Raw genomic sequence first — 57,671 nt, forward strand, 5'->3', positions numbered from 1 at the left:
GAGAGACACGTCGGGGCCCCCACCGCTCGGTCGTGGTGGAAGACCTCGCGCATCGGTGTCCACCACTCCCCCGGCACCGCCCCCGACGTCTGCCGCTGGCAGGGATCGGTGAGCTTCCACCACGCCCGGGTGTCCGGATCGGCCGCCATCCGGGCCGAGTCGGCGGCGAAGTCCTCGCCGTCGTACTCGAAGTAGCTGAAGAGGGTGTCCCCCTCCAGGAAGATCGAGTAGTTGCGGATACGGCACGCGGTGAGCGCCCTCAGCACCGAAGGCCACGCCTCGGCGTGCAGCCGCAGATACTCCTCCCGGTGTTCGGGGCGGAGCTCGATCGTCTTGCCATAGCGCTGGATGTCCGTCATCCGGAGACCTCCTCGGGCGATGGCGAGCAGTATGCCCGCGCCGCCCCCGCCCCGGATTCGCCGCCTCACGCGGAGCGCCCCGGCGCCCGCGATGCGGGGTCCGGGGCGCTCGACTCGGCCGCGCCGACGGGTGAACCGGCGGCTCAGCCCACCGAGGAGTAGGCCACGACGCCGCGCAGCAGCCCGTCGACCGCCCGGCGGGCGGTGCGCCGCACCGGACTGCCCTCGGGGGCCGCGCCCGCGATCTGACCCAGCACGTCGATCAACTGCTTGCACCAGCGCACGAAGTCACCGGCCGGCATCTCGATCTCGCGCAGCACCGCGTCCAGGCCGTGCCCGGAGGCCCAGCGGTACGCCGGCCAGGCGAAGCCGAGGTCCGGCTCGCGCTGGCCCACGCCCTCCGTCTGACTGATCTTGTGCTGCTCCTCCAAGGCGTCGAGCTTGCCCCAGATGCGGACCATCTCGGCGAGCGCCTGCTGGGCGTTGCCGGTCGGCAGCTTGGGCGGCATCGCGTCGTCGGCCGAGCGGGACTCGTACACCAGGGCCGAGGCGCACGCGGCGAGCTCCGCCGGATTCAGCCCCTCCCAGACGCCGTCCCGCAGGCACTCGCTGGACAGCAGATCCAGCTCGCCGTAGAGCCTGGCCAGCCGGCGGCCGTCGTCGGTGACCTCGTCGCCCCGCAGATAGCCGAGCTCGGACAGCAGCGCGTACACCTGGTCGAAGATGCGCGCGATGGTGTTCGTACGCCCCTCGATGCGGCGCTCCAACTGCCGGGTGTCGCGCTGCAGCCGGTGGTAGCGCTCGGCCCAGCGGGCGTGGTCCTCGCGCTCCTCGCAGCCGTGGCAGGGGTGCGCGCGGATCGCCGAGCGCAACCGGGCGATCTCGGGGTCGTCGGCCGCCGCCGCGCGCTGCCTGCGCTGCCGCTTCGGGTCGTGGTGCCCGGCCTTGGTGCGGAGCGCGGCGGCCAGGTCGCGGCGCGACTGCGGGCTGCGCGCGTTGAAGGTCTTGGGCACCCGCATCCGCTCCAGCGCCTCGACCGGCACCGGGAAGTCGATCGACGCGAGCCGCTTGACCTGCCGCTCCGCGGTGAGCACCAGCGGACGCGGTCCGTCGTGGTCCTCGAAGCCGCGGTGGCTGTCGCTGCGCCCGGCCGGCAGGCCCGGGTCGAGGACGAGCGCCAGCCCGGCGTACTTGCCGGTCGGCACCTGGATGACGTCGCCCGGCTTGAGCTTCTCCAGGGCCGCGGCGGCCGCGGCGCGGCGCTGTGAGGCGCCGTCCTTGGCCAGCCCGGCCTCCCGCTCCCCCAACTGCCGCCGCATCCGGGCGTATTCGTCGAAGTCGCCGAGGTGGCAGGTCATGGAGCCGAGGTAGCCCTGCAGGCCCTCCTCGTTCTTCTGCACCTGCTTGGAGATCCCGACGACCGAGCGGTCGGCCTGGAACTGGGCGAAGGAGGTCTCCAGCAGCTCACGCGAGCGGTGCCGCCCGAACTGCGCGACGAGGTTCACCGCCATGTTGTACGACGGCTTGAAGGAGGAGCGCAGCGGATAGGTGCGCGTACCGGCGAGGCCCGCGAGGGCGGCCGGGTCCATGGCGCGCTGCCAGAGCACCACCGCATGGCCCTCGACGTCGATCCCGCGCCGGCCCGCGCGGCCGGTCAGCTGGGTGAACTCGCCGGGGGTGATGTCGGCGTGCGTCTCGCCGTTCCACTTGACGAGCTTCTCCAACACCACCGACCGGGCAGGCATGTTGATGCCCAGCGCCAGCGTCTCGGTGGCGAACACGGCCTTCACCAGCCCGCGGACGAACAGCTCCTCCACGACCTCCTTGAAGGTCGGCAGCATGCCCGCGTGGTGCGCCGCGACGCCGCGCTCCAGCGCCTCCAGCCACTCGAAGTAGCCCAGGACGTGCAGGTCCTCGTCCGGGATGGCGGCGGTGCGCTCCTCGACGAGGGCCCGCACCTCGGCGCGGCCCTGCTCGTCGTTGAGCCGCAGGCCCGCCTGCAGGCACTGCTGGACGGCGGCCTGGCAGCCGGCCCGGCTGAAGATGAAGGTGATGGCGGGCAGCAGGTTCGCGGAGTCGAGCCGGTCGATGACCTCGGCCCGGTTCGGGGTGTAGACGCGGCTGCGGTGCCGGCGCTCGCGCTCCCGGTCGGCCTCGCGGACCCGGCCGCCGCGGCGATCGCGCGGGTGGGGCGTACGGGAGTTCTCCATCCGGGCCAGCCGCAGCAGGTCGGGGTTGACCTCGCGGCGGGCGGCATCGGGGCCCTGGCCGTCGTCCCGCTCCTCGAACAGGTCGTACATCCGGCGGCCGGCCAGGACGTGCTGCCACAGCGGCACGGGGCGGTGCTCGGAGACGACGACCTCGGTGTCACCGCGGACGGTGTCCAGCCAGTCGCCGAACTCCTCGGCGTTGGAGACCGTGGCCGACAGCGAGACGAGGGTCACCGACTCCGGGAGGTGGATGATGACCTCCTCCCAGACGGCGCCGCGGAAGCGGTCGGAGAGGTAGTGCACCTCGTCCATGACCACATAGCCGAGGCCCTCCAGCGAGCGTGAGCCCGCGTAGAGCATGTTGCGCAGCACTTCGGTGGTCATGACGACCACCGGAGCGTCCGGGTTGACGCTGTTGTCACCCGTCAGCAGGCCGACCTTGTCGGAGCCGTAGCGCTTGGCCAGGTCGCTGAACTTCTGGTTGGACAGCGCCTTGATCGGCGTGGTGTAGAAGCATTTCCGGCCCTGGGTGAGGGCCAGGTGGACGGCGAACTCGCCCACGATCGTCTTGCCGGAACCGGTGGGGGCCGCGACCAGCACGCCCTTTCCGGCTTCCAGCGCCTCGCACGATTCGATCTGGAAGGGATCCAGCTCGAAGTCGTACATGGCGCGGAAGGGTGCGAGGGCGGTGGCCTCGTAGGCGGCGCGTTGCCGGGCGGCCGCGTATGCCTCGGCGGGAGATAGCTCGTGGGTCATCGTGTCCACGAGCCTACCGGCCAGGTCCGACAGAGCACGCGATCTTTAAATCAGCGACGGATTCGAGCGCCGGCAGACAGACGACCGGGAGCCGGGGAGCGTCTTCCGCGGGCGGCCGTTCGGCGCGAGTGGCCCGCTCCGGGCCGGGCATCGACTGAACTACGGCCCGAGCACCCGTACCGCTCCCGGCACGGTCTCCGCGGTGAGCGGCAGCGACCCGAGCGGCTCGCCGTCCGCGTAGCCGGTTACCCCGTCCGCGGCGAGCGAGATCTTCGCGGCCCGGTGCACGGTCACCGCGGGATGGCTCGGATGCGTCCCCCGGTAGACCTTCGGGAACACCCTCAGCAGCGTGGAGCGGCTGCACGGACCCACCACGGTGATGTCGAAGAGCCCGTCGTCCAGCGCCGCCGCCGGGCAGATCCGCATGCCGCCGCCGTACGACGGCCCGTTGCCGACCGCGACGAGGGTGGCCTCGATCCGCTGCTCGGGCCCGTCGTCCAGCCGGAGGCGGTACGGGATCGGGCGCAGCCCGGCCAGTTCGGCGACCATCGCCACGTCGTAGCGGAGCCGTCCGGTGGGCCACCGCATCCGGTTGCCCCGGTCGTTCACCCGGGAGTCGAACCCGGAGGCCAGAACGGTGCCGAACCAGGTCTTGCCCACTCTGCCGAGGTCGACGGCGCGGCTGCGGCCGGTGCTGAGCGCGTCGGCGATGACGTGGGCCGCGGCGGCCGGGTCCCTGACGGGCAGCCCGTTGGCGCGGGCGAAGTCGTTGCCGGTGCCGACCGCGACGATGCCCAGCGGGGTGTCGGTGCCGGCCACCGCCTGCAGGGCGAGCGAGGACATGCCGTCGCCGCCGACGGCCACCAGCGCTCCGGTGCCGCCCGCCACCGCCTCACGGGCCCGGCGCAGCGCGTCCTGGGCGTCGTAGCCCAGGACGGTGCGCACCGCGAAGCCGGCGTCGCGCAGTACCCGGGCGGCGGGCTGCGCGGCGTGCGCGCCGCGCCCCCGGCCCGCGGTGGGATTGACGAAGAGGGTGATCTCGCTGGTCACGCGCGGACCTTACCCGCTCAGGTCGCGTCGTCGAAACCGTTGCGCCCGGCCGGCCCGTCGGTGTCGCCGCTCGCCTGTTCGGGCAGCGCGCGGGCCGCTGGGACCTGCTCGATCGCGCCGACCGAGTCGGGGGTGAGATCGACGTCGGACGCCTCGTCGTCGTCGAGTTCCGCGTCCGGGTCCGCCGCGCGGCGGCGCTTGTCGTTGAGCAGCGAGATGCCGGCGGCGATGAAGTACAGCAGCACCATGGGGGCCGCCAGCAGACACATGCTCAGCGGGTCGCCGCCCGGGGTGGCCACCGCGGCGAAGATCGTGATGCCGAGCACCATGCCGCGCCACCAGCCGAGCATCCGCTTGCCGGTGAGCACCCTGGTGAGGTTCAGCAGCACCAGCAGCAGCGGCAGTTCGAAGGCCAGCCCGAAGACGATGATCATGCGCATGATGAGGTCGAGGAGATCGTCGACCGGCAGCAGGTTGCGCACGTTGTCCGGCGAGAAGTCGAGCAGGACCGTCGCGGTCTGCGGCAGCACGTTGTACGCGATGTAGCCGCCGAGCAGGAAGAGCGGGACGCCCGCCACCACGAAGCTGATCGCGTAGCGCTTCTCGGTGCGGTGCAGACCGGGCGCGAGGAAGGCCCAGAGCTGATAGAGCCAGATCGGCGTCGACAGCACGACGCCGGCCATCAGCGAGACCTTGAGCGCGATGGTGAACGGCGCCAGCAGACCGTTGGTGGTCATGTCCGCGCAGGGCTGGCCGTTCTTCATCGTGATCTTGCCCTCGACACAGCCCACGGCGTCGAGGATCGGCTTGTTCAGAAAGTTGATCAGGTCTTTGTAGAAGAAGGCCGCGACGATCGTGACGACCAGGATCGCCAGGACTGCCTTCATCAATCGGTTGCGCAGCTCCCGCAGGTGATCACCAAGGGGCATCCGCCCATCGGGATCCTTCTCCTGCTTCGGGGCAGACTTGAGCACCCACGTCCTCGCTTCGTGCGGCAGCCGTCGGCGGCTTGATCCGGCTCTCTCGAATTGCGTCGTACGTCGTCGCGCTCTACGTCGTGCCTCGCGCGCTCGGAGCCGCGATCAGCTCTGCGACGGGGTCTGCGTGCGGTTCGGCTCGGCGACCGGGCGGGCGCTGGTGACGTCACCGGGGGCGGCCTGGATCGTGCGCGGCACGACCGGGGTCGCGGCGGGGTCGGCGTCGGCGGGCGCGGCTGCGTCGGGCGCCGGCGTGTCGTCCTTCTTCATCGCCTTGGCCTCGCTCTTGAGGATGCGGGCGGACTTGCCGAGCGACCTCGCCATGTCCGGAAGCTTCTTGGCCCCGAACAGCAAGAGGATGACGACAAGGATCAGAACGATCTCAAGAGGCTTCATATTGCCGAGCATGATGCGACTACCTTCTCGCCGGTGGGCGTATATCCATGCCTGCTGGACGGTCGGACGGACGTGCTGCTCTGCCAGCGATCGTAACGCCCAGGGGTGAACGCGGGGCAATCCCCGTGCATCGTCCCGATTGCGGCTCCGGCCTCACCCGCTGGACGCTCACACCGTCCGGGAGCTCACCGGTTCCACTTCTTGCAGGGTACCGCCCGCCGCTCCGGATGAGCAGGGCGCGGTGGACCCCCGCCAGGCTTCGCCACGGGGCGAGGAGGCCACGCCCGTCATAGGCCCGTCCGTCGTAGGGCCCGTCACGGGCGACGGAGCTCGCTCGCCCGAGCGGCCAGCGGGGCCGCGGACCGCTCCAGGTCCTCGGCGGCGCGGGTGATCCGCTCCGAGCTCTGAGCGACCTGCCGGGCCAGCCGCCGCACTTCGACGAAGACCCGGACGGCGAGCACACCGAGCACAGCGATGCCGAGGAAGCCGAGGACAACAGCGATCATGGGCCAGAGCATGGGGCGAGCCTACCGGGGCGTACGGGTACGGGGGGTCAGCCGAGGTGCAGGCGCAGCGTGCGGACGCCTCCGCCGGTGAGCAGCTCCACGATCCGCTCCCCCGCCGGTTTGCGCACCGCCGAGCCGCAGTCGGGGCAGCCGAAGGAGTAGAAGGTGGTCCGGGAGCTGCCGCCGACGACCAGCCGCAGCGCGTCCGAGGCCAGCTCGAAGCAGGACCGGCAGTCCGGGCAGGCCGCCTTGAAGAGCACGGTGGCCGCGTTCGCACCGGCCGTCGCCGAGGCCGTGGCCGTCCTCTCCGAGGTCGGCGCCATGGCCAGGGCCGAAGTCGGTGTCATGGTCGAGGTCGATGTCATGGCCGCCGTCGCCGTTCCTTCACTCGCCGATCCTTCACTCGTCCACCCGTCACTCCCCGGCCCCTCACTCCCGGCCCCTCACTCCCCGTAGGGCGCCAGCGCCAGCCGGGCCGCCTCGCGGGCGCTGTCCGCGAGGTCCTGCGGGGAGATGATCCGGCCGTCCCGGCCGAGCCGCAGCGCGAGGCGGCGCAGCGAGGCGGGGTCGGGGGTGCGCAGGGTGATCCGCAGACCGCCGTCGGGCAGTTCCTCCGCGCTGTCGTGCGGGTAGTACTCGGCGACCCAGCGGCCACCGGGCCCGACCTCGGCCACCACCTCGGGATCGTCGGCGGCGGGCTGTACGAGGCCCTCGGAGAGGTCGCGCAGTTCGAGCGGCGGCGGGTCGGACGCCTCGTCGAGCAGCCGGATCTCGGCGACCCGGTCGAGCCGGAAGGTCCGCCGGGCCTCGGACAGCCGGCACCAGCCTTCGAGGTAGGTGCGGCCGACGGTGAAGAGCCGGATCGGGTCGACCTCGCGCTCGGTGAGTTCGTCGCGGGCCGGCGAGTAGTAGCGGAGCCACAGCAGGCGGCGCTCGTTGATGGCCCGGTCCACGTCGGCGAAGACGCCGCCCTCGGACTCGAAGGTGACCGAGAGCCGGGAGCTGGCGCCTGCCGCCTCGCCCGCGGCTGCCTCCAGCTTCGCGGTGGCCCGCACCAGCGCCTGCCGGTCGCCCTCGCGCAGTCCGGGGAGGGTCGCGACGGCGCGGGCGGCGACGAGCAGCGCGGTGGCCTCGTCGGCGGCCAGCCGCAGCGGCTGGGCCACGTCCTCCGCGTTGTGCCACCAGATGCGGTCGCCGTCGGTGTCGATGTCGAGCAGGTCGCCGCCGCGGAAGCTGGTGCCGCAGAGCGGCAGGATGTCGAGGTCGGAGATCAGCTCGTCCTCGGTGATGCCGAAGGCGCGGGCGACGTCGCTCACGTGCGCGCCGGGGCGCTCGCGCAGGTAGGTCACCAGCGAGAGCATCCGGCGGGTCTGGTCGATGGCGTTGGCCATGTCGGTCGTACCTCTCAGCCCTTGGCCACGGCGCGCAGCCGGTCCACTACGTCGGCCCGCAGTTCCGCGGGTTCCAGCACGACCACGTCGGGGCCGAACTCCACCAGCCAGGCGTCGAGCCCGTGTCCGTACGGGATCTCCAGCTCGTCCCAGCCGTCGCCCAGGTCACGGGTGCCGAGGGCCTTGGCGCGCAGCGGGTAGCCGTGCCCCGATCGCAGCTTGATGCGGGCGGTGCTGGTCGCGATCTCGCCCGCCCAGCTCTCCACGGTCTCGCGGACCGTGACGTGGTCGGGCACTTCGGCGGTGTAGGCGCCCGCCTTGGAGCGGACCTTGCCGGTGATCCGGGACAGCCGGAAGACCCGCTCGGCCTGCCGTTCGCGGTCCCAGCCCGCGAGGTACCAGTGGCCGCGCCAGCTCTCCAGGATCCACGGCTCGACCTGCCGGGTCTCGGGGCGGGCGGCGTTGGACTTGCGGTAGTCGAAGACCACCGGGCGGCGGTCGCGCGAGGCGAGCATCAGGGGTTCGAAGGCGGCCTCGTGGACGGGGATGCGCGGCTCCAGCGCGCTGCGCCCGTCGTACGGGGCCGGGTCGTCGGCGAGCGGCATCCCGGCGGCGCGCAGCTTCTGGAGTGCGCCGCTGGCCGCTCCGGCGAGCCGGGCCTGCTGCCAGACCTTGGCCGCGAGGCCGAGCGCCGCGGCCTCCTCGACGTCGAGAGAGACGGGCGGCAGCCGGTTGCTGTCGCGGCGGGCGAGGTAGCCGGTGTCGCCGTCGAGGCTCTCCACGGTCTCGATGACGAGGCCGAGCTCGCGCAGATCGTCCTTGTCGCGCTCGAACATCCGGTTGAAGGAGTCGTCGCTGCCTGCCTCGATATAGGCCTCGATGGAACCGCGCAGCTCACGCTTGCTGAGCGGGCGCCTGGTTCCGAGCAGGCACAGCGCCAGATTCATCAACCGCTCGGCCTTGGCAATCGCCATCGACGCTCTTTCTCCTCGTACATCCCCGCCCCGCTCCCCGACGGTTGACCGTACCGCTCGGGAAGCGGCTGGCAAAAGCCGAGGCGGTATCCGATCCGGATCGGCCGCGGATGGCCGCGGAGGGGACCGGAGATGACCGAGGGCCCCCGTCGGATGACAGGGGCCCTCGGGTGCCGCGCCGCGGTCCGGGGACCGGGCGCGGCGGGGTCTCAGACCGAGACCAGGTCGCAGACGAAGATCAGTGCCTCATTGGGCTTGATCTTGCCGCCACCGGCGCCCTGGGCGCCGTAGGCGAGGTGGGAGGGGATGATCAGCTCGCGCCGACCACCGACCTTCATTCCCTGGACGCCCTGGTCCCAGCCGGAGATGACCTGGCCGATGCCGAGCCGGAACTGCAGCGGGGTGCCGCGGTTCCAGCTCGCGTCGAACTCCTCGCCGGTGCTGAAGGCGACGCCGACATAGTGGACGGAGACGTTGTCCCCGGCCTTGGCGACGGCGCCGTCACCCTCCCAGAGGTCCTTGATCTGGAGTTCGGCCGGCGGCTCGCCGCCCGGGAAGTCGATCTCGGGCTTGTCGATGCTCACGAAATTGCTCCTACGAAAGATTTCGGACAACCGTGCCAGTCTCGCAGATCGCGGATCAGACCTTGCCCACGATGTCGACGACGAAGACAAGGGTGTTCTTCGCCAGCTTGTTCTTCGGGTCGGCGCCGTACGCCTGCTTCGGCGGGATCACGAGCTCGACGCGGTCGCCGATGTGCTTGCCGACCAGGCTCTTGTCCCAGCCCTGGATGACCGAGCCGGTGCCGATCTGGAACGCGGTGGCGCCGCCGTGGTCCCAGGAGGAGTCGAACTTCTTTCCGTCCTCCCACTTCACGCCGGTGTACTGCGCGATGAGCCCGTCGCCGGACTTGACCTCGGCGCCGTCGCCCTTGATCAGCACCTGCTGCTCAAGGCCCTTGGGAGCCTTCTCGCCCTTGGTGACCTTGATCTTCGCGGCCTTCTCGCCCTCGGCCGTGACCTCGGGCAAGCCGTCGTCCGGCTTCGCCTGGTCGCCCTTGGCCTGCGCCTTGGGGTCGACCTTCTCGGCGGCCACCACGTCGACGACCCAGACCAGGCCGTCGGTCGGCTTGATGCCGGACTGCGGGTTGAGCTGAGCGCCGATGAGCGCCTTGGCGGTGCCCTCGATCTCGACCCGGCTGCCGGACTTCTTGCCGACGATCGAGTCGATCACCTTGGTCGGCATCAGCTGGCTGGGCTTGCCCATCTGCGCCACGGCCTGCGCGCGGGCCGCGTCGGGGCTCGCCCCGGGCTTGGCGGCCCAGGTGCTGCCGAGGTCCTTGCTGTCCTTCATGGTCTGCCCCGCGAAGTCCAGGCGTACGAAGCTGTCCTTCGTCACCTTGGCGCCGTCGCCCTCGCTGACCGTCTTGACGACCGCCTCGCCGGGCGCCTTCGCGTCCTTGGGCACGGTGATCTTCGGCTTGGCGCCGAACTTCCCCGACACCTTGACCCCGGAAGCGGCCTTCGAGGAGTCGTCGCCGCCGTCATCGGAACCGCACGCGGCGGTGAAGAGCAGGGCGGGCACCGTCAGCGCCACGGCGATGCGTCGAGCAGTCTTTGTGTGGTTCATCAGTCCAACTCGGGCTAGGGGTCTCATGGCAGTGCCCGACACTCTACGACCTTGACCTGTCCGACCCCGGGGGGTGCGACACAGCTGCGCGCCGGAGGCCGTGGCCCCCGGCGCGCCGCCGTCCCGCCCATCGCCTCACATGCCGGCGATGAGCTTCTCCACCCGGTCGTCCACCGACCGGAACGGGTCCTTGCACAGCACGGTGCGCTGCGCCTGGTCATTGAGCTTCAGATGCACCCAGTCGACCGTGAAGTCGCGGCGCTGTTCCTGCGCGCGGCGGATGAAATCGCCGCGCAGCCGGGCCCGGGTCGTCTGCGGTGGGACGGATTTGCCTTCGAAGATCTTCAGGTCGTTGCAGATGCGGGCCGCTTGGCCGCGCTTCTCCAACAGGTAGTAGAGCCCTCGGCGGCGATGGATGTCGTGGTACGCGAGGTCGATCTGCGCGACCCGCGGGTTCGACATGGTCATGTTGTGCTTCGCGCGATAGCGCTCGATGAGCTGGTACTTCATGACCCAGTCGATCTCGGTGCCGATCCGGTCGAGGTCCTCGCTGCGGATCGACTCCAGAGCGCGGCCCCACAGTTCGAGTACCTTCTCGACATTGCCGGTACGGATTCCGCGGCGTTCGCAGAAATCCACGGCCTTCTCGTAGTACTCCTGCTGGATCTCCAGGGCGGACGCCTCGCGTCCGCTGGCGAGCCGGACCTTGCGTTGTCCGGTGATGTCGTGGCTGACCTCGCGGATCGCCCGGATCGGGTTCTCCAGGGTCAGGTCGCGCATCACCGTGCCCGCTTCGATCATGCGCAGCACCAGGTCGGTGGCGCCGACCTTGAGCAGCATGGTCGTCTCGGACATGTTGGAGTCGCCGACGATGACGTGCAGCCGTCGGTAACGCTCGGCGTCGGCGTGCGGTTCGTCACGGGTGTTGATGATCGGCCGGGAGCGGGTGGTCGCGGAGCTGACACCCTCCCAGATGTGCTCGGCACGCTGGCTGACGCAGAAAACCGCGCCCCGTGGTGTCTGCAGCACCTTGCCCGCGCCACAGATCATCTGCCTGGTGACGAGGAACGGGATGAGGATGTCCGCGAGCCGGGAGAACTCCCCGTGGCGGGCCACGAGGTAGTTCTCATGACAACCATAGGAGTTGCCGGCCGAGTCGGTGTTGTTCTTGAAGAGATAGACGTCGCCTGCGATGCCCTCCTCGTGCAGGCGGCGTTCAGCGTCGACGAGCAGGCCTTCGAGAATGCGCTCGCCGGCCTTGTCGTGGGTGACCAGTTCGGTCAGGTTGTCGCACTCGGGGGTTGCGTATTCCGGGTGTGATCCCACGTCGAGGTAGAGGCGGGCGCCGTTCCGCAGGAAGACGTTGCTGCTGCGGCCCCAGGAAACGACACGGCGGAAGAGGTACCGCGCCACTTCGTCAGGAGACAGTCGGCGCTGTCCCCTAAACGTGCACGTGACGCCGTACTCGTTCTCCAGCCCGAAAATGCGGCGGTCCATGACTGAACATTACGCCTGAAGGCCTGGTCTGAAACCGGGTTCGACAGCACGGTTTCGATCATCTTCCATACTTCCGGAGAATCGCCCCGCCAAACCTCCGGGGGCCATCCGGTTGTACCGGTTCCCGTACGGCTTCCGCGCCGAGATCGCACGCCCGCCTACGAGTTGCCGGCCTCCACCTTCGGCGCGCGGCCGTCCTCGGCCGTCGGCGCGTCGCCGTCCTCGGCCGCGAGCGGCGCTCCGGCCCCGGCCGGGGTCCGCTCCACCGGCGGCGCGTTCAGCGCGCGCCCGGCGAGCAGCGGTACGAGCAGCGCGGCCACCCCGCCGAAGCCGGCGACCGCGAAGCCCGCGGCGGGCCCGCCCTGTTCGACGGCCGGCCCCACCACGGCGGTGCCGATGGCCGCGCCGACGCCGAAGGTCGTCACCAGCCAGGAGAACGCCTCGGTGACGGTGCCGCGCGGCGCGTGCCGGTCGACCACGATGAAGGCGCAGGCGAGCGCCGGGGCGAGGAACACCCCGGCCAGGGTGGTGAGCGCGGTCATCGCCGCCACACCGGGCACCAGGGCGAGCGGCAGGTAGCCGACCGCGAGACAGCCCAGCAGCACCCGCAGCCGCCGCTCGGGCGCCCCGGCCCACTGCCGCGCGCCGTAGACCAGCCCGCCGAGCAGCGCGCCCACCCCGAGCCCGGACAGCAGGTAGCTGGAGATCATGCCGCCGCCGTGCTCGTCCGCGTAGGCCACCGAGGCGACCGCGATGGAGCCCAGCGCGAGACCGACGAAGAAGAACGCGCCCAGCAGCACGAGCAGTCCGCGCGAGCGCAGCGCGCCGAGCCAGTGCGCCTCGCGCGGCGCCGAACGCCACTGCCGGGACGGTGCCGAGACCACCACGGACAGCGCGCCCAGCACGCCGACGCCGTTGATGACGAGCAGCGCGACGGCCTCGGACCGGACGGCGACCAGCAGGGTCACCAGCAACGGCCCGATCGCGAACATCAATTCCTGCGCCACCGCGTCGAGGGCGTACGCGGCGTGCACCCGGTCCTCCCGCTTGAGCACGTTGGGCCACAGCGCCCGCAACCCGCCTTCGAGCGGCGGCGTGCTGAGTCCGGCGAGCAGCGTGGCCGCGTAGGCGACCGGCAGCGGTTCCAGCCCGACGAGGGCGAACAGCCCCATCCCCAGCGCCGACAGCACGGCGGCCGGCAGCATCACCCGCGGCTGCCCGTACAGGTCCACGGCCCGGCCGAGCAGCGGCTGCCCTATCGCGGTGCCCACGCCGTAGACCGCGGACAGCACACCGGCGAGCGTGTAACTGCCCCCCTCGGCCCGCGTGAACAGCACGATCGCGAGCGCGGCTGTGGCGTTCGGCAGCCTCCCCACCAGAGTCCCGGCGAGCAGCCTCGCGGCATGCCGCGTTCGTAGCAGATCCGCGTAGCCGGCCGCCATGTTCCGCCCCTCTCCCCCGGCGCATCCCGGAGTGTTACGTATAACCTTCGGCGCTATACGTACCATGGCGGCTGGTTGCGGGTCCACCTTGCGGTGGGCTGGGCACGGGGTCACCTTGCGGTGGGCTGAGCACGAGTCCACCTTGCGGTGGGCGAGGGCACGGGCCCACCCCTGCGGTGGGCGAGCGCGAGGCCTCCCGCCAGTGGGCTGGGCACGAGTCCACCTTGCGGTGGGCGAGCACAGGCCCACCCAACGGTGAGCTGAGCACCAGTTCACCTTGCGGTGGGCGAGGGCACGGGGCCGCCCCCGCGGTGGGCGGGCACGGGGCCGCCCCCGCGGTGGGCGGGCGCGGGGGCTCCCGGCGGTGGGCGGGCACCGGCGACGGCGAGCGACTGGACGAGTGGCCGACCGAAGGACTACGCGGGAGGAGGACCCAGGTGACGAGTGCGCACGGCGACGCGGAGCGGCGACCCGGCGGCGAACAGTCGCCCGCCGAAGGCGGAGGGCGGGCGGAGCCCGGAGCCCGGCCGACCAGTCGGGATGTGGCGCGTGTCGCCGGGGTGTCGCAGGCGGCCGTTTCGCTGGTGCTCGGTGACAAATGGCGGGGGCGGGTCTCCGAGCGCAGGGCGGAGGCGGTGCGGGCGGCCGCGCGGGAGCTGGGGTACCGGCCCAATCTCGCGGCGCGCGATCTGCGGCTCGGGCGCACCAGGACCGCGCTGCTGGTCGTGCCCTCGCTGACCAACGAGTTCTTCGCCCGTGTCTACACCGGCGCGGCCCGGGTCGCCGCCGAGCACGACTTCGGCGTGGTGCTGTACCCCTCGCCCGAAGGCATCGGCCCGGCCCGGGACCCCTTCGGATCGGCGCGGGCGACCCTGGACGGGGTGATCGCCTCCTCGATGGCCGCCGACGCGCTGGCGGTGATCCGGAGCGGCGGGCTCCCGTTGGTGATGCTGGACAGCGACCCGCACCGGGCGCGGGCCGCCGCGACCGTGAACCTGGACATCGCCGACGGGATACGGCAGGTGGCGGAGCACCTGCTCGCGCTGGGCCACCGGGACTTCGTCCATCTGTCGGCCGCGCTCGACTCCTGGACCTTTCAGGTGCGGGCCGAGACGCTGGCCGCGACGCTGGGCGCGCTGCCGGACGTCACCGTACGGACCGAGCCGTCGGCGCTCAACGTGGCCGAGGCACGGCGCACGGCCGAGCGGGCCCTGTCCGGCCCCGGGCCCCGGCCCACCGCGCTGATCTGCGACGACGACGTCCTCGCGGCCGGCGCCTGCAAGGCCGCGCGGCGGCTGGGGCTGCGGGTGCCGGAGGACCTGTCGGTGACCGGCTTCGACGACCTCACGCTGGCGACCGCGGTGGAGCCGGAGCTGACGACGGTGCGGCTGCCGGCCGAAGCGGTGGGCGAGGCCGGGATGCGCGCGCTGATGGCCGTGCTGGACGGGCGTGCGGCCGACGCCACGGTGCTGCCGGTCGAGTTGATCTCGCGCGCCTCCACGGGGCGGCCGCCCATACTCCCGTAGCGCCCGCGGCGCCCTGGGTGCCTGAGAACGCCGTGAGCCCCGCCGGACCGACAGGTGTCGGTCCGGCGGGGCTCACGGCGTTACGGGCTGCGCTGCGGCTCACTCCTGCGCTTCGTCGGCTTCGTCGTCGGTGGCCTCGGTGGCCGCGTTCTCCGATTCCATGAGCCGGGAGAGCTGACGCCCCAGGATGCGCTTGAACTTGCGCTTCTGCGGCCGGTTGCGGTCCAGCACCGCGACCTCCAACTGCTCGGCGGTGAGGCTGCGCTCTCCGCCGTTGTTGTCACGGGCGAGGGACTCGACGGCGAGCCCCAGCGCCTCGCTGAGGGTCATGCCGTCGCGGTGCCCCTGGTCGAGGAAGGTGCTGATCTGGTCCGCGTTGCCGCCGACCGCCACCGAGCCGTGCTCGTCGACGATCGAGCCGTCGTGCGGCAGCCGGTAGATCTGGTCGTCCTCCGGGCCGTCCCCGACCTCGGCGACGATCAGCTCCACCTCGTACGGCTTCTCGCCGACGCTGGAGAAGATCGTGCCCAGCGTCTGGGCGTAGACGTTGGCGAGCCCACGGGCCGTCACATCGGCGCGGTCGTAGGTGTAGCCGCGCAGGTCGGCGTAGCGGACCCCGCCGATGCGCAGGTTCTCGAACTCGTTGTACTTGCCGACCGCCGCGAAGGCGATCCGGTCGTAGATCTCGCTGACCTTGTGCAGGGCGCGGGACGGGTTCTCGGCGACGAACACGATGCCGTCCGCGTATTGCAGTACGACCACGCTGCGGCCGCGAGCGATGCCCTTGCGGGCGTACTCGGCGCGGTCCGCCATGGCCTGCTGAGGTGAGACATAGAACGGCGTCGACACCGGTTATCCGTCCCTTTCTGTCAGTGGCGGGGGCACTTCCCGGCGGTAGCCGGGGGAGCATTGCGGACCGTCCGTCAGAGCAGCGCGGCCCGCGGGCCGTCCGGCTGCTCCAGCCGCCGCTCGTGGACGGTGCGGACGATCTCGGACCCCTCGGCCTCCGTGAGCCTGCGGAAGCCCTCGTCGGTGATGACGGTGACGATCGGGTAGATACGGCGGGCCAGGTCCGGTCCGCCGGTCGCCGAGTCGTCGTCCGCCGCGTCGTACAGCGCCTGCACGACCAATGTCGTGGTCTGCTGCTCCGTCAGGTCCTCGCGGTACAGCTTCTTCATGGAGCCGCGGGCGAAGACCGAGCCGGAGCCGGTGGCCGCGAAGCCACGCTCTTCCGAGCGGCCGCCCGTGACGTCGTAGGAGAAGATCCGGCCCTTCTCGCGGTCCATGTCGTACCCCGCGAACAGCGGCACCACCGCGAGGCCCTGCAGGGCCATCCCGAGGTTGCCCCGGATCATGGTGGACAGCCGGTTCGCCTTGCCCTCCAGCGAGAGGGTGGCGCCCTCGACCTTCTCGAAGTGCTCCAGCTCCAGTTGGAAGAGCTTGACCATCTCCACGGCCAGCCCGGCCGTGCCCGCGATGCCCACCGCGGAGTACTCGTCGGCCGGGAAGACCTTCTCGATGTCCCGCTGGGCGATGACGTTGCCCATCGTCGCCCGCCGGTCGCCCGCGAGCACCACGCCGCCGGGGAAGCTCGCCGCGACGATCGTCGTGCCGTGCGGGATCTCGACCGCGCCGTGCAGCGGGGGCAGATTGCGCCGCCCCGGCAGCAGTTCGGGAGAGTGGTCGGAGAGGAAATCCAGGAACGAGGACGAGCCGGGCGTCAGGAAAGCAGCCGGCAGACGCCCTGTGCTCCGAGTGTTGGCTTCCACGCGTTTCCTTCCACCAGATCTTGAAATTCTGCACGGACCTTACCCAGGGCCGTGTCGGTCATCCGTCCCGCGCCCGGGAAGGGCGCGGGACGGTGCGCGCCGGTCCTATTCGCCGCCCTTTTGCACAAAGGAGCGCACGAAGTCCTCCGCGTTCTCCTCCAGGACGTCGTCGATCTCGTCCAGGACTGAGTCCACGTCGTCGGACAGCTTTTCCTGACGCTCCTTGAGGTCCTCGGTGGCTTGCGCGTCCTGCGTCTGCTCCTCGGCCTCCTCGGTGGAACGCGTCGCCTTCTGCTGTCCGCCGCCAGTGTCCTTGGTCGCCATTTCCCTCACACCCCGCTCGGTTCGACGTTCAAGATCAGACCCTACAAGCCGGGTCCGCCATCGGTCCCGCACTTGCTACAACGTTCGGGAGTCACCTCGATGATTCCCGGATCGGGTGCCTTTCAGCCGCCCGACAGCACGTTTACCAGCTCTTCTGCCGTGCGGCAGCGGTCCAGGAGCTCCTTGACGTGATTGCGGGTGCCGCGCAGCGGCTCCAGCGTGGGCACTCGTTGCAGAGAGTCACGACCTGGCAGGTCGAAGATCACTGAGTCCCAGGATGCCGCGGCCACGTCGTCCGCGTACTGCTCCAGACAGCGGCCCCTGAAGTAGGCCCGGGTGTCCTCGGGCGGCTTGGTCCTGGCCCGCATCACCGCCGGCTCCTCCAGCAGCCGCTTCATCTTGCCGCGCGCCGCCAGCCGGTTGTACAGACCCTTCTCGGCCCGTACGTCGGCGTACTGGAGGTCCACCAGATGGAGCCGCGGAGCGTCCCATTCGAGGCCGTCGCGCCGCCGGTAGCCTTCCAGCAGTTCGCGCTTGGCGATCCAGTCCAGCTCGCCCGACAGGCTCATCGGGTCGTTCTCCAGCCGGTTGAGGACGTCCTCCCAGCGCACCAGGACGTCCTTGGTCTGGTCGTCGGCGTCCACCCCGAAGCGGTCCTCGACGTACTTGCGGGCCAGCTCGAAGTACTCCATCTGGAGCTGCACCGCGGTCAGGGTCCGGCCGCTGCGGAGCGTGATCAGCTGTTGCAGCGTCGGGTCGTGTGAGACCTGGTGCAGGGTGCGCACCGGCTGGTCGATGGCGAGGTCGGCCGCGATGAAGCCGTCCTCGATCATCGACAGCACCAGGGCGGTCGTGCCCAGCTTGAGGTACGTCGAGATCTCGGACAGGTTGGCGTCACCGATGATGACGTGCAGCCTGCGGTACTTCTCGGCGTCCGCGTGCGGTTCGTCCCTGGTGTTGATGATCGGGCGCTTGAGGGTGGTCTCCAGGCCCACCTCGACCTCGAAGTAGTCGGCGCGCTGGCTGATCTGGAAGCCGTCTTCGTGGCCGTCCTGGCCGATGCCGACACGGCCGGCTCCGGTCACCACCTGGCGGGACACGAAGAAGGGCGTCAGATGGCGCACGATGTCCGAGAAGGCGGTCTCCCGCTTCATCAGGTAGTTCTCGTGGGTGCCGTAGGACGCGCCCTTGTTGTCGGTGTTGTTCTTGTAGAGGTGGATCGGCTGTGCGCCCGGGATCTGGGCCGCGCGCTCCGCGGCCTCGGCCATGACGCGCTCGCCCGCCTTGTCCCACAGGACGGCGTCGAGCGGATTGGTGACCTCGGGTGAGCTGTACTCCGGGTGCGCGTGGTCCACGTACAACCGGGCCCCGTTGGTGAGGATGACATTGGCCAGGCCGATGTCCTCGTCCGTGAGCTGAGTGGAGTCCGCGGTTTCGCGCGCGAGGTCGAAGCCCCGGGCGTCCCGCAGCGGATTCTCCTCCTCGAAGTCCCACCGGGCGCGGCGCGCCCGGTGCATCGCCGCCGCGTAAGCGTTGACGATCTGGGACGAGGTGAGCATGGCATTGGCGTTCGGGTGGCCCGGAACGGAGATCCCGTACTCCGTTTCGATTCCCATTACTCGCCGTACGGTCATGCGGCCCTCCTTGCCCGGCGGCGCCCCCTGCTGGGGTCGGCGCTCAAGTACCGCTGCGCTTCCGGTCGGTGTGCGGTCCCCGTGCCCGCACAGCATGACGCGGCGGTACCGAAGAGCCTAGAACGCCTTTGCGGCCGTGGGGAGATCATTACAGTCATTGCTCCGGTGCGGGTGCGCCTGTGGAAAACGCGTCCGGCTGCGGATGCCCGCCTGGGGCATCCGCAGCCGGACGGCGGTATTACAGGTACTGGCCGGTATTCGCCACCGTGTCGATGGAGCGGCCGGTGTCCGCGCCCTGCTTTCCGGTGACAAGGGTGCGGATGAAGACGATCCGCTCACCCTTCTTACCGGAGATGCGGGCCCAGTCGTCCGGGTTGGTGGTGTTGGGAAGGTCCTCGTTCTCCTTGAACTCGTCGACGCAAGCGGCGAGCAGGTGAGCGACGCGCAGGCCCTTCTGCTGGTGCTCGAGGAATGCCTTGATGGCCATTTTCTTCGCCCGGTCCACGATGTTCTGGATCATCGCTCCGGAATTGAAGTCCTTGAAATACAGAACTTCCTTGTCTCCGTTGGCGTACGTGACTTCGAGGAAGCGGTTCTCCTCGGTCTCGGTGTACATCCGCTCGACGACCGACTGGATCATGCCGGCGACCGCGGCTTCCCTGGAGCCCCGGTGCTCGGTGAGGTCGTCCTGGTGCAGCGGCAGGGACGACTTCAGGTACTTCGTGAAGATGTCCTTCGCCGCCTCGGCGTCCGGACGCTCGATCTTGATCTTCACATCGAGACGGCCGGGGCGCAGGATGGCCGGGTCGATCATGTCCTCACGGTTCGAGGCGCCGATGACGATGACGTTCTCCAGGCCCTCCACACCGTCGATCTCGGCGAGCAGCTGCGGGACGATGGTGTTCTCCACGTCCGAGCTGACACCGGAACCGCGAGTGCGGAAGAGGGATTCCATCTCGTCGAAGAAGACGATGACGGGGGTGCCCTCGCTCGCCTTCTCCCGCGCACGCTGGAAGACCAGGCGGATGTGCCGCTCGGTCTCGCCGACGTACTTGTTCAGCAGCTCCGGACCCTTGATGTTGAGGAAGTAGCTCTTCCCGGCCGGCTGCCCGGTCACCTCGGCGACCTTCTTGGCAAGGGAGTTGGCCACTGCCTTGGCGATGAGGGTCTTGCCGCATCCGGGCGGGCCGTAGAGCAGCACACCCTTCGGCGGCCGCAGCTCGTGCTCCTTGAAGAGCTCCGGGTGGAGGTACGGGAGCTCGACCGCGTCGCGGATCAGCTCGATCTGGTTGCCCAGACCGCCGATCTTGTCGTAGTCGATGTCCGGGACCTCTTCGAGGACGAGCTCCTCGACCTCGCTCTTGGGTACGACCTCGTAGACGTAGCCGGATCGCGGGTCCAGCAGCAGGGCGTCGCCGGCGCGGATGGTGATGTCCAGCAACGGCTCGGCGAGCCGCACCACCCGTTCCTCGTCGGTGTGCCCGACCACCAGGGCCCGTTCGCCGTCCTCAAGGATCTCCTTGAGGGTGACGATGTCCCCGGCGCGCTCGTACTCCATGGCCTCGACCACATTGAGCGCCTCGTTGAGCATGACTTCTTGACCACGTCGCAGGTCCCCGAGCTCGACGCTGGGGCTCACGTTCACCCGCAGCTTCCGGCCACCTGTGAAAATGTCCGCGGTGTCGTCCTCGTTCGCCTGCAGGAAGACACCGAATCCGGCCGGCGGCTGTGCTAGCCGGTCGACTTCCTCCTTGAGGGCCACGATCTGGTCGCGGGCCTCGCGGAGCGTATTGGCGAGCCGCTCGTTCTGTGCGGACACACCTGCGAGATTGGTCTGGAGCTCGACGATCCGCTCTTCGAGAATCCTCGTGTGACGCGGAGAGTCAGCGAGCTTGCGTCGCAGGACGGCGATCTCCTGCTCGAGATAGGCAACCTGGCCGGCGGGGTCTTCAGAACCCCTCCCGGGCCGGATGCCGCGGTTCATGTCGTCGTCGTGGGCTGCCACGGTCCTCACCTCCTCCAAGGGGAGCTGGACGCTTCCTGACCCTACCTGGGCCAGTGCAGGTTGAAACCCCTAGATCACAAAGACTGTCGGGGTGTGTCCGATCTTCACCCTTGCGCACGTCCTCACGTTGTAGGAATACCCACCCGACAACATCGGAAAGCGACCGGTTGTATCGTCGAGTCGGTCAACACCCGTCAGGGCTGGCTTCAATTGGTTCACACGCGCAGGAACGGCAGGCGAGATGACCGTGCAGGACGAGGTTTCCCCCGAGGCCACAGCACCCGAAGCCCTCGAAGTCTGGATCGACCAGGACATGTGCACGGGCGACGGGATCTGCGCCCAGTACGCTCCGGAAGTTTTTGAACTCGACATCGACGGGCTCGCCTACGTCAAGGGTTCGGGGGACGAACTGCTCGCGGCGCCGGGCGCCACAACCCCCGTACCGCTGACGCTCCTGACCGATGTCGTGGACTCGGCGAAGGAGTGCCCCGGCGACTGTATTCACGTACGTCGGGTTTCGGACAGGACCGAGGTGTACGGCCCCGACGCGGAGTGATGGATCACACACTCCCGGCTACCGGAAGGGCCTGCAGCACGAACTTGCCGCCCTTCCACCGCCACTTGACGCTCCGCTCCCTGTCCGGGCAGCAACGCGGCACCTCCGACGAGGAGTAGCCCAGCAGCCGCGCCGTGACCGTCCCGTCGCGCACCGCGAAGTCCTGGACGCTCAGCCGCTCCTTCGGATCCAGCAGCGTCTCCAGCACCCGCGGCTTCGCTGCCCGCACCGGGGGCCGCGCGAGCACGTAGACCCCGCTGGGCGGCGAGCCCGCCGCTGCGTGGCAGCGGACGACGGCGACCGTCTCCGGGCGGCCGTCCCCGTCCAGGTCCCCGGAGGCCCGGTCGGTGACATCCACCGCGGCCCGGCCGCACTTCACCGGATAGTCCGCCTGCCCCGGGTCGGGGGCGGCGCCCGGCCGCGGCGCGGCGCCGGCGGCGGAGGAGGTGCGGGTCGTCGCGGTGGCTCCTGGGGGCTGCACGAGAGCCGCGCCGGCCACTATGGCGGCGAGCGCCGCGGCGGTGGCTATCCAGTGCACCGACCGGGTGCGGGTGTGCGGAAGGTCCGGGGCGGCCAGGGTCTGCACGCGGGGCGTCTCCTGTGAGAGCTGTGGCGGTGGGATGGCCAGCATCGTGCCACACCGGGCCGCCGGACGGAACGGCCGGGCCCGCTGGTCGCCGCCCGGCGCGGCGCGACGCCGAACGGCCGCCGCCGCCGGGCTCCCGTACGGGGAACTCGGCGGCGGCGGCCGCTGGTTGTCAGCTGCGTGTGGGCTGCTCATCAGCCTGTTCGTCGCAGGGCCGCGAAGTGCGGCGCCGGGGGCGTCAGACCTGCTCGGCTCCGGAGTCGGCGGGGCCGGCCTCGGCTGCCGGTTCGACCACGGCCACGGGCTCGGCTGCCGGTGCGGCCGCCTCCACCGCGGCGGCGGGAGCGGCCGTGGCGGTCGCTGCGGCCTTCGCCGCGGCGGAGCCGCTGGTGCTGCCCGGTCCGGTGTAGTCGTCGCCGTACGCGCCCTTGGCCGGGCGGCGGCGGCGCAGCGGCGGCTCCACCCCGTCCGCGAGGCGGCGGGCGGTGAGCAGGAAGCCGGTGTGCCCGATCATGCGGTGGTCCGGGCGGACCGCCAGCCCTTCGACGTGCCAGGTGCGGACCATGGTCTCCCAGGCCGACGGCTCGTTGAAGGTGCCGTGCTCGCGGAGCGACTCGACGGTGCGGGCCAGCTGCGTCGTGGTGGCGACGTACGCGCACACGATGCCGCCGGGGACCAGCGCCTTGGAGACGACGTCGAGGCACTCCCAGGGGGCGAGCATGTCCAGGATGACGCGGTCGACCTCGGTGTCGGACAGGTTGTCCTGGAGGTCACCGACTGTCAGCTGCCAGGCGGGGTGCTCGGAGCCGAAGTAGCGCTGGACGTTCTGGGCGGCGATCTCGGCGAAGTCGGCGCGGCGCTCGTAGGAGTGCAGCATGCCCTGGTCGCCGATGGCGCGCAGCAGGAACGTGCTGAGCGAACCGGAGCCGACGCCCGCCTCGACGACGCGTGCGCCGGGGAAGATGTCGGCCATCGCCAGGATCTGCCCGGCGTCCTTGGGGTAGACCACGGCAGCACCGCGCGGCATGGAGAGGACATAGTCGGGGAGCAGGGGTCGCAGAGCCAGATACGCGACGTTTCCCGTGGTGCGGACAACACTGCCCTCGGGGACGCCGATCAGCTCGTCATGCGGGAAGGAACCCTTGTGGGTGTGGAAACTCTTCCCGGCTTCGAGCGTGAAGGTGTAGTGGCGACCCTTGGGGTCGGTGAGCTGGACCTGATCCCCGACTTGGAATGGGCCGCGACGGCGGGCGGCACCGGTCGGTTCGGACATGTGAGCAGCCTACCTGGGGTTCCCGGCACCGACGGCCAGGGGCTCGGAGACCGGGCCCTGCGCTCGTCAGCCCGCTCAGGTCCGGGTCCCGGGCTCGCTCAGGTCCGGGGCTCGCTCCGGTCTGCGGCTCGCTCAGGCCTGCGGCCGCGCCATGGCCGCCACGAAGGCCCGCTCGACGTCCGAGGTGGAGAGCACGCCGTAGATCTCGCCGGTCTCCTCCAGCACGAGGTACTCGGTGGCGGGGGCGGCGCGCAGCGTCTCCAGGAGATCCTCGCCGGACAGCTCCGCGGAGACCCGCATGCCGTCCTTGAGGTCCTGCGCCAGGCCGCTGACGGCGACCCACGGGCGGCGGTGCTCGGGGACGCCGACGATGGCCGCCTCGCGGACCACCGCGGTCGGGTCGCCGTGCCCGTCCACCACGACCAGGGCGCGTGCCCCGGCCTCGTTGGCCCGGCGCAGCGCCTCGGACAGCGGGGTGGCCGCCTCGACGGGGACCGCGCGCCGGGTGAGCGTACGGGCGCGCAGGCCGGGCAGGCGCTCGCGCAGCCGGGCCATCCGCAGGCTGTTGCCGGCGCCGGTCCAGATGATCGCGGCGAGGATGGCGGCGAGCAGCGCGTCGGTGAGCGTGTCGACGCCGCTGATGTCCTCGGTGGCGTCGCCGAGGGCGCCGGTGTGGGTGAGCAGCGGCAGGCCGATGAGGACGGTGACGGCGAGCGCGCGGCCGGTCCAGGCGGCTGCGGTGGTGCCGGTCATCGGGTTGCCGGTGAGCTTCCAGACCACGGCCCTGAGCATCCGGCCGCCGTCCAGCGGGAGTCCGGGCAGCAGGTTGAAGGCCGCCACGATGAGGTTGGAGATCATCAGCCCGGCCAGCAGCACGCCGGGGACGGTGCCGGCCTCGACGACCAGCATGCCGAGGTAGAAGACGCCGGAGAGGACGAGCGAGAGCAGCGGGCCGACGAAGGCGAGGACGAACTCGCGGCCGGGGGTCTCGGACTCCTTCTCGATCTCCGAGACGCCGCCGAAGAACTGCAGCTGGATGCGGCGCACCGGCAGCCCGAAGCGCAGCGCGGCGACGGTGTGGGCCAGCTCGTGGATGAGCACGGAGGCGTAGAAGGCCACCGCGAAGAAGAGCGCGACGAGATAGCGCGCGTTGCCCAGTTCAGGCAGCACCCGGTCGAGCTGGCCGCCGAAGACCCAGGTGATCAGGGCGGCGACGACGAACCAGCTGGGCGCGACGTAGACCGGGACGCCGAACGGGCGGCCCATCAGGATGCCGCCGCCGGCCTCGCGGGGGCGCTTGGGCCTGCGCGGGGGCTTGCGCTCGCCGGGAGTGCGCTCCTGGGGCGCCTGGTCCCGCGCCGCCCGGTCCTGTGGCGAGCGCTCCGGCGACCCGTGCTCCGCGGGCGTGCGCTCCTCGGACGCCCGCTCGTGCGGCCCGGCGTCCTCGGGAGTGCGGTTCCCGGGCTGTCGGCCCTCTGGCTCGGTCGCGGGGTCCGCTCCCCCACGGCCGGGCTGCGGCTGCCCGCTCTCGTCCACGGTGTCCCCTCGTTCCGGTGCGTCCCCCACGCCGTCTGCCGGGCGCTTCCACGATCATGCGGGGCGAAGGGGTCTGACGTCGATGGTATGCCGCTGAGTGTCGGCGCCGGGCCGTAGGGTCGTACGCCATGGGACCCACCGCCGAAAAGGCCGCCAAGGGCGAGAAGAGCAAGCAGCCCGGCCGACCGGTCGCGCTGTCGCCGTCGCGCGCCGGCGACTTCATGCAGTGTCCGCTGCTGTACCGCTTCCGCGTCATCGACAAACTGCCGGAGAAACCGAGCGAGGCGGCCACCCGCGGCACCGTGGTGCACGCGGTGCTGGAGCGGCTCTTCGACGCTCCGGCCGCGGAGCGGAGCGCGCCGCGGGCCCGCTCGATGGTGGCCGGCGAGTGGGAGAAGCTGCTCGCCGCCAAGCCCGCGCTCACCGAGCTGTTCGCCGACGACGCGGACGGCGAGCGGCTGACCCGCTGGCTGGGCGACGCCGAGAAGCTCGTCGAGCGGTGGTTCACGCTGGAGGACCCGACCCGGCTGGAGCCCGCCGAGCGCGAGCTGTACGTGGAGACGGTGCTGGAGTCCGGGCTGATGCTGCGCGGTTTCATCGACCGGGTCGACGTCACGCCGAGCGGCGAGGTGCGGATCGTCGACTACAAGACCGGCAAGGCCCCGCGGCCCGAGTACTCGGCGGACTCGCTGTTCCAGATGAAGTTCTACGCCCTGGTGCTGTGGCGGTTGCGCGGCTCGGTGCCGCGGCGGCTCCAACTGGTCTATCTGGGCAGCGGGGACGTGCGCACGTACGACCCGACCGAGGAGGACCTGCTGGGCGTCGAGCGCAAGCTGCTGGCCCTCTGGGAGGCCATCCAGCTCGCGACGGACACCGGGGACTGGCGGCCCCGGCCGACCAAGCTGTGCGGCTGGTGCGACCACCAGGCCGTCTGCCCGGAGTTCGGCGGCACTCCCCCGCCGTACCCGCTGGCTCTGGGCGAGACGCGGCGCGATCCGGCGGAGCCCGCGCGGACCGGGGAGCGTCCCGCCCAGGGCAGAATGGGCCCGGTCTAACGAAGGAGATTTCCTGTGACGATCCGTGTCCTACTGGTCGACGACCAGCCGCTGCTGCGCACCGGTTTCCGCATGATCCTGGAAGCGGAGCAGGAACTCGCGGTCGTCGGCGAGGCCGGGGACGGCTTGCAGGCGCTCGACCAGGTGCGGGCCCTGCAGCCCGACGTCGTGCTGATGGACATCCGGATGCCCCGGATGGACGGGGTCGAGGCGACCCGGCAGATCACCGGCCCCGGCCGGGACGGTCCGGCGAAGGTGCTGGTCCTGACCACGTTCGACCTCGACGAGTACGTGGTGGAGGCGCTGCGCGCCGGCGCCAGCGGGTTCCTGTTGAAGGACGCGCCCGCCAATGAGCTGGTGCAGGCGATCCGGGTGGTGGCGGCGGGCGAGGCGATGCTCGCCCCGAGCATCACCCGGCGGCTGCTCGACAAGTACGCCGAGAAGCTGCCGTCCGGCGAGGACCCGATGCCGAACACCCTGCACACCCTGACCGAGCGCGAGGTCGAGGTGCTCAAGCACGTGGCGCAGGGGCTGTCGAACGCGGAGATCGCGGCGGACCTCTTCGTCAGCGAGACGACCGTCAAGACGCATGTCGGCCATGTGCTGACGAAGCTGGGGCTCCGCGACCGGGTGCAGGCCGCGGTCTACGCGTACGAGAGCGGACTCGTCCGCCCCGGCGCGCGCTAGAGCCGCGACGGGGCAAAGCTTGCGGGGAGGGGCGCTAGAGCCCGCCCGGGAGGGCCGCTCACGCCCGCCTCGTCGTAGCCGTGGTCACATCCCGGCTATTCCTCGGTCTCCTTGCTCAGTTCCCAGAAGCGGAACACCGTCGAGGCGTCCAGCGTCCATTCGAGACCGGAGATCCCGGGGCCGGCCACCGCGTACTGCTTGCCCTGCCACAGCGGGAGGATCGGCAGTTCCTCGGCGACGATGTCCTGGAGCTCGGAGAAGTCCTCGACGGTCGCGCCCCGGTTGTCCTCGGCGGCGGCCTCGGGGAGGAGCTCCTTGGTGATCCGCGCGGAGCTGTAGCGGTTGTCCAGCACGTTGTTCTTGCCGAAGAAGGGCCCGGTGAAGTTGTCCGGGTCCGGGTAGTCGGGCACCCAGCCCTTGGCGTACGCGCCGTACTTCCCGGCCGCGATGCCCTTCTCGTACTCCGCCAGGTCGGCGGTCTTCACATCCGCGTCGAACAGCCCGCTCGCGTTGAGCTGCTGCGCGATCTCCTTGAACTCGGGAACGGTGCCCGGTCCGTAGCGGGTCGGGGTGGCCCACAGGGTCAGCTTCACCTTGCCGCTGACGCCGGCGTCGCGCAGCGCGGCCGCCGCCTTGGCGGGCTGCGGGCGGTCGCCGTAGGTGTCGAAGAAGGCCGTGTTGTGCCCGGTGATGCCCGACGGGACGATCGAGTAGAGCGGCTCGGCGGTGCGCTTGTAGACGTCGCGCACCAGCGTGCTGCGGTCGATGAGGTAGGCGACGGCCTTGCGGACTCCGAGCTTGCCCGTCACCGGGTGCTTGGTGTTGAAGACCAGGTGCTGCACCTCGGCGCTGCTGCCCTCGACGAGCTGGACGCCGTCCGGGCCGCCGGTGGCCGAGGTCTCCAGGTCCGCGATGTCCTTCATCGCCAGGCCTCGGTAGGCGAGGTCGATGTCGCCCTTCTCGACGGCCTTCTTGAGCGCCGCCTGCCGCTGGAAGAACTTGATCGTCATGCCGGAGTTCTGGACCTTGGCGGGGCCCTTGTAGTCCGTGTTCACCGAGAACAGGGCCTGCTTCGAGCTGTACGAGTCCAGCTTGTAGACGCCGGAGCCGATGGCCTTGTCGTCCGTCCGCAGCCGGTCCGCCGGGTACTCGGTGTGGTCCACGATGGACCCCGCTCCCGAGGCGATCTTCATGGGGAAGGTCGCGTCCGGGGTCTTCAGGTGGAAGACGATCCGGTGGTCGTCCGGGGTGTCGATGTTCTTGATCGAGGACAGCATCACGGCCGGGCCGAGGTCGTCATTGATCCGCAGCGTGCGCAGGAAGGAGTACTCGACGTCCTTGGACGTCATGTCGTGGCCGTTGCTGAACTTCAGGCCGCCCTTCAGGGTGCACGCGTAGACGGTGCTGTGGCTGTCCTGGAAGCCGCATTCCTTCGCGGCCTCCGGCTCCGGAGGCGTGGTGCCGCCGCGGGGGAAGCTCAGCAACGACTGGAAGACGTTGTTGAACAGCAGCCATGAGCCCGGGTCGTATCCCGCGGCCGGGTCGGTCGCGACCACCTTGTCCGTCATCCCCATGACCAGGGACTCACCGCCGCCGGCGGCCTCACCGCCCTGCGAACCGCAACCGCTGAGCAGCGCGGCGGTCACCCCCACACCGAGCGGGGCGGCCAGCCACTGGTCACGTTTCCTCACGCGCACGTTCCTCACAGTTCGATTCATCTCATGCCGGTTCACACCGGGGTATACCAGGTTCGATCGGGGTCCGGGTCGGCGCCGGGTTCACCGGACCGCCCCTCGGCGGGGCACCGCCGCGCAGGGTCAATCCTGGACGCCGCGCCCCAGCTCCCACAACTGCAGCAGCGAGGCGGAGCTGATCGCCCATTCCACGCCGGTGATGTCGTCCCGGGCCGCGACGTACTGCCGTCCCTGCCAGAGCGGCAGCAGCGGCACGTCTTCGGCGATGATGTTCTGCGCCTTCTTGAAGCTCGGCACCGCTCCGTTGCGCTCGGCTTCCTGCCGGGTGCGCGGGATCAGGGTCGACTCGATGTCGGAGTTGCGGTACGGCGTGCCCAGGAAGTTGTCCTTGCCGGAGAACGGGGCGATGTAGGTCTCCGGGTCGGGGAAGTCCGGGTACCAGCCCATCCCGTAGACGGGGAACTCCTGCTTGACGGCGGCCGGCCGGAACTCCTCCCACTTCATGCCCTTGACGTCGATGTCGAAGAGCCCGGTCGCGTTGAACTGGCGCTGCAGTTCCTTGAACTCCGCACCGGTCGCGGGACCGTAGTGGTCAGTGGTGTACGTGAAGGTGAGCTTGACCGGCGTCCGGACGCCGGCGTCCTTCAGGGTCTGCCGGGCCGCGGCCACGCTCGGCTCCTTGTAGACGTTGTAGAACGAGTTGACGTGTCCGGTCAGCCCGCTCGGCACCATCGAGTAGAGCGGGTCGCCGGTCCGCTCGTACACATCGCGCACCAGCGCCTGGCGGTCGACGATCCGGGCCATCGCCTGGCGGACCGCCTTGCTCTTGACTCGCCGGTCCTCGGTGTTGAACGCAAGATAGCGGATTTCCTTGCCGGGCATCTCGACCAGCTCGACGCCCTTCTGGTCGCTCTTCTGCAGCGTGTCGATCTGCTGGGGCGACAACGAGCGGTTCACCACGTCGATGTCACCCTTGCTCAGGGCTTTCTGCATCGAGTCGGAGTCGTCGAAGAACGCCATCTCGACCTTGTCGTTCTTCAGCTCCAGCCCGCCCTTGTAGTTCGGGTTCTTGCTGAAGACGGCCTTGAGGATGCGGCCGTCCTTCTCCTCGACCTCCACCGAGTACGGGCCGGAACCGACCATCTCGAAGCCCTTGTTGAGCGCCTTCGGGTTGTACACCTCGCTGTCCACGATCGCCGCCGCGGGCGTCGCGAGCTTCTGCGGGAAGGTGGCGTCGGGGGCCTTGAGGTGGAAGACGATCTCGGAGTCGCTCGGCGTCTCGACCTTGTCGATGCCCGACATCAGGCCGACGGGACCGCTCTTGAACTGAATTCTCAGCGTCCGCTCGATGGAGAACTTCACGTCCTGGGCGGTGAGCGCGTGCCCGTTGGAGAATTTCAGCCCCCTGCGCAGGCTGCAGCGGTACTGCTCGTTCTGCTGGTCCCGGAAGCTGCAACTGCTGGCCGCCTCGGGCACCGGTTCGGTGCCGGAGCGGGGCAGCGTCATGAGTGTCTGGAAGGAGCTGCCCAGGACGTTCCAGGTGTTCACGTCGTACGCCGCCGCGGGGTCGAGCGGGGCCGGCGCATCCCCCGTCCGCGCGATGCGGTCGGTGGTGCCCACGACGATGGGGTCGCCGCCGTCGCCCGCACCGCCCGACCCGCCACATGCGGCGAGTACCGGAGCGAGCAGACCGACCAAGGCCGGCAGCACCAAAGTCTTGCGGTTCATTGTGGGCGTTCTCCCTCGTCGCGTGCGCTGGTCACGGGGGTTGGCTGAGTTCTCGCGAAGAGATTAGTCGGCGTGGTCAGCGCCACTGGAACACAACGAAGTCGATGCAATATCACGCCCAGATAACGGATGGCAGTTCACCGATAATCGGACGCTGGAACGATTCGTACGCACGCCCCCTAACCCGGACACATGCATGCGACACCCCCGCCCCAACGCCCCCGCGAAACACAGGCGAAGGACGCTGTCGACGGGCTGGCGAGTGATAAACATCACTCTTCCAATTATGTTGATGCTTGCAGGAATTCAGCCAGCGCTTGTGTCACGGAAAATGAGCGCGCGGACGCCGAGAGTTCCGTCGGGCATTTCGCGGCGCACGCTCAGTGCGCGCGTCAGTGCATTCCGGTGATCAGGCCGCGGAGAAATGCGAGATCCACTTCTTCGAGCGAGCCGACGACGGTCCGCCCGGCGGCGGCCCCGATCGGCACCACCGACGGCACCGCCACCACCCGGCAGCCGGCGGCCTCGGCCGAGGCGACACCGGTCGGGGTGTCCTCGACGACGGCGCAGCGCGCCGGGTCCGCGCCGAGTCTGGCCGCCGCGAGGAGGTACGGGTCCGGGTGCGGCTTGGTGCGTTCCAACTCGTCCCCCGCGAGGGTCACCGAGAAGTTCTCCGCGCCCAGCGAGTGCAGCATCCGGTCGATGACGGTCCGGTGCGAGGCGGAGACGAGCGCGGTGGGCACTTGATGGGCCGCCAGCTCCGTGAGCAGCCGTCGCGCACCGGGCATCAACGGGACGCCGCGCGCGATCCGCTCGACGAAGCCCGCGTTCAGCAGCACGGTCACCTCGGCGAGCGTGATGTCGGCCCCGGTGGCTTGAATCAGATAGGAGGCGCTGCGCGTCATGGGGCCGCCGACGACGACCTCGCGGTGGTGATCGGCCAGTGCGTGCCCGAGTCGCGCGAACACCTCGACCTCGGCGTCCCACCAGAATCCCTCGGTGTCGACGAGCGTTCCGTCCATGTCGAGGAGCACGGCCTGGAGGGTGGCACCATCGGCCGAACGAGTATCGATGGCTTGGATGCTGCTGGTCATCCGTACACCTCCGTATAGGGACGCGAAGGCCGGCCACCCCCCAGGGAAGGGGAGCGACCGGCCTCTACCGGACCGACAAGTGTACGTCGTGATCCGTTACCGCGCGTTGAAGTATTTCGCCTCGGGGTGGTGGATGACGATCGCGTCGGTGGACTGCTCGGGATGCAGCTGGAACTCCTCGGAGAGCTGGACGCCGATCCGCTCGGGCTGCAGCAGCTCGGCGATCTTGGCCCGGTCCTCCAGATTCGGGCAGGCCCCGTAGCCGAGCGAGAACCGCGCGCCGCGGTACTTCAGCGCGAACATGTCCTCGACCGCCGCCGGGTCCTCGCTGTCGAATCCGAGCTCGGAGCGGACCCGGGCGTGCCAGTACTCGGCGAGTGCCTCGGCCAGCTGGACGGAGAGGCCGTGCAGTTCCAGGTAGTCGCGGTAGGAGTCGGACTCGAAGAGCTTCGCCGTGGCCCCGCCGATGCGACTGCCGACGGTGACGATCTGGAGCCCCACGACGTCGGGCTCACCGGCCTCCTCGGGCCGGAAGAAGTCCGCGAGGCACAGCCGGCGGCCCCTGCGCTGGCGCGGGAAGCTGAAGCGGGTCCGCTCCGAGCCGTCGTCGTTGAGCAGGATCAGGTCGTCGCCCTTGGAGACGCAGGGGAAGTAGCCGTAGACGACGGCGGCTTCGAGCAGGTTCTCGGTGTGCAGCTGGTCGAGCCAGCCGCGCAGCCGGGGCCGCCCCTCGGTCTCCACCAGCTCCTCGTACGTCGGACCGCCGCTGCGTGCTTCCTTGAGGCCCCACTGCCCCTTGAAGAGGGCGCCCTCGTCGAGCCAGGAGGCGTAGTCGCGCAGCGGGATGCCCTTGATGACACGGGTGCCCCAGAACGGCGGGGTGGGCAGCGGGTTGTCGATGGACACGTCGGAGCGGACGGTGCCCTCGTCGGGGGCGGGCTCGTCGACCGGGGTCTCCCGCTTGGCGACCCGGCGTTGCTTGAGTTCGGGCAGCACCGCGCCGGGCACGCCGCGCTTGACCGCGATCAGCGCGTCCATCAGCCGCAGGCCCTCGAAGGCGTCCCGCGCGTAGCGGACCTCGCCCTCGTAGATCTCGTGCAGGTCCTGCTCGACGTAGGCGCGGGTCAGCGCGGCGCCACCGAGGATGACGGGGTAGTCGGCGGCCATCTTGCGCTGGTTGAGCTCCTGCAGGTTCTCCTTCATGATCACCGTGGACTTCACCAGCAGCCCGGACATCCCGATCACGTCCGCGCGGTGCTCGGTGGCCGCCTCCAGGATCGCCGAGACCGGCTGCTTGATGCCGAGGTTGACGACCGTGTAGCCGTTGTTCGACAGGATGATGTCGACCAGGTTCTTGCCGATGTCGTGCACGTCCCCGCGCACCGTGGCCAGCACGATGGTGCCCTTGCCGTCGTCGTCGGTCTTCTCCATGTGCGGTTCCAGATAGGCCACCGCGGTCTTCATCACCTCGGCCGACTGGAGCACGAACGGCAGCTGCATCTGGCCGGAGCCGAACAGCTCGCCGACGGTCTTCATGCCTTCCAGCAGCGTGTCGTTGACGATCGCCAGCGCGGGCCGGGCGGCCAGGGCTTCGTCGAGGTCGGCGTTGAGGCCGTTCTTCTCGCCGTCGATGATCCGCCGCCGCAGCCGCTCGTCCAGCGGCAGCGCCAGCAGTTCCTCGGCGCGGCTCGCCTTCATCGACTGCGCGTCGACCCCGTCGAAGAGCTCCAGGAACCGCTGGAGCGGGTCGTAGCCCTCCGCCCGCCGGTCGTAGATCAGGTCGAGGGCGACGTCGCGCTGCTCGTCCTCCAGCCGGGCGATCGGCACGATCTTCGCCGCGTGCACGATCGCCGAGTCCAGCCCGGCTTCCACGCACTCGTGCAGGAAGACGGAGTTGAGCACCATGCGGGCGGCCGGGTTGAGGCCGAAGGAGATGTTGGACAGGCCCAGCGTGGTCTGCACGTCGGGGTGCAGGCGCTTGAGTTCGCGGATCGCGTCGATGGTCGCCGCGCCGTCCTTGCGGGACTCCTCCTGGCCGGTGCAGATCGTGAAGGTCAGGCAGTCGATGAGGATGTCCGACTCGTGGACCCCCCACTTCCCGGTCAGGTCGGCGATGATGCGCTCCGCGATCGCCACCTTGTGCTCCGGCGTCCGCGCCTGGCCCTGCTCGTCGATGGTCAGCGCGATCAGCGCCGCGCCGTGCTCCTTGGCCAGCGTGGCCATCTGCGCGAAGCGCGACTCGGGGCCGTCGCCGTCCTCGTAGTTCACCGAGTTGATCACTGCCCGGCCGCCCAGCTTCTCCAGCCCGGCGCGGATGACCGCGGGCTCGGTGGAGTCCAGCACCAGCGGCAGGGTGGAGGCTGTGGCGAAGCGGCCGGCGATCTCGGCCATGTCGGCGGCGCCGTCGCGGCCCACATAGTCGACGCACACGTCCAGCAGGTGCGCGCCCTCGCGGATCTGGTCGCGGGCGATCTCCACGCAGTCGTCCCAGCGCGCTTCGAGCATCGCCTCGCGGAACTTGCGCGAGCCGTTGGCGTTGGTCCGCTCGCCGATCGCCAGGTAGGAGGCGTCCTGCCGGAACGGCACGCTCTGGTAGAGCGAGGCCGCGCCCGGCTCCGGCTTGGGGTGGCGCTCGGGGGGCGTCATGCCGCGGACCCGCTCGACGACCTGGCGCAGGTGCTCGGGGGTGGTGCCGCAGCAGCCGCCGATCAGCGACAGCCCGTACTCCCGGATGAACATCTCGTGCGCGTCCGCCAGTTCCTCGGGGGACAGCGGGTAGTGCGCGCCGTTCTTGCCCAGCAGCGGCAAGCCCGCGTTGGGCATCGCCGAGACCCGGGTGCGGGCGTGCCGGGCGAGGTAGCGCAGGTGCTCGCTCATCTCGGCCGGGCCGGTCGCGCAGTTCAGCCCGATCATGTCGATGCCGAGCGGCTCCAGCGCGGTCAGCGCCGCGCCGATCTCCGAGCCCAGCAGCATGGTGCCGGTGGTCTCCACCGTCACCTGCACCAGCAGCGGCAGGTCCACGCCGACGGCTTCCAGCGCCCGGCGGGCGCCGATGACGGACGCCTTCGTTTGCAGCAGGTCCTGGGTGGTCTCCACCAGCACCGCGTCCGCGCCGCCCGCGATCAGGCCCTCGACGTTCTGCTGGTAGGCGTCGCGCAGCGCGCCGTACGGGGCGTGGCCCAGCGTCGGCAGCTTGGTGCCGGGGCCCACCGAGCCCAGCACCCAGCGCGGCCGGCCGTCCGCGGCGAATTCGTCGGCGACCTCGCGCGCGATCCGCGCGCCGGCCTCGGCCAGCTCGAAGACCCGGTCGGCGATGTCGTACTCGCCCAGCGCCGCGAGGTTCGTTCCGAAGGTGTTGGTCTCCACGCAGTCCACGCCGACCGCGAAGTACTCCTCGTGCACCGAGCGCACGATGTCGGGCCGCGTCACATTGAGGATCTCGTTGCAGCCTTCGAGATCCTGGAAGTCCGCCATGGTCGGATCCTGCGCCTGCAGCATCGTGCCCATCGCTCCGTCGGCGACCACTACACGTGAGGCCAGGGCCTCACGCAGAGCATCGACTCGATCGCGGCTGGTGCGGCTGTCGGACGACGGCGTTTTCGAGGCCATGGAACTGCTCCCGGGGTTGCGACGGCTGTCGGCTTTGCGTCTTCCGGTGGAAGGCGCACCTCGTCAGGGTAACCGGCAGCCCTTCCGGCGATACGGCTGTCCCACGACCCGGACAGTGGCCGACGGCCCTCGGCCGCCTCTCGACTGTCCCTCGACGAAGATCATTGACAGACTCCGGCCCACTACCACGGGGTCGGCATCGACCGATAGTGTTCAGCATTGTCGAACGGCATCTCACGGAGGTTGGCGATGGCACGGACCATCCAGTCGCTCGAACGGGCAGCGGCCATATTGCGGCTGCTCGCGGGCGGCGAGCGGCGGCTCGGTCTGTCCGACGTCGCGTCGTCACTGGGGCTGGCCAAGGGAACCGCGCACGGCATCCTGCGCACCCTCCAGCAAGAGGGCTTCGTCGAGCAGGACCCCGCGTCCGGGCGCTACCAGCTCGGCGCCGAACTGCTCCGGCTCGGCAACAGCTACCTGGACGTGCACGAACTGCGCGCGCGGGCCCTCGTCTGGACGGACGACCTGGCCCGGTCCAGCGGCGAGAGCGTCTACCTGGGGGTGTTCCACCAGCCGGGCGTGCTGATCATCCACCACGTCTTCCGGCCCGACGACAGCCGTCAGGTCCTGGAGGTCGGCGCCATGCAGCCGCTGCACAGCAGTGCGCTGGGCAAGGTGCTGTCGGCGTACGACCCGGTGGCGCACAGTGAAGTCACCGAGGGCGAGCGGGAGTCCTTCACCGCCCGCACGACCACCGGCGCGGCGGAATTCGAGGCCGTCCTCGACCTCACCAGGGCCCGCGGCTGGGCGTCCGACGTGGAAGAGACCTGGGAGGGCGTCGCCGCGCTCGCCGCCCCGATCCACGACCGGCGGCGGATGCCGGTCGGCGCCGTGGGGATCACCGGCGCGGTGGAGCGGCTGTGCGAGGGCGGCGAGCTGCGCCCCGAGCTGGTCGCGGCGGTCAGGGACTGCGCCCGCGCGGTATCGCGCGATCTTGGCGCCGGCCGCTTCTGAGCGGTGTACCGGCCCCGGCCGCTTCCGAGCGGTGTCCGGGCGACGCCGGGCGGTGTCCGAGCGACGCCGGGCGTGTCCGAGCGACGCCGGGCGGTGTTTTCGAGCGAGTTCCGAGCGGTGTTCCGAGCAAAGTTCGGACGGCGTTCCGCAGCCGGCGGGCCGGTCTGCCGACGAGATTCGCGCGGGTCCGGGACCGAGACTCATGGGGTATACACCGGATCCGTCGAATCCGGTCCATACGAGGTTTCCCTCCCAGAACCCTTGACTCCGTGTTAACAGAAGAGAAAACTGCCGTTCATCGGTCGGCATTGTCGAACACCTGACGACAATATTCGTTAGGGTGGAACATGCCGCAGGCCGACAAGCTCTCATACCGAGGGCGCGAGCCGTCGGGGGAGACCCGTGGCTCGCCTTCCCCTGGACGAAGGACAAAGGAGTCGCGGGTGTCCAGCTCCGACATTTTCATCGGCGAGACCATCGGTACCGCCATTCTCATCCTGCTCGGCGGTGGTGTCGTCGCCGCCGTCACTCTGAAGCGCTCGAAGGCGTTCAACGCCGGCTGGGTGGCCATCACCTTCGGGTGGGGCTTCGCCGTGCTCACCGGCGCCTACATCTCCGTCGGCCTCTCCGGCGCGAACCTCAACCCGGCGGTCACCGTCGGCATCGCCATCAAGAGCGGCGAGTGGGGCGACGTACCCGTCTACTTCGCCGGCCAGCTGCTCGGCGCGATGATCGGCGCGGTGCTGGTCTGGGTCTCCTACTACGGCCACTTCCTCGCCCATCTGAGTGACCCCGAGATCGTCGGGGCGACCACCGCCCAGGAGGGCATGGTCGACAGGGCCGCCGCCCCGGCCGCGGGCCCGGTCCTCGGCATCTTCTCCACCGGTCCGGAAATCCGGAACGTGGCGCAGAACCTGGCCACCGAGATCATCGCCACCTTCGTACTGGTGCTGGCGATCCTCACCCAGGGCCTGACCAAGGGCCTCGGCCTGTCCGGCACCGGCGTGCTGATGACCGCGTTCGTCGTGGTCGGCATCGGCCTCTCGCTCGGCGGCCCGACCGGGTACGCCATCAACCCGGTCCGTGACCTCGGTCCGCGCATCGTGCACGCCCTGCTGCCGCTGCCCAACAAGGGCGGCTCCGACTGGGGCTACTCCTGGATCCCGGTCGTCGGCCCGCTGATCGGCGGCGCCATCGCCGGCGGCGTCTACCGGCTCGCCTTCGCCTAGGCAGCCGGCGACAGCAGAAGCCGACACGAGAATCCAGCGCCGCAGAGACTTCAGGAGCACACCGTGACCGACGCTCACACCACCGGCCCGTTCATCGCGGCCATCGACCAGGGCACCACCTCCAGCCGCTGCATCGTGTTCGACAAGGACGGCCGGATCGTCTCCGTCGACCAGAAGGAACACGAGCAGATCTTCCCGAAGCCCGGCTGGGTGGAGCACGACGCCACCGAGATCTGGACCAACGTCAAGTCGGTCGTCGACAGCGCGATCAGCAAGGCCGGCATCACCTCCGCCGACGTCTTGGCGATCGGCATCACCAACCAGCGCGAGACCACGGTTCTGTGGGACAAGGCGACCGGCGAGCCGGTGCACAACGCCCTCGTCTGGCAGGACACCCGCACCGACGCCCTCTGTCGCGAGCTGGGCCGCAACGTCGGCCAGGACCGCTTCCGCCGCGAGACCGGGCTGCCGCTCGCCTCGTACTTCGCCGGTCCGAAGATCCGCTGGCTGCTCGACAACGTCGAGGGACTGCGCGAGCGCGCCGAGCGCGGCGAGATCCTCTTCGGGACCATGGACTCCTGGGTCATCTGGAACCTCACCGGCGGCGTCGACGGCGGGGTGCACGTCACCGACGTCACCAACGCCTCGCGCACCATGCTGATGAACCTGCACACCATGCGCTGGGACGAGAAGATCCTGGCCTCGATGCAGATCCCGGCCGAGGTGCTGCCGGAGATCCGCTCCTCCGCCGAGGTCTACGGCCACGCCAAGGACGGCGTGCTGGCGGGCATCCCGGTCGCCTCCGCGCTCGGCGACCAGCAGGCGGCGCTGTTCGGCCAGACCTGCTTCGCCAAGGGCGAGGCCAAGTCCACGTACGGCACCGGCACCTTCATGCTGATGAACACCGGCAGCGAGCCGGTCAATTCGTACAACGGACTGCTGACCACGGTCGGCTACCGGATCGGCGACCAGGACCCGGTCTACGCCCTTGAGGGCTCGATCGCGGTCACCGGCTCGCTCGTCCAGTGGATGCGCGACCAGATGGGCCTGATCAAGAGCGCGGCCGAGATCGAGACCCTCGCCAGCACGGTCGAGGACAACGGCGGCGCGTACTTCGTGCCTGCCTTCTCCGGCCTGTTCGCCCCGTACTGGCGCGACGACGCCCGCGGCGTGATCGCGGGTCTGACCCGCTACGTCACCAAGGCGCACATCGCGCGCGCCGTGCTCGAAGCCACCGCATGGCAGACCCGCGAGATCACCGACGCGATGACCAAGGACTCCGGCGTCGAGCTGACGGCCCTCAAGGTCGACGGCGGTATGACCTCCAACAACCTGCTGATGCAGATCCTCGCGGACTTCCTCGGCGCACCCGTGGTGCGCCCGATGGTCGCCGAGACGACCTGCCTCGGCGCCGCCTACGCCGCCGGCCTGGCCGTCGGCTTCTGGTCAGGCACCGACGAACTGCGCGCCAACTGGCGCCGGGCCGCCGAATGGACCCCACGAATGGACGCGGACGTACGCGACCGCGAGTACAAGAGCTGGCTCAAGGCCGTAGAGCGGACCATGGGCTGGATCGAGGACGAGGAGTAATCATGACCACCCTGCAGAGCGTCCCGACACTCGGGACGCACCCGGCCGCCGGTCTGAACCCGGGCCGCGCCGAAACCCGGGACCGGCTGTCCAACGCGACGTACGACCTCCTGGTGATCGGCGGCGGCATTCTGGGCACCTCGGTGGCCTGGCATGCCGCGCAATCCGGACTGCGGGTGGCGATGGTGGACGCCGGCGACTTCGCCGGCGCCACTTCGTCCGCCTCCTCCAAGCTCGTCCACGGCGGTCTGCGCTACCTGCAGACCGGCGCGGTCAAGCTGGTCGCGGAGAACCACCACGAGCGGCGGGTGCTCGCCAAGGACGTGGCGCCGCACCTGGTCAACCCGCTCACCTTCTACCTGCCCGTCTACAAGGGCGGCCCGCACGGCGCGGCCAAGCTCGGCGCGGGCGTCTTCGCCTACTCCGCGCTGTCCGCCTTCGGCGACGGCGTCGGCAAGGTCATCTCCCCCGCCAAGGCCGCCGCGGCCAACCCCGCGATGCGCACCGAGAACCTCAAGGCCGTCGCGGTCTACGGCGACCACCAGATGAACGACAGCCGCGTCGCGATCATGACGGTGCGCGCGGCCGTCGAGTCGGGCGCGGTCGTCCTCAACCACGCCGAGGTCACCGGCCTGCGCTTCAACCGCGGCCGGGTCACCGGCGCGGACCTCAAGGACCGGCTCGACGGCGCCGAGTTCGGCATAGACGCCCGGCTGGTGCTCAACGCGACCGGCCCGTGGGTCGACCACCTGCGCAAGCTGGAGGACAAGGGTTCCGACCCGAGCATCCGGCTCTCCAAGGGCGCGCACATCGTGCTCAAGCGCAAGGCGCCGTGGAAGGCCGCCATGGCGACCCCCATCGACAAGTACCGCATCACCTTCGCCCTGCCGTGGGAGGACCAGCTGCTGCTGGGCACCACCGACGAGGTCTACGAGGGCGACCCGGCGGACGTCCGCGCCACCGAGGCCGACACCCAGCAGATCCTGGACGAGGCCGCGTACTCGGTGCGGGACGAGCACCTCTCGCGCGACCTGATCTCGTACGCCTTCGCGGGCCTGCGGGTGCTGCCCGGCGGCCCCGGCGGCGTCGAGTCCGCCAAGCGCGAGACGGTCGTCAGCGAGGGCCGCGGCGGCATGCTGTCGGTCGCGGGCGGCAAGTGGACGACGTACCGCCACATCGGCCGCACCGTGATGAACAAGCTCGCGAAGCTGCCCGGCGGCGCGCTGGCCGAGGACATGGAGCCGCTCTCGCAGCTGCCCCCGCGGGTGCCGCTGCCCGGCATCGCCAACCCGAACGCGGTCGCGCACCGGCTGCTGGTCGACCGCGACCCGGGCGTGCGGATGGACCCGCTGACCGCGCGTCAGCTGGCCACCCACTACGGCTCGCTGTCCTTCGACATCGCCCGCCTGGTGCACGAGGACCCGGCGCTCGGCGAGCGCATCCACCCGGACGGCCCGGAGATCTGGGCGCAGGTCGTCTACGCCCGCGACCACGAGTGGGCCGAGACCGTCGACGACGTGCTGCGCCGCCGCACGACGCTGACCGTGCGCGGTCTGGACACCGAGGACGTACGGGCCCAGGTCAAGGAGATGCTCGGCGGACAGGGCTGACGCCGTCGGTCCCCGGCCCGGGTGAGCCCGGGAGCGGACCGACGCGGAATCGAGCGGGGGAGGGACGCGCGAAGGCGTCCCTCCCCCCGCCGCGTCGGTACCGCGAAGTCCTCCCGCTCCGCCCCGCCCCCGAAGGCACGCGCCCCCGACGGCAGCGGCGGATTCCACGGAACTCCTGTTTCCCTGAGCGCTGTTCATGGAAACGGGTAGGTTGACCCAATGACCGATCTCACCCCGCATGAGCTGCGCGTTCTCGTCACGGTGGAGGAGGGATCGCCGTCCGTGATCTGATCCGCGAACCGCGCGCCGTACGCGAGCCGGCCGGCGCGCCGGGGCAGCGGTGAACCCGCGGGCGTGGCGATGGCCGCTGATCAGGCGGATCGCGTGGGTGACGGCCGCGCTGCTGCTGATCCCGGTGGCCACCGCGGCCCTCGCGCTCCGCGTCTCGTTCACCGGCGAGCCGACCGCCGACGCGGTCAGCCGCGGCCGGGACGCGCTCTGGCTCGGGCACGCCTGGGTCGACGGCCGCCGCGACGCCGCCGATCTGGCCGCGCTGGAACGCCGGATGGCCGGCACCGGAATACGCGAGCTGTATGTGCACGCGGGACCACTGGAGCACGACGGGACGCTGCCCGCCTCCGCCTACCCCAGAGCGAAGTGGCTGATCAGCACGCTGCACCGGGACCTGCCCCGGATCCGGGTGCACGCCTGGCTCGGCGACCGGCTGGCCTACGGGGGCGGGGAGAACGAAAGCGAAGAGGACGGACTGCGGCTCGACCGGGCGTCCGCGCGCGACGAGATCGTCACCAGCGCCCGGCAGGTCCTCACCGCCGGCTTCGCGGGGGTGCACTTCGACCTGGAGCCGCTGCACTCGGGAAACCGCGACTATCTCGCGCTGCTCGACCGGCTGCGCCCCGCGATCCACGCGCGCGGCGGGGTGCTGTCGGTCGCCACCCACAAGATCGACCCGCTGCCGGCGCTGCACACGGCGGCGGGCGCGCTGACCGGCCGCCCCAAGTGGTGGTCCCAGCGGTACTTCGGCGCGGTGGCCCGGCGCGTCGATCAGGTCGCGGTGATGTCGTACGACACGGCGCTGCCCGTGGAGAGCCTCTACGGCGGGTACGTCGCCCAGCAGACCGCGCTCGCGCTGGAGGCGACGCCGGCCGGCACCGACCTGCTGATGGGACCGCCCTTCTACCACACCGACGACTTCGGCCACCGCTCCTCCGCCGAGACGGTCGCGGCCGCCGTACGCGGGGCCCGGCTGGGGCTGACCCGCACCGACCGGCACCGGGAGCACTTCGGGATGGCGCTGTATGTCGACTTCGCGGCCACCGATCTCGACTGGGCCGAATACCGCCGTGGCTGGTGCGCTCCGAGCGGGCTGTAGCAAGGCATGCGCGGGCCATAATGAACACAGACATCGGATGTCTAGGAACGGGAGGTCCACCATGGCGGTCACCGACGAGGCGATCGAGAAGATCAAGGGGATGATCGTCTCCGGTGCGCTGCGGCCCGGCGACCGGCTCCCGAAGGAGAGTGAGCTGGCGGCCGAGCTGGGGCTCTCCCGCAACTCGCTGCGCGAGGCCGTGCGCGCGCTGTCGCTGATCCGCATCCTCGACGTACGGCAGGGCGACGGCACGTACGTCACGAGCCTCGACCCGCAGCTCCTGCTGGAGGCGCTGAGCTTCGTCGTGGACTTCCACCGCGACGACACGGTGCTGGAGTTCCTCGCGGTCCGCCGCATCCTGGAGCCGGCCGGCACGGCGATGGCCGTCGGCCGCATCTCGACCGCTCAACTGGACGCTCTGGACGCCCAGCTGGACACTCTCGGCCCATACCCCTCGGTGGAGGACCTGGTCGCCTCCGACCTGGAGTTCCACCGGGGCATCGTGCAGGCCTCGGGCAACTCGGTGCTCTGCTCGCTGCTGGACGGCCTCTCCGGGCCGACCACCCGGGCCCGCGTCTGGCGCGGACTCACCCAGAAGGACGCGGTGGCCCGCACGCTGACCGAGCACCGGGCGATCCTCGGAGCGCTCAGGGACCGGGACGTGGAGGCGGCGCGGTCCTGGGCGACGGTGCACATCGCGAGCGTGGAGCAGTGGCTGCGCTCGACGCTGTGAGCCGCCGCGACCTTGCGCTCACAGCGCCAACCGGTACGTACGGGCCGCGTTGCCGCCCAGAACGGCGGCGTGCTCGCGCCCGGTGAGGTGGGCGGTGGCCCATTCGGCCAGCGCCAGCACCTGGTCGTAGGGCGCGGCGAGCGTGCAGACCGGCCAGTCCGAGCCGAACAGCACACGCCCGGGGCCGAAGGCGTCGAGGAGATGCCGGGCGTACGGCAGCACCTGATCCGGGCCCCACTTCGCCCAGTCGGCCTCGGTGACCAGCCCTGACAGCTTGCAGACGACATTGGGCAGCGCTGCCGTCCCGGTGATCCCGTCGGCCCAGGGCTGCCGGCCGCCGTCCGCGATCGACGGCTTGCCGCCATGGTCCAGGACGAATTCCAGCTGCGGCAGCGCGCGGGCGGCTTCCACGGCGGCGGGCAGCTCGCGCGGGGTGACGAGCAGGTCGTAGACGAGGCCCTCCTCCGCGAGGAGGGCGAGACCGCGCCGGACGTCCGCGCGGGCCAGCCAGCGCGGGTCCGGCTCGTCCTGGACCTGGTGCCGGATGCCGACGAGCCGCTCACCGCCGGGCCCCGCTCGCAGCCCGAAGAGCACCGCGGGCAGCTCGGGATCGGTGAGATCCGCCCAGCCGACCACGCCCGCGATCCGGTTCGGCCGCCCGGCCAGCGCGAGGAGCTCGCGGGTCTCGTCGTACGAGGACGATGCCTGCACCACCACCGTGGCCTCGATCGAGTGCCCCGTCAGCGCGTCTTCGAGGTCGCCGAGGGCGTACGTACGGCGGATGGGGTCGGCCCACGGGCCGTCCATCCAGGGCTGGTCGCGGCGCGCCAGGTCCCAGAGGTGATGGTGGGCGTCGACGCGCGGCGTCATACGGGCCTGCGGGGGTCGGAGGTGGGCAGCGGGAGATCGCCGTCGAGCAGGCCGCGGTCCACCAGCGCGTGCCAGAGCGCATCCGGGATGTCGTGCCCGAACAGCTCGGCGTTGTCCCGGACCTCCTCGGGCCCGGCGGCGCCGACCACCGCCGCCGCGACCGAGGGGTGGCCGAACGGGAAGCGCAGCGCCGCCGCGCGCAGCGGCACCCCGAACTCGCCGCAGACCGCCGCCAGCTCGCGGGCGCGCCGGAGCAATTCGTCCGGCGCGGTCGCGTAGTCGTAGCGGGCGCCCGGCCTCGGGTCGGCGAGCAGCCCGGAGTTGTAGACCCCGCCGACCACGACCGAGGTGCCCCGCCGCTCGCACACGGGCAGCAGGTCGTCGTAGGCCGTACGCTCCAGCAGCGTCCAGCGGCCGGCGCAGAGCACGACGTCCACGTCGAGGTCGGCGACGAGCCGGGCGAGCACGTCGCTGTGGTTCATGCCGAAGCCGATCGCGCGCACCGTCTTCTGTTCGCGCAGCTCCGCGAGGGCCGGGAAGCCGGTCTCATAGACCTCGCGGAGGTGGTTCTCCACGTCGTGCAGATAGACGACGTCCACGGCGTCGACGCCGAGCCGCTCCAACGAGGACTCCAGCCCGGCGCGGATGCCGTCCCTGCTCAGATCCCACTCGCGGGCCCGCGCCGGGACGTCGACGAAGCCCTGGCCGTCCGGCTGTTCACCGGGCGCGAGAGGGCGCAGCCGCCGCCCCACCTTGGTGGAGAGCGTGTACGAGCCGGGGGCGCGCCCGGCGAGGGCGCGGCCCAGCCGCTCTTCGGACAGCCCGAGCCCGTAGTGCGGGGCGGTGTCCAGATAGCCGCTGCCACCGTCGAGGGCGGTCGAGACGACGGCCTGGGCGCGCTCCTCCGGCATCGCGGTGTAGAGGTTGCCCAGGGGCGCGCAGCCGAGACCGAGCGCCGGCACGCACACCCCCGAACGCCCCAGCTCTCGCGGGCCTTGCGGTACGTAAGCCACGGGTTCCTCTCGGTCCTTCTTCGGTTCGGCCTGGCTCGGTTTGGCCTGGTCCGGCCTGGTCCGGCCTGGTCCAGGGTCCTTTCAGCCCTGCTCAGTCCTGCTTCTCGCCGCTGGCGAAGCGCGAGATGATCAGCGCGACGATGATGATCATGCCGTTGAGGAACTGGTTCCACAGCGCCGGGACGCCGCCGAGCGTCATCACATTGACCACCAGCTGAAGCGTCAACACGCCGGTCAGAGCGCCGAAGAGGGTGCCCCGGCCGCCCTTGAGACTGATGCCGCCGATCACCGCTGCGGCGAACACCTGGAAGATCCAGCCGTTGCCCTGGGTCGCGGACACCGAGCCGTAGTGCCCGGTGTAGAGGATGCCCGCGAAGGCCGCCAGCACCCCGCCCACGCACAGCACGATCCAGGTGATCCGGTCGACCCGGATGCCGGCGGCCTTCGCGGCCTCCGGGTTGCCGCCGATCGCGTACAGCGCGCGGCCGTGCCGCAGATAGGCCAGCGCCGCCGCGCCGAGCGCGAAGAGCGCGAGGCAGATCCAGACGGCGGCCGGGGCGCCGAGCCAGCGCGCCTTCCCCAAGTAGCTGAAGGAGGCCGGGACGTTGACGATCGACTGGCCCTCGGAGATGCCGATCTGGAGGCCGCGCAGCATCGTGAGCATGCCGAGGGTCGCGATGAAGCCGTTGACCCTGAGCTTGAGGATCAGGAAGCCGTTGATCACCCCGACCAGCGCGCCGACGGCCAGACAGATCGGGATGGCCGTCCAGCCGGGCAACGCGCCCAGGCCCGCGAAGCGTTCTCCATGTGAGGGAAGAACCATCCACATGGCGATCACCGGGGCCACCCCGATGGTCGACTCCAAGGACAGGTCCATCCGGCCGCTGATCAGGATCAGCGCCTCACCGAGGACCAGCAGCCCCAGCTCGGTGGACTGCTGGACGACCCCGATGAGGTTGTCGGACGTGAGGAAGGCGGGCGAGACGATGAAGCCGATCACCCCGAGCACGAAGATCACCGGCACCAGCGAGAGATCGCGCCAGCGCGCGAAGTCGATCCGGAACGCGCGCCCCTGGTGCGCTTTTCCCAGCTCGGGTGCCACCTCGGCGGTGAGCGGCCGTGTGGTCTCGGTCATGACTCCGTACCTTCCGGTTCGTGCGCAGAGCGGTCTGAGGGGTGGGCCGGGGACGGTCCCGGGGAATGCCCCGGCGTGTCGTGGCCGTCCGCCCCGGCCACGCCTTCCATGGCGGCGACCAGTTCCCGGTCGGTCCAGCCGCTGCCGAATTCCGCGACCACCCGCCCGTGGAAGAGCGCGAGCACGCGGTCGCAGACCCGCAGGTCGTCCAGTTCGTCGGAGACGATCACGGCCGCGCTGCCGCCTGCCGCGACCTCCCTGACGACGCCCAGCAGCGCGTCCTTGGACTTGACGTCCACCCCGTTGGTCGGGCGGATCGCCACGAGCACGCTCGGGTCGCGGGCGAGCGCCCGCGCGACGACGACTTTCTGCTGGTTTCCGCCGGACAGTCCGCTGACCGGCTGGCCGGGACCGGAGGTCTTGATGTCGAGCGAGGCGATCATGCGGTTGGCGAAGGCCTTGGTCCGGGAGGGCAGTACGGTCCCGAACGGGCCGAGCTGGTCGGCGACGGTCAGTGTGGCGTTCTCCGCCACGCTGCGGCCCAGGACGAGCCCCTGCCGATGGCGGTCCTCGGGCACATACCCGATACCGGCGCTGATGGCGTGCGGCACGCTCCCCGGCCGCACGGCCTGGCCGTGCACGCTCACCCGCCCCGCGCCGGCCTTCCGCAGGCCCGCCACCGTCTCCCCGATCGCCGTGTTGCCGCTCGCGGTGGCTCCGGCCAGGCCCAGCACCTCGCCGGGGCGTACGGCGAGGTCGATCGGCTCGTACTCGCCCTCCAGGGCCAGCCCTTCGAGGCGCAGAACCGGTTCTCCGGCTCCGGCCCGTGGGCCGGCCAGGGAGTCCCGGCCGGTCGCCCTGCCGGCATCGGCCGGCGAACCGGCGAGCGCCGCCGCGCTTTTAGACGCCGCGCTCCCTGCCGCCGGCACGCGCCCCTTCACCATCCGCGCGCCGGTCGCCGATGACCCGCCGCCCTCTGCCGGCTGCGCGCCCTCGCCCGTCATCGCCGCGATCAGATCAGCCTTGGCGAGCCCGGCCACCGGCGTGGTGACGACGTGCCGCGCGTCGCGGAAGACCGTGACGGTGTCGCAGAGTTCATACACCTCCTGCAAGTGGTGCGAGATGAACAGGAAGGCGACGCCCTGCTCGCGCAGTTCCCGGAGCTTGGCGAACAGCCGGTCGATGCCGCCCGCGTCGAGCCGCGCGGTCGGTTCGTCCAGGATGATCGCGCGGGCGCCGAAGGACAGCGCCCGCGCGATCTCCACGAACTGCCGCTGCTCGACGGTGAGGTCCTTGGTGCGGGCGGCGGGGTCGATGTCCACGCCGTATTCGGCGAGCAGAGCCCGGGCGCGCTCGCGCAGCGCGCGCCAGCGGATGGTGCGCGAGCCAGGGAACCTGTTGAGGTAGAGGTTCTCCGCGACTGTCAGGTCCGGCACCACCATCGATTTCTGGTAGACGCAGGCGACCTTGCGCTGCCAGGCCGCGGTGTCCCCGTAGCCGGGCGCGGCCTCCCCGCCGAAGGTGACCTCGCCCGCGTCCGGCCGCTCCATCCCGGTGAGGACGGAGACCAGGGTGGATTTGCCCGCGCCGTTGCGCCCCACCAGCGCGTGCGCCTCGCCCGGCCGGACCGCCAGGTGTGCGCCGTCGAGGGCGAGGGTGGGCCCGTAGCGCTTGGTGACGCCCTCCGCCCGGAGCACATGCCCGGGCTGCTGCCGCACGCCGGCCATCGCTACTTCTTCTTCTCTAGCTGATTGGCCCACAGCTTCTTGTCGTCCACGTTGGCCTTGGTGACCAGCGGGGCGGGCAGCTGGTCCTCCAGGCCGTTGGCGATCTTCACGATCTTCGAATCGTGGTCGGTGGGGCCCGGCTCGAATTTCTTCCCGGCCAGTGCCTGCCGGGCGTAGTACAGGGCGTACTTCGCGTAGAGGTCGGCGGGCTGCGAGACCGTCGCGTCGATCTTCCCGGACCGGATCGCGGCCAGTTCCTCGGGTATGCCGTCGTTCGAGATGATCGTGATATGCCCCTTCTGACCGGTCGGCTTGAGCAGCTTCTTCTGCTCCAGCAGGGCCAGGGTGGGCTGCAGGAAGACTCCGCCGGCCTGCATGTAGATGCCCTTGACGTCGGGGTGCGCGGCGAGCGTGCTCTGCAGCTTGCTGGAGGCCACCTCGCCCTTCCACTCCGTGGGCAGCTCGAAGACCCGGATCTTGGGGAACTTGGTCTTCATGCAGGAGGCGAAGGCCTTGGAGCGGTCCCGGCCGTTGATGGAGCTGAGGTCCCCCTGGAACTCGGCGACCTTGCCCTCGCCCTTGAGCTGCTTGCCCAGGTACTCGCAGGCCTGCACGCCGTACGCGCGGTTGTCGGCCCGGACGACCATGTAGACGTCGCCCTTGTCCGGGCGGGTGTCCACGCTGATGACCGGGATCTTCTTGGCGGCCAACTGCTCCAGGGTGGCGGAGATCGCGCCGGTGTCCTGCGGCGCCATCACGACCGCCTTGGCGCCCTGGTCGGTGAAGGACTGCACATTGGAGACGAGCTTTCCCACATCGTTCTGCGAGTTGGACAGCGGCAGCGCGGAGACGACGCCGTCGTCGACGCCCTTGTCCACGTATTGCTTGTAGGAGTTCCAGAAGTCGCTGTCGGTGCGCGGCATGTCGATGCCGACCTTGCCGGAGGCCCCTTGCTTCGCGCCGTCGCTCTCACGGTTGCAGCCCGCGAGCGCGGTCGCCGCGAGCAGTACGGCGCAGGCGGCCGTTCCGGTCGTACGTAGTCTCATCGTCCCGTCCTTCGTCGAATCGTGCGGCTTTTTCAGGTGACGGGGCGCAGGCGCAGTCCCTGCATCCCGCCGTCGACGGCCAGCGCGGTGCCGGTGACGGCTGCCGCGGCGGGGCTCGCCAGGTAGGCGATGGCGGCGGCGACCTCCTCGGCGGCGACCAGCCGGCCGGCCGGCTGGCGGGCCTCCAGGGCGGCGCGCTCGGCCGCCGGGTCGCCGGTCCGCTCCAGCAGCCGGCCGATCCAGGGGGTGTCGGCGGTGCCGGGGTTGACGCAGTTGACGCGGATGCCCTCGCGCACGTGGTCGGCGGCCATCGCGAGGGTCAGCGACAGCACCGCGCCCTTGCTGGCGCTGTACGCGGCGCGCTGCGGCAGCCCGGCGGTGGCGGCGATGGAGCAGGTGTGGGTGATCGACACGCAGCCCGGCCGGTCCTCGGCGGCCCGCCGCAGGTGCGGCAGGGCGGCGCGGGCGGTGCGGACCAGGCCGAGGACGTTGATGTCGAGCAGCCGGTGCCACTCGGCATCGGAGTTGTCCTCGACCGATCCGAGAGCCCCGATGCCCGCGTTGCCCACCACCGTGTGCAGCGCGCCCAGTTCGGCGACGGCCTCGGCGACGGCGGCGCGTACGCCCTCGTCGGAGGTGACGTCGGCCTTGATCGGCAGGGTGCCGGGCGGGGCTCCGCTCGGGTCGCGGTCCAGTACGGCGACGCGGGCGCCCCGGTCGCGGAGCAGCGCGGCGGTGGCGGCGCCGATGCCGGAGGCGCCGCCGGTGACCAGGGCGACCAGCCCGTCGAAGTCCTTGCCCGTGCCGAATTCGGCTGCGCGGGTCATCCGTTCGTCTCCTGTCCCGCGGGGGCTGCTCCCGCGACGGCTGCTTCTTCCGTGGTGCGCGATGCTTCTTCCGTGGTGCGCGATGCGGTGCGCGATGCGCGTGAGGTCAGTGCTCCCGGAGTACGAGCCGTGCTGTCCGCAATCCCCGCCGTGACCCTCGTCCGCCAGACGGGCCCGTCCGGATAACTGTGCGCGGCCATCGATTCGGGGCGCATCCGGGCGGAGAAGCCGGGCGTGGCCGGGGCGCGGTAGCGGCCGTTCTCGATGACGACGGGGTCGCAGAAGTGCTCGTGCAGATGGTCGACGTATTCGATCACGCGGTCGTCCCAGCTGCCGGAGACCGCGACGAAGTCGAACATGGCGAGGTGCTGGACGAGTTCGCACAGCCCGACGCCACCCGCGTGCGGGCACACCGGCACCCCGTACTTCGCCGCGAGCAGCAGGATCGCGAGGTTCTCGTTGACCCCGGCGACCCGCGCCGCGTCGATCTGCACGAAATCCACCGCACCGGCCTGCAACAGCTGTTTGAAGACGACCCGGTTGGCGACGTGCTCGCCGGTGGCGACCTTGACCGGCTGCCCCGCGCGGATCGCGGCGTGGCCGAGGATGTCGTCGGGGCTGGTCGGTTCCTCGATCCAGTGCGGTTCGTACGGCGCGAGGGCGCGCATCCAGCGCAGCGCCTCGGCCACGTCCCAGCGCTGGTTGGCGTCGACGGCGATCCGGATGCCGGGGCCGACGCACTCGCGGGCCAGCCGCAGCCGCCGGACGTCGTCGTCGAGGTCGCCGCCGACCTTGAGCTTGATCTGCCCGAAGCCGTCGGCGACGGCCTGTCTGGCGAGTCCGGCGAGCTTCTCGTCGGAGTAGCCGAGCCAGCCGGGCGAGGTGGTGTAGGCGGGGTAGCCGCGCTCGCGCAGCCGCTCGGCCCGCTCGGCGCGGCCCGGCTCGGCGGCGCGCAGGATGGCGAGCGCCTCGTCGGGGCTGAGGGCGTCGGAGAGATAGCGGAAGTCGACCAGACCGACCAGTTCCTCGGGTGTCATGGACGCGAGGAACTCCCAGACCGGCTGCCCGGCCTGCCGGGCGGCCAGGTCCCAGGCCGCGTTGACGACCGCGCCGGCCGCCATGTGGATCACGCCCTTCTCCGGGCCGAGCCAGCGCAGCTGCGAGTCGTGGGTCAGCTCGCGGTGCAGTCCGGCCAGGTCGGCGGCGGTACGCGGGACCGGGCGGCCGACGACGAAGGGGCGCAGCGCGCCGATGGCGGCCGCCATGACGTCGTTGCCCCGGCCGATGGTGAAGCAGAAGCCGTGCCCCTCGTGGAAGGGGCCGTCCTGGGGGAGGCCGCCGGGGGCGTGCGGGTCGCGCGGGGCGTCGGTGCGCAGCACCACATACGCGGCGGAGTAGTCGGGGTCGGGATTCATCGCGTCCGAGCCGTCGAGCTGTTCCGAGGTGGGGAAGCGGATGTCGAGAACCTCGACATCGAGGACGGTCGGACTCATGCACACCCCTGCCGGAAGAACATCGGACCTTTACTGGTCATCCGATGTATAGCGCCGACTGGTGCCAGCCGTCCAGGGGTGTGGCCGAACTTAAGTGATCTCGTCGCGATCACAGATCGGATGAATCAACGAATGTTTCAGCACTCGTCCGTGTACAGGGGCTGCAGAGCGGTGCCCCGGAAGCCGTAGTCTGAAGGCGCACGCAATGGGAACTGCAGCCGGTGACGATCCGCGGGGAGCGCACCGGTCGGAAGGAGGCGCTGGGTGATCGAGCTGGAGGGGGTTCCCGAGCTTGTCGACCCGGTCATGGTCTGCAGCTTCGAAGGCTGGAACGACGCCGGTGACGCCGCCTCCGCAGCTGTCGAACACCTCGACCGGGAGTGGAAGGGCGAGACTTTCGCGGCGCTGGACGCCGAGGACTACTACGACTTCCAGGTCAACCGGCCGACGGTGTTCCTCGACAACGGGGTCCGCAAGATCACTTGGCCGACGACCCGGCTCTCGGTGATCCGGATCGGCGGCGCCAAGCCGCGCGATCTGGTCCTGGTGCGCGGGATCGAACCGAGCATGCGCTGGCGCTCGTTCTGCAACGAGATCCTGGGCTTCGCCCATGAGCTGGGCGTGGAGATGGTGGTGATCCTGGGCGCGTTGCTCGGCGACACCCCGCACACCCGGCCGGTCCCGGTCAGCGGCGTCACCTCCGACCCGGAGCTGGCGCAGACCATGGACCTGGAGGAGACCCGCTACGAGGGGCCGACCGGCATCGTCGGCATCCTGCAGGAAGCCTGCACCCACGCGGGCGTCCCGGCGGTGAGCCTGTGGGCGGCCGTTCCGCACTACGTCTCGCAGCCGCCCAACCCGAAGGCGACGCTGGCCCTGCTCAACCGGCTCGAGGACCTCATCGGTCTGCGCATCCCGCTCGGCGAACTGGCCGAGGACGCGCGGGCCTGGCAGGTCGGCGTCGACCAGCTGGCCGCCGAGGACAGCGAGGTGGCCGAGTACGTCCAGTCGCTGGAGGAGGCGCGGGACACCGCCGAGCTGCCCGAAGCCTCGGGCGAGGCCATCGCCCGGGAATTCGAGCGCTATCTGCGCCGCCGCGACCAGCCGGGGCCCGGCCCCGGCGGGCACGCGACGGATCTGGGCACGACCGACGGCCGGGAGCCCGGCGCGTATCTCCGCGACTCCTCCAGCGGCCGGACCCGGCCGTCGAAGCCGGCGGCGAAGGACGAGCCCGCGCGCTCCGAGGAGCCCGCACAGCCGGACGAGGCGACGCCCGGCACGACCGACGAAGCGGCACCTGGGGCGGCATCGGAAACGACCGCTCCGGACAGGCACACGACGGACGAGCACACCACGGGCAGCGCCTCGGCGGACCGACCCGCACCGGAGAAATCCACGGTGGACAAGCCCTCGGCGGAAAAGCCGGCGCCGGAGAAACCCGCACCGGACGAGCCCGAGAGCGACGACTGAGCCCGGGTCCCGAAACCACGGGACCACCGGGACCGACGGCGACGTCCGCAGGACCGACGTCCGCAGGACACGACACGGCCGCCGTGCACAGCCTCCAGGGCGTGCACGGCGGCCGTTCCGCACTCCGCGTCGCCCGGCCCGCCGTCCGCGCGGCCGGGCCCGGTTCAGACCCCGCGGACCGCGACCGCCTCGTACGTCGTCGTGGGCGTCGGCGTCTCGATGTCGAACCGGGCGTTGGGCAGATAGATCCGCTTCCCGTACGCGGCGGCCGTGGTCGGGATGCGGAAGCGCGCGTCGGTGATCCTGGCGACGGCCTCGCCGCTGCTCCCGCTCTTGTCGAGCCGCAGCACGTCGACCGCGTTCTGCGCCTGCTGGACGACGTACATCGTGCGGCCGAGCAGCAGCACGCCGTCGCCGTTCACCAGCGGCGGGCCGGTGTGCGGGACCTTGCGGGCGCGTCCGCTGCGCGGGTCCACCCGGAAGAACGCGCCCGCGAAGGCGTTGACGACGAGCAGGGCCCGTCCGTCCGGGGTCCGCTCGATCCCGTTCGCCGTGAAGTCGCCGCCCTGGACCCACTCCCCGGTGAGCGGCAGCGTGCGGACCGCGCGCGGCGCGGGCAACTCGCCGTGGCGGCCCAGCGGCAGCACGTACAGCTGGGCGTGGAACGAGTCGGTGAACCAGGCTGCGTCCGGCGTGAGGATCACATCGTTGACGAAGCCGCCCTCGGCGCCGACCCGGTAGGTCGCGAGGATCTTCCCGCTGCGCACCTCGACGACGCGTATCTCGCGGCTGTCGCCGCCCGCGATGAACAGCCGCCCGCGCTGGTCGAGTTTGAGGCCGACGGAGGGAGTGCCCGGCCCCTGGCTGATCACCGAGCCCCGGCCGGTGGCCAGGCTCGCGCGGTAGACCGAGCCGTCAGCGAGCGAGCCGAAGTAGGCGTAGGGGGCCGAGCCGATGGCGATGCCCTCCGGCTGGAAGCCGTCCGGAAGGGCGATCGTGGTGGGCCAGCCGCCACCCGACCGGTCCAGTGGGGCGGTTGGGGCCGCCTGGGCGGTGCGCGCCAGCGGCCCGAGGAGCGCGGCGCCGCCCAGTGCGGCGCCGGCGCCGAGGAGTCTTCGACGTGCGAAGGAGCCTTCCATGCTGTGAGCGTCCTTCCGACAAGTGCCGATGAGTGGTCTTGCGACCCAGCCACCTCAACACAGCACTTCCGCCCCAGCGCCGCGCACCAGCATCTCTCCACAAGCGAATTGGGGCGCTCCACCGGTGCGGGGAGCGCCCCAATACGGGCGTCGTTTCCTGAGCAGCGGCGCGATTCGCCGCTCGGGCGTTGTCGGGTCAGACGGGCCGACGGCTCAGAGCGCGACCCCGAGGAGCGCGTCGACGGCGCGCGAGGCCAGACCCGGCGCCCCCTCGTCCGTACCGTCGCCGGACGTCTGGGCCAGCGCCCAGCGGTCGACGGCGGCCAGCGCCTTCGGGGAGTCGAGGTCGTCCGCGAGGGCTTCGCGGATCTCCTCCAGCAGCGCTTCGGCGGGCAGCCCGTCGGGCCGGGAGACGGCGGCGCGCCAGCGGGCGAGGCGCGCGACGGCCTCGTCCAGGACGGTGTCCGTCCACTCCCAGTCGGCGCGGTAGTGGTTGGCGAGCAGCGCGAGCCGGATCGCCGCCGGGTCGACGCCGTTCCTGCGGGTCGTGGAGACGAAGACGAGGTTGCCCTTGGATTTGGACATCTTCTCGCCGTTCAGGCCGACCATGCCCGCGTGCACATAGGTCTTGGCGAACGGGTGCTCGCCGGTCAGCGCCTGGGCGTGCGAAGCGCCCATCTCGTGGTGCGGGAAGGCGAGGTCGGAGCCGCCGCCCTGGACGTCGAAGCCCATCCCCAGGTGGTCCAGCGCGATGGCCACACACTCGATGTGCCAGCCGGGGCGTCCCTGGCCGAGCGAAGCGCCGTCCCAGCTGGGCTCGCCCTCGCGCGCGGCCATCCACAGCATCGGGTCGAGCGGGTTCTTCTTGCCCGGACGGTCCGGGTCGCCGCCGCGCTCGGCGGACAGGATCCGCATCGCCTCGGCGTCCAGATTCGAGACCCCGCCGAAGGCCGGGTCGGAGTCGACGGAGAAGTAGACGTCGCGGCCCAGCTCATAGGCCGCACCGGCGTCACGCAGCCGCTCGACCAGCGGCACGATGCCCGGTATCGCCTCGACGGCGCCGATGTACTGCTGCGGCGGGAGCATCCGCAGGGCCGTCATGTCCTCACGGAACAAGGCGGTCTCCCGCTCGGCGAGCGCTGCCCAGTCCACGCCGGTCGCCACAGCCCGCTCCAGCAGCGGGTCGTCGACATCGGTCACGTTCTGGACGTAATGCACCTGCCGCTTCGTGTCGAGCCACACGCGTTGCACGAGGTCGAACGCGTTATAGGTCGCCGCGTGTCCCATATGGGTAGCGTCGTACGGCGTGATGCCGCATACGTAGATTCGGGCGACGGGACCGGGGGCGAGGGTCACTCGTCCAGCGGTCGCGGTGTCGTGGATCCGGAGGTCGCGGCCACTGCCAGGCAGGGCGGGTACCTCAGAAGCGGGCCAGGCATACATGCCTTGAGCGTAACCGGACGCGGCTTCCGGATACGAACCGGACCTGGTCGGCTGTCCGGATCGCTGTCCGGATCGGCGGTCTTGCGGGGCCGCGCGGAAGCGTTTCCGCTCAGAGCGGCGGCCACGGAATCGCGGGCCACTGGCCGCTCGGCACCGGGTGCCGGCCGGTGTCCAGCAGAGCGGCGACCCGGGTGCGGACGGCCTCGACCTCGGCGGCGGTGAGCAATTCGGCCAGTCGGGCGGCGAGGGGGCCCTCGTCGGCCAGGTCGGCCGAAAGACGACCCAGCACCTCGACTGCTTCCTCCGAGAGAGGTTCGCCCGCCCAGCCCCACAGCAGGGTGCGCAGCTTGTCCTCCGCGTTGAAGGTCACACCGTGATCGATCGCATAGAGCCGGCTGTCGCCGGTGGGCAGCAGATGGCCGCCCTTGCGGTCGGCGTTGTTGATCACCGCGTCGAGCACGGCGAGCCGGCGCAGCCGGGTGTCGTCCGCGTGCACCAGCAGCGCGGTGCGGCCCTCGCCGACCTCGGCGAAGGCGATCGCCTTCCAGCCGGGACCCGGCTCCTCGGTCTCCAGCAGCGCCAGCAGCTCGCCGCCGCTGCCGTCGCCGATCCCGTCGCCCTCGGTCTCGATCCACAGCTGGCACATGCCCTCGCCGTACGGCCCGTCGCGCAGCACCGTGGGCGGGATCAGGCCCCAGCCGGTGGCGAGCGAGACCTCATAGGCGGCGACCTCGCGCCGGGCCAGGGTGCCGTCGGGGAAGTCCCACAGCGGGCGCTCCCCCGCGACCGGCTTGTAGACGCACGCGGCGCTGCGGCCCCGGTGCTCGACCGTGCAGTACAGGACGGCGTTGGACGCCTCCCCGATCCGTGACCTGACGGTCAGTTCACCGCGCGCCAGCAGCTCGTACGCCGCCGCGGACTCGTCCGCCGCGAGCGGCTCACCGACGGTCATACCTCGCGGCGGTATCCGTTCTGGCGCGGACATACATGTCCTTCCGGGTCGAGCGGCAGGCTGCACAGCGGACACGGCGGACGCCCGGCGTTGACCACGTCGAGGGCGCGCTTGGCGAACGCCCGCGCCATCGCGCCGGTCAGCCGCACCCGCAGCATCGGCGGGCCGTTGACGTCGTCCTGCATCAGCCGCTCCTCGGCCGCCGCGAGGTCCTCCTCGGAGTCCGCGTCGAGCTCGACGAGAGCCTGCGCCTCGACGACCATCCGCTGCTCCTCGCCGTCCCAGGCGAGCGCCATCGTGCCGACCCGGAACTCCTCGTCCACGGGGGCACTCAGCGGTGCGGTGTCGGCGACTTCGACGGGCGCCACGGCCGGGACGGGCGCGTTGCCGCCGGTGCGGCGGACCACCTCGTCCAGCAGTTCGTCTATCCGCTCGGCGAGCGCCTCGACCTGTGCCTTCTCCAGAGCGACGCTGGTCGTACGGCCCGACCCCGACGCCTGGAGGAAGAAGGTCCGGCGGCCAGGGAGCCCGACCGTGCCGGCGACGAAGCGGTCCGGCGGGTCGTAAAGGAACACCTGACGGGACACTTCCTTCTCCCTCGGGGTCGATTGCTGGATCTCGATTTCTCGTTCACCGGCGTGGCCCGTCACGAGCTGGGTCGCGCCTGGGGCCGCGCCGTCGCACCACCCTACTGCCCACGTGGATCACGGTGCGCCCGCGCCACCGCCCACCACCGCGTCGTCGCAGGACCCGCCGGAGGACCCCTCGGACGACCCGCCGGGCACCTCGTGGGGCGCCAGGCCGCCGAGCTCGCCGGTGTCCCCCAGCCGGATCAGGTAGGGGCGCAGCGGGGTGTAGCGGATCGCGGTGACCGAGCAGGGTTCGACCGCGATGCGCTGGAAGAGGTCGAGGTGCATGCCCAGGGCGTCGGCGACGATCGCCTTGATGATGTCGCCGTGCGAGCACATCAGATAGACCGCGTCGGCGCCGTGCTCGGCCTCGATCCGCTCGTTCCAGCCGCGCACCGCCTCGACCGCGCGGGCCTGCATCGCGCGCAGCGACTCGCCGCCGGGGAAGGCGGCCGCGGACGCGTGCTGCTGCACGACGGTCATCAGCGGTTCGTCGCTCAGCTCGGCGAGCTTGCGGTTCGACCAGTCCCCGTAGTCGCACTCGCCGATCCGCTCGTCGCTGTGGAAGGGCAGTTCCGGGCGGGCCGCGAGCAGCGGCGCGAGGGTCTCCTGGCAGCGTTGCAGCGGGCTGGCGACGGCCGCGGCCAGCGGGAGTCCGGCCAGCCGGCCGGGCAGCCCCGCGGCCTGCGCGGCACCGCGTTCGTCCAGAGCGACGCCGGGGGTCCAGCCGGCGAGCAGTCCCTCGGTGTTGGCGGTCGACCGGCCGTGCCGGACGAGTATCAGCGTAGGCATGCCCGCCAGCGTAGTGGTGGTGTGATCGCGCGGGATCAGGCGACAATGTCCGGCGTGATCGTGGACTGCGCCATCTACAAGGCCGGGAGCCGTACCGAAGGCCCCGCCGACTTCTCCGATGCCCTGGATCAGGCCAGGGCCGCCGGGGACTCCTTTCTGTGGATCGGGCTGCACGAGCCGACCGAGGACGAGCTCAACCTGGTGACCAGCGAGTTCGGCCTGCACCCGCTGGCCGTCGAAGACGCCCTGGCCGCCCACCAGCGGCCCAAGCTGGAGATCTACGACGACTCGCTGTTCCTGGTCCTCAAGCCGGTGCTCTACGACGACGCCGACGGCAGCGTGACCGCGGGCGAGCTGATGGTCTTCGTCGGCGACTCCTTCGTCGTCACCGTGCGGCATGGCGAGGCCAATCCGCTGAGCGCGGTGCGCGAGCGGCTGGAGCACAGCCCGGAGGTGCTCCAGCACGGTCCGACGGCCGTGATGTACGCGGTCTCGGACGCCGTCGTGGACCACTACCTGGAGGTCGCCGCCGAGCTGCACGAGGATCTGGACGAGCTGGAGGCGGAGGTCTTCAGCCCGGACGGCGGCGGCGCGAAGAACACCGCGAGTCAGATTTACGCCTTCAAGCGCCAGGCCCTCGAATTCCGCCGGTCGAGCAGCCCGCTGGCGGAGCCGATGGCGCGGCTGATGAGCCCCGGCGTGCCGTTCGTGCACGAGCACTCGCAGCCGTTCTTCCGCGACGTGGGCGACCACCTGACGCGCGCGAACGAGCAGGTGGAGGGCCTGGACCGGCTGCTCTCCGACATCCTGGCGGCGCATCTCGCCCAGGTGGGGGTGCGGCAGAACGACGACATGCGCAAGATCTCGGCGTGGGCGGCGATGGCGGCCGCCCCGACGATGGTCGCCGGCATCTACGGCATGAACTTCAAGCACATGCCGGAGCTGGGGTGGACCTGGGGATATCCGATGGTCGTCGTCGCCATGGCGATCATCGAAGTCGCGCTGCACCGGATGTTCAGGCGGCGCGGCTGGCTGTGAGGACGGCTGTGCCCGGCGTCAGCGGCGCCGTGCCGGGTGATCTTTGGTGCCAGAGCGCGCTGCGCGGGAGGTACCAGAGCGGCGATCCTGCCGTTCTCCCAGCCCCCTGCGCCTCTCCGGCCGCTGCGATGGAGCAGAAGAGCCGGTACGCCTCGTCGTCGTCGAGAATCTCCTGGAACAAACTCCTGGCCGAGAGCATCACTGCCACCTCCGTGCAGGGCGTCCACCAAGAAGAAGTCAAGGGCGATGTGCGGCGTGAGGCAAGCGA

General features: G+C 70.8%; 49 protein-coding genes and 1 pseudogene. 12 read left to right on the plus strand and 38 right to left on the minus strand.

Annotated features, from left to right (window positions below; all coding sequences use genetic code 11):
* From QMK28_RS10145 to QMK28_RS10205, 13 genes are all read right to left on the minus strand, one after another.
* Positions 1 to 359: L-rhamnose mutarotase (locus QMK28_RS10145; RefSeq protein WP_326436726.1), on the minus strand; the 359-nt coding region annotated here is incomplete at its 3' end.
* Positions 360 to 502: 143 nt separating this feature from the next.
* Positions 503 to 3,325, minus strand: a complete 2,823-nt coding sequence (locus tag QMK28_RS10150; RefSeq protein ID WP_326436778.1) for a DEAD/DEAH box helicase — start codon at positions 3,323 to 3,325, stop codon at positions 503 to 505.
* Positions 3,326 to 3,484: 159 nt separating this feature from the next.
* A complete protein-coding gene (locus QMK28_RS10155) occupies positions 3,485 to 4,375 on the minus strand; it encodes a diacylglycerol kinase (RefSeq protein WP_326436727.1) in 891 nt (296 codons plus the stop codon).
* A 17-nt stretch (positions 4,376 to 4,392) separates the two neighbouring features.
* Entirely contained in the window at positions 4,393 to 5,349 is a 957-nt protein-coding gene (gene tatC / locus QMK28_RS10160) for a twin-arginine translocase subunit TatC (protein ID WP_326436728.1), read from the minus strand.
* 108 nt (positions 5,350 to 5,457) lie between these two features.
* On the minus strand, positions 5,458 to 5,760 hold the full coding sequence (gene tatA / locus QMK28_RS10165) for a Sec-independent protein translocase subunit TatA (protein ID WP_326436729.1): 303 nt from the start codon (positions 5,758 to 5,760) through the stop codon (positions 5,458 to 5,460).
* A 302-nt stretch (positions 5,761 to 6,062) separates the two neighbouring features.
* On the minus strand, positions 6,063 to 6,266 hold the full coding sequence (locus QMK28_RS10170) for a hypothetical protein (protein WP_326436730.1): 204 nt from the start codon (positions 6,264 to 6,266) through the stop codon (positions 6,063 to 6,065).
* A gap of 35 nt (positions 6,267 to 6,301) precedes the next feature.
* Positions 6,302 to 6,577: a hypothetical protein gene (locus tag QMK28_RS10175; RefSeq protein ID WP_326436779.1), complete on the minus strand. Its 276-nt coding sequence runs from the start codon at positions 6,575 to 6,577 to the stop codon at positions 6,302 to 6,304.
* A gap of 120 nt (positions 6,578 to 6,697) precedes the next feature.
* Positions 6,698 to 7,645, minus strand: coding sequence for a helix-turn-helix transcriptional regulator (locus tag QMK28_RS10180; RefSeq protein WP_326436731.1), 948 nt, complete (start codon positions 7,643 to 7,645; stop codon positions 6,698 to 6,700).
* A 14-nt stretch (positions 7,646 to 7,659) separates the two neighbouring features.
* Positions 7,660 to 8,619 carry a helix-turn-helix transcriptional regulator gene (locus QMK28_RS10185; protein ID WP_326436732.1) on the minus strand — a complete coding sequence of 320 codons (960 nt, stop codon included), beginning with the start codon at positions 8,617 to 8,619 and terminating at the stop codon, positions 7,660 to 7,662.
* Positions 8,620 to 8,828: 209 nt separating this feature from the next.
* Entirely contained in the window at positions 8,829 to 9,203 is a 375-nt protein-coding gene (locus QMK28_RS10190; protein WP_326436733.1) for an FKBP-type peptidyl-prolyl cis-trans isomerase, read from the minus strand.
* Positions 9,204 to 9,258: 55 nt separating this feature from the next.
* Positions 9,259 to 10,248: an FKBP-type peptidyl-prolyl cis-trans isomerase gene (locus QMK28_RS10195; RefSeq protein ID WP_326436734.1), complete on the minus strand. Its 990-nt coding sequence runs from the start codon at positions 10,246 to 10,248 to the stop codon at positions 9,259 to 9,261.
* 135 nt (positions 10,249 to 10,383) lie between these two features.
* On the minus strand, positions 10,384 to 11,745 hold the full coding sequence (gene pafA, locus QMK28_RS10200; protein ID WP_326436735.1) for a Pup--protein ligase: 1,362 nt from the start codon (positions 11,743 to 11,745) through the stop codon (positions 10,384 to 10,386).
* Between the two features lie 158 nt (positions 11,746 to 11,903).
* Positions 11,904 to 13,187, minus strand: a complete 1,284-nt coding sequence (locus QMK28_RS10205) for an MFS transporter (protein WP_326436736.1) — start codon at positions 13,185 to 13,187, stop codon at positions 11,904 to 11,906.
* A 542-nt stretch (positions 13,188 to 13,729) separates the two neighbouring features.
* Here QMK28_RS10205 and QMK28_RS10210 point away from each other — a divergent pair.
* Positions 13,730 to 14,713 carry a LacI family DNA-binding transcriptional regulator gene (locus QMK28_RS10210; RefSeq protein WP_326436780.1) on the plus strand — a complete coding sequence of 328 codons (984 nt, stop codon included), beginning with the start codon at positions 13,730 to 13,732 and terminating at the stop codon, positions 14,711 to 14,713.
* Positions 14,714 to 14,812: 99 nt separating this feature from the next.
* On the opposite strand, the gene prcA is transcribed toward QMK28_RS10210, so the two are convergent.
* The 5 genes from prcA to arc form a co-directional block, all read right to left on the minus strand.
* Positions 14,813 to 15,562, minus strand: a complete 750-nt coding sequence (gene prcA / locus QMK28_RS10215) for a proteasome subunit alpha (RefSeq protein WP_326436737.1) — start codon at positions 15,560 to 15,562, stop codon at positions 14,813 to 14,815.
* A 74-nt stretch (positions 15,563 to 15,636) separates the two neighbouring features.
* Positions 15,637 to 16,482, minus strand: coding sequence for a proteasome subunit beta (prcB, locus tag QMK28_RS10220; RefSeq protein WP_326436738.1), 846 nt, complete (start codon positions 16,480 to 16,482; stop codon positions 15,637 to 15,639).
* 105 nt (positions 16,483 to 16,587) lie between these two features.
* On the minus strand, positions 16,588 to 16,806 hold the full coding sequence (locus tag QMK28_RS10225) for a ubiquitin-like protein Pup (protein ID WP_326436739.1): 219 nt from the start codon (positions 16,804 to 16,806) through the stop codon (positions 16,588 to 16,590).
* A gap of 122 nt (positions 16,807 to 16,928) precedes the next feature.
* Positions 16,929 to 18,440 carry a depupylase/deamidase Dop gene (gene dop, locus QMK28_RS10230; RefSeq protein WP_326436740.1) on the minus strand — a complete coding sequence of 504 codons (1,512 nt, stop codon included), beginning with the start codon at positions 18,438 to 18,440 and terminating at the stop codon, positions 16,929 to 16,931.
* Between the two features lie 238 nt (positions 18,441 to 18,678).
* The gene (gene arc, locus QMK28_RS10235; protein WP_326436741.1) at positions 18,679 to 20,445 is read right to left on the minus strand and encodes a proteasome ATPase; all 1,767 of its coding nucleotides are present in this window, start codon (positions 20,443 to 20,445) and stop codon (positions 18,679 to 18,681) included.
* A 241-nt stretch (positions 20,446 to 20,686) separates the two neighbouring features.
* On the opposite strand from arc, the gene QMK28_RS10240 reads away from it, so the two are divergent.
* Positions 20,687 to 21,001 carry a ferredoxin gene (locus QMK28_RS10240; protein ID WP_326436742.1) on the plus strand — a complete coding sequence of 105 codons (315 nt, stop codon included), beginning with the start codon at positions 20,687 to 20,689 and terminating at the stop codon, positions 20,999 to 21,001.
* A gap of 4 nt (positions 21,002 to 21,005) precedes the next feature.
* Here the strand turns inward: QMK28_RS10240 and QMK28_RS10245 are convergent, their stop codons facing one another.
* The 3 genes from QMK28_RS10245 to QMK28_RS10255 form a co-directional block, all read right to left on the minus strand.
* On the minus strand, positions 21,006 to 21,587 hold the full coding sequence (locus tag QMK28_RS10245; protein ID WP_326436743.1) for a hypothetical protein: 582 nt from the start codon (positions 21,585 to 21,587) through the stop codon (positions 21,006 to 21,008).
* Positions 21,588 to 21,825: 238 nt separating this feature from the next.
* Positions 21,826 to 22,860, minus strand: a complete 1,035-nt coding sequence (locus QMK28_RS10250; RefSeq protein ID WP_326436744.1) for a tRNA (adenine-N1)-methyltransferase — start codon at positions 22,858 to 22,860, stop codon at positions 21,826 to 21,828.
* A gap of 132 nt (positions 22,861 to 22,992) precedes the next feature.
* The gene (locus tag QMK28_RS10255) at positions 22,993 to 24,396 is read right to left on the minus strand and encodes a site-2 protease family protein (protein WP_326436745.1); all 1,404 of its coding nucleotides are present in this window, start codon (positions 24,394 to 24,396) and stop codon (positions 22,993 to 22,995) included.
* A 128-nt stretch (positions 24,397 to 24,524) separates the two neighbouring features.
* Here QMK28_RS10255 and QMK28_RS10260 point away from each other — a divergent pair, with 128 nt between their 5' ends.
* Together QMK28_RS10260 and QMK28_RS10265 are read left to right on the plus strand one after the other, a co-directional pair.
* Complete coding sequence (locus QMK28_RS10260) at positions 24,525 to 25,451, plus strand: RecB family exonuclease (RefSeq protein WP_326436746.1); 927 nt, start codon at positions 24,525 to 24,527, stop codon at positions 25,449 to 25,451.
* Between the two features lie 15 nt (positions 25,452 to 25,466).
* A complete protein-coding gene (locus tag QMK28_RS10265) occupies positions 25,467 to 26,138 on the plus strand; it encodes a response regulator transcription factor (RefSeq protein WP_326436747.1) in 672 nt (223 codons plus the stop codon).
* A gap of 95 nt (positions 26,139 to 26,233) precedes the next feature.
* Here QMK28_RS10265 and QMK28_RS10270 read toward each other — a convergent pair whose 3' ends face one another.
* The 4 genes from QMK28_RS10270 to metH all read right to left on the minus strand — a co-directional run bounded on the left by QMK28_RS10270 (position 26,234) and on the right by metH (position 34,263).
* The gene (locus QMK28_RS10270) at positions 26,234 to 27,829 is read right to left on the minus strand and encodes an ABC transporter substrate-binding protein (RefSeq protein ID WP_326436748.1); all 1,596 of its coding nucleotides are present in this window, start codon (positions 27,827 to 27,829) and stop codon (positions 26,234 to 26,236) included.
* A gap of 126 nt (positions 27,830 to 27,955) precedes the next feature.
* Positions 27,956 to 29,560: an ABC transporter substrate-binding protein gene (locus tag QMK28_RS10275; RefSeq protein ID WP_326436749.1), complete on the minus strand. Its 1,605-nt coding sequence runs from the start codon at positions 29,558 to 29,560 to the stop codon at positions 27,956 to 27,958.
* A 392-nt stretch (positions 29,561 to 29,952) separates the two neighbouring features.
* On the minus strand, positions 29,953 to 30,654 hold the full coding sequence (locus QMK28_RS10280) for an HAD family hydrolase (RefSeq protein WP_326436750.1): 702 nt from the start codon (positions 30,652 to 30,654) through the stop codon (positions 29,953 to 29,955).
* Positions 30,655 to 30,750: 96 nt separating this feature from the next.
* The gene (gene metH / locus QMK28_RS10285; protein ID WP_326436751.1) at positions 30,751 to 34,263 is read right to left on the minus strand and encodes a methionine synthase; all 3,513 of its coding nucleotides are present in this window, start codon (positions 34,261 to 34,263) and stop codon (positions 30,751 to 30,753) included.
* Between the two features lie 249 nt (positions 34,264 to 34,512).
* Between metH and QMK28_RS10290 the strand changes: the two genes are divergently transcribed.
* From QMK28_RS10290 to QMK28_RS10315, 6 genes are all read left to right on the plus strand, one after another.
* Positions 34,513 to 35,277: an IclR family transcriptional regulator gene (locus QMK28_RS10290; RefSeq protein WP_326436752.1), complete on the plus strand. Its 765-nt coding sequence runs from the start codon at positions 34,513 to 34,515 to the stop codon at positions 35,275 to 35,277.
* Between the two features lie 443 nt (positions 35,278 to 35,720).
* Positions 35,721 to 36,506, plus strand: a complete 786-nt coding sequence (locus QMK28_RS10295) for an MIP/aquaporin family protein (RefSeq protein ID WP_326436753.1) — start codon at positions 35,721 to 35,723, stop codon at positions 36,504 to 36,506.
* Between the two features lie 63 nt (positions 36,507 to 36,569).
* Entirely contained in the window at positions 36,570 to 38,096 is a 1,527-nt protein-coding gene (gene glpK / locus QMK28_RS10300; RefSeq protein WP_326436754.1) for a glycerol kinase GlpK, read from the plus strand.
* Positions 38,097 to 38,098: 2 nt separating this feature from the next.
* A complete protein-coding gene (locus tag QMK28_RS10305) occupies positions 38,099 to 39,706 on the plus strand; it encodes a glycerol-3-phosphate dehydrogenase/oxidase (RefSeq protein ID WP_326436755.1) in 1,608 nt (535 codons plus the stop codon).
* Between the two features lie 388 nt (positions 39,707 to 40,094).
* Positions 40,095 to 41,096 carry a hypothetical protein gene (locus QMK28_RS10310; RefSeq protein ID WP_443050628.1) on the plus strand — a complete coding sequence of 334 codons (1,002 nt, stop codon included), beginning with the start codon at positions 40,095 to 40,097 and terminating at the stop codon, positions 41,094 to 41,096.
* A 61-nt stretch (positions 41,097 to 41,157) separates the two neighbouring features.
* The gene (locus tag QMK28_RS10315; protein ID WP_326436757.1) at positions 41,158 to 41,829 is read left to right on the plus strand and encodes a FadR/GntR family transcriptional regulator; all 672 of its coding nucleotides are present in this window, start codon (positions 41,158 to 41,160) and stop codon (positions 41,827 to 41,829) included.
* 18 nt (positions 41,830 to 41,847) lie between these two features.
* Here QMK28_RS10315 and QMK28_RS10320 read toward each other — a convergent pair whose 3' ends face one another.
* From QMK28_RS10320 to QMK28_RS10350, 7 genes are all read right to left on the minus strand, one after another.
* Positions 41,848 to 42,699 (minus strand): amidohydrolase family protein, encoded by an 852-nt coding sequence (locus QMK28_RS10320; protein ID WP_326436758.1) that lies wholly within the window; start codon positions 42,697 to 42,699, stop codon positions 41,848 to 41,850.
* Positions 42,696 to 43,712 (minus strand): aldo/keto reductase, encoded by a 1,017-nt coding sequence (locus tag QMK28_RS10325; RefSeq protein WP_326436759.1) that lies wholly within the window; start codon positions 43,710 to 43,712, stop codon positions 42,696 to 42,698. The genes QMK28_RS10320 and QMK28_RS10325 overlap by 4 nt, the downstream gene beginning before the upstream one ends.
* 91 nt (positions 43,713 to 43,803) lie before the next feature.
* Positions 43,804 to 44,847 (minus strand): ABC transporter permease, encoded by a 1,044-nt coding sequence (locus tag QMK28_RS10330; protein WP_326436760.1) that lies wholly within the window; start codon positions 44,845 to 44,847, stop codon positions 43,804 to 43,806.
* Complete coding sequence (locus tag QMK28_RS10335; RefSeq protein WP_326436761.1) at positions 44,844 to 46,574, minus strand: sugar ABC transporter ATP-binding protein; 1,731 nt, start codon at positions 46,572 to 46,574, stop codon at positions 44,844 to 44,846. The genes QMK28_RS10330 and QMK28_RS10335 overlap by 4 nt, the downstream gene beginning before the upstream one ends.
* A gap of 2 nt (positions 46,575 to 46,576) precedes the next feature.
* Positions 46,577 to 47,620, minus strand: a complete 1,044-nt coding sequence (locus tag QMK28_RS10340) for a sugar ABC transporter substrate-binding protein (RefSeq protein ID WP_326436762.1) — start codon at positions 47,618 to 47,620, stop codon at positions 46,577 to 46,579.
* A 32-nt stretch (positions 47,621 to 47,652) separates the two neighbouring features.
* Positions 47,653 to 48,447, minus strand: a complete 795-nt coding sequence (locus QMK28_RS10345) for an SDR family NAD(P)-dependent oxidoreductase (RefSeq protein WP_326436763.1) — start codon at positions 48,445 to 48,447, stop codon at positions 47,653 to 47,655.
* Positions 48,444 to 49,940 (minus strand): enolase C-terminal domain-like protein, encoded by a 1,497-nt coding sequence (locus QMK28_RS10350; RefSeq protein ID WP_326436764.1) that lies wholly within the window; start codon positions 49,938 to 49,940, stop codon positions 48,444 to 48,446. Before QMK28_RS10350 ends, QMK28_RS10345 begins: the two co-directional genes overlap by 4 nt.
* A 264-nt stretch (positions 49,941 to 50,204) precedes the next feature.
* Between QMK28_RS10350 and QMK28_RS10355 the strand changes: the two genes are divergently transcribed.
* Positions 50,205 to 51,410, plus strand: a complete 1,206-nt coding sequence (locus QMK28_RS10355) for a PAC2 family protein (RefSeq protein ID WP_326436765.1) — start codon at positions 50,205 to 50,207, stop codon at positions 51,408 to 51,410.
* A 164-nt stretch (positions 51,411 to 51,574) separates the two neighbouring features.
* Here QMK28_RS10355 and QMK28_RS10360 read toward each other — a convergent pair whose 3' ends face one another.
* The 5 genes from QMK28_RS10360 to QMK28_RS10380 all read right to left on the minus strand — a co-directional run bounded on the left by QMK28_RS10360 (position 51,575) and on the right by QMK28_RS10380 (position 56,365).
* Positions 51,575 to 52,549 (minus strand): SMP-30/gluconolactonase/LRE family protein, encoded by a 975-nt coding sequence (locus QMK28_RS10360; RefSeq protein WP_326436766.1) that lies wholly within the window; start codon positions 52,547 to 52,549, stop codon positions 51,575 to 51,577.
* 213 nt (positions 52,550 to 52,762) lie between these two features.
* Positions 52,763 to 53,992 carry a cysteine--1-D-myo-inosityl 2-amino-2-deoxy-alpha-D-glucopyranoside ligase gene (mshC, locus tag QMK28_RS10365; protein ID WP_326436767.1) on the minus strand — a complete coding sequence of 410 codons (1,230 nt, stop codon included), beginning with the start codon at positions 53,990 to 53,992 and terminating at the stop codon, positions 52,763 to 52,765.
* Positions 53,993 to 54,101: 109 nt separating this feature from the next.
* Complete coding sequence (locus QMK28_RS10370; protein WP_326436768.1) at positions 54,102 to 54,977, minus strand: SCO1664 family protein; 876 nt, start codon at positions 54,975 to 54,977, stop codon at positions 54,102 to 54,104.
* Positions 54,941 to 55,531 carry a DUF3090 domain-containing protein gene (locus QMK28_RS10375; RefSeq protein WP_326436769.1) on the minus strand — a complete coding sequence of 197 codons (591 nt, stop codon included), beginning with the start codon at positions 55,529 to 55,531 and terminating at the stop codon, positions 54,941 to 54,943. Before QMK28_RS10375 ends, QMK28_RS10370 begins: the two co-directional genes overlap by 37 nt.
* 117 nt (positions 55,532 to 55,648) lie before the next feature.
* Entirely contained in the window at positions 55,649 to 56,365 is a 717-nt protein-coding gene (locus QMK28_RS10380; RefSeq protein WP_326436770.1) for a histidine phosphatase family protein, read from the minus strand.
* A gap of 45 nt (positions 56,366 to 56,410) precedes the next feature.
* On the opposite strand from QMK28_RS10380, the gene corA reads away from it, so the two are divergent.
* Positions 56,411 to 57,403: a magnesium/cobalt transporter CorA gene (gene corA, locus QMK28_RS10385; RefSeq protein ID WP_326436771.1), complete on the plus strand. Its 993-nt coding sequence runs from the start codon at positions 56,411 to 56,413 to the stop codon at positions 57,401 to 57,403.
* Between the two features lie 2 nt (positions 57,404 to 57,405).
* Here corA and QMK28_RS10390 read toward each other — a convergent pair.
* Positions 57,406 to 57,602: pseudogene (locus QMK28_RS10390) on the minus strand (ferritin-like domain-containing protein); the annotation flags it as partial.
* Positions 57,603 to 57,671 lie beyond the last annotated feature (69 nt).

Source organism: Streptomyces sp. H27-D2 (assembly GCF_035828615.1).
Classification (GTDB): domain Bacteria; phylum Actinomycetota; class Actinomycetes; order Streptomycetales; family Streptomycetaceae; genus Streptomyces.

Coding starts and splice junctions, on each gene's coding strand:
- QMK28_RS10340 (WP_326436762.1), bottom strand. CDS start 47,620: ATGAGACTACGTACGACCGGAACGGCCGCCTGCGCCGTACTGCTCGCG.
- QMK28_RS10180 (WP_326436731.1), bottom strand. CDS start 7,645: ATGGCCAACGCCATCGACCAGACCCGCCGGATGCTCTCGCTGGTGACC.
- QMK28_RS10290 (WP_326436752.1), top strand. CDS start 34,513: ATGGCACGGACCATCCAGTCGCTCGAACGGGCAGCGGCCATATTGCGG.
- QMK28_RS10150 (WP_326436778.1), bottom strand. CDS start 3,325: ATGACCCACGAGCTATCTCCCGCCGAGGCATACGCGGCCGCCCGGCAA.
- QMK28_RS10205 (WP_326436736.1), bottom strand. CDS start 13,187: ATGGCGGCCGGCTACGCGGATCTGCTACGAACGCGGCATGCCGCGAGG.
- mshC (WP_326436767.1), bottom strand. CDS start 53,992: ATGTATGCCTGGCCCGCTTCTGAGGTACCCGCCCTGCCTGGCAGTGGC.
- corA (WP_326436771.1), top strand. CDS start 56,411: ATGTCCGGCGTGATCGTGGACTGCGCCATCTACAAGGCCGGGAGCCGT.
- QMK28_RS10280 (WP_326436750.1), bottom strand. CDS start 30,654: ATGACCAGCAGCATCCAAGCCATCGATACTCGTTCGGCCGATGGTGCC.
- pafA (WP_326436735.1), bottom strand. CDS start 11,745: ATGGACCGCCGCATTTTCGGGCTGGAGAACGAGTACGGCGTCACGTGC.
- tatA (WP_326436729.1), bottom strand. CDS start 5,760: ATGCTCGGCAATATGAAGCCTCTTGAGATCGTTCTGATCCTTGTCGTC.
- QMK28_RS10305 (WP_326436755.1), top strand. CDS start 38,099: ATGACCACCCTGCAGAGCGTCCCGACACTCGGGACGCACCCGGCCGCC.
- QMK28_RS10315 (WP_326436757.1), top strand. CDS start 41,158: ATGGCGGTCACCGACGAGGCGATCGAGAAGATCAAGGGGATGATCGTC.
- QMK28_RS10260 (WP_326436746.1), top strand. CDS start 24,525: ATGGGACCCACCGCCGAAAAGGCCGCCAAGGGCGAGAAGAGCAAGCAG.
- QMK28_RS10360 (WP_326436766.1), bottom strand. CDS start 52,549: ATGGAAGGCTCCTTCGCACGTCGAAGACTCCTCGGCGCCGGCGCCGCA.
- QMK28_RS10170 (WP_326436730.1), bottom strand. CDS start 6,266: ATGCTCTGGCCCATGATCGCTGTTGTCCTCGGCTTCCTCGGCATCGCT.
- QMK28_RS10380 (WP_326436770.1), bottom strand. CDS start 56,365: ATGCCTACGCTGATACTCGTCCGGCACGGCCGGTCGACCGCCAACACC.
- QMK28_RS10175 (WP_326436779.1), bottom strand. CDS start 6,577: ATGGCGCCGACCTCGGAGAGGACGGCCACGGCCTCGGCGACGGCCGGT.
- QMK28_RS10350 (WP_326436764.1), bottom strand. CDS start 49,940: ATGAGTCCGACCGTCCTCGATGTCGAGGTTCTCGACATCCGCTTCCCC.
- QMK28_RS10330 (WP_326436760.1), bottom strand. CDS start 44,847: ATGACCGAGACCACACGGCCGCTCACCGCCGAGGTGGCACCCGAGCTG.
- QMK28_RS10225 (WP_326436739.1), bottom strand. CDS start 16,806: ATGGCGACCAAGGACACTGGCGGCGGACAGCAGAAGGCGACGCGTTCC.
- dop (WP_326436740.1), bottom strand. CDS start 18,440: ATGACCGTACGGCGAGTAATGGGAATCGAAACGGAGTACGGGATCTCC.
- QMK28_RS10335 (WP_326436761.1), bottom strand. CDS start 46,574: ATGGCCGGCGTGCGGCAGCAGCCCGGGCATGTGCTCCGGGCGGAGGGC.
- QMK28_RS10345 (WP_326436763.1), bottom strand. CDS start 48,447: ATGACCCGCGCAGCCGAATTCGGCACGGGCAAGGACTTCGACGGGCTG.
- QMK28_RS10370 (WP_326436768.1), bottom strand. CDS start 54,977: ATGTCCGCGCCAGAACGGATACCGCCGCGAGGTATGACCGTCGGTGAG.
- QMK28_RS10250 (WP_326436744.1), bottom strand. CDS start 22,860: ATGTCCGAACCGACCGGTGCCGCCCGCCGTCGCGGCCCATTCCAAGTC.
- QMK28_RS10185 (WP_326436732.1), bottom strand. CDS start 8,619: ATGGCGATTGCCAAGGCCGAGCGGTTGATGAATCTGGCGCTGTGCCTG.
- QMK28_RS10195 (WP_326436734.1), bottom strand. CDS start 10,248: ATGAACCACACAAAGACTGCTCGACGCATCGCCGTGGCGCTGACGGTG.
- QMK28_RS10240 (WP_326436742.1), top strand. CDS start 20,687: ATGACCGTGCAGGACGAGGTTTCCCCCGAGGCCACAGCACCCGAAGCC.
- QMK28_RS10275 (WP_326436749.1), bottom strand. CDS start 29,560: ATGAACCGCAAGACTTTGGTGCTGCCGGCCTTGGTCGGTCTGCTCGCT.
- metH (WP_326436751.1), bottom strand. CDS start 34,263: ATGGCCTCGAAAACGCCGTCGTCCGACAGCCGCACCAGCCGCGATCGA.
- QMK28_RS10320 (WP_326436758.1), bottom strand. CDS start 42,699: ATGACGCCGCGCGTCGACGCCCACCATCACCTCTGGGACCTGGCGCGC.